The following is a 56796-nucleotide window of genomic DNA, read 5'->3' as shown; positions in this document are numbered from 1 at the left end:
GGTGGAAGTGGACCTGAGTGATCGTCCGGTGGATGTGATCAGCGAAGGCTACGACGTGGTGCTGCGTATCGGGGTGCTGGAAGATTCCAGCCTGATCGCCCGGCGCATTGCCTCGATCGACCGGGTGTATTGCGCCAGTCCGGCGTACCTGGCCGAGCGCGGCACACCACAAAGGCCCGAAGACCTGCACACCCATGATTGCCTGCCCTATGGCCACAGCCGTCAGGCGCAATGGCGTTTTCAGGGGCACGACAAGCCTTTGACCCTCAATGTCAGCGGGCGCATGCGTGCCAATAATGGCGAGTTGCTGAGGGAATCGGCGATTGCCGGGCTGGGCATCACCTATTTGCCGACCTTCATTGTTGGCGCGGCGTTGCGCGACGGCAGCCTGGTGCGGGTGCTGGAGGAGCTGCGCACCGAGCCCTTGACGCTGTCAGCGGTTTACCCGCAACACCGTCAGGCGTCGCGACCGGTGCAGGCATTCATCGAGTTTCTGCGCGAGCGTCTGGAGTCAGGCATTGAGCTGAATGATCGGCCAGCTTGAAGCAGGCTGGCGGCCGATCTGTTGATGATTAATTTGCATCTTAGGCTAGAACAAAAATGAATTTAGCTAATTTTTGTTCGGGTGTTAGGGTCGTTTCCGATCATTTCGATTTGCCCAATGCCTGTGGAGAACATACCTGTGCCAACGACCCTCGTCCTTTGGAGCCAACGCTTGCTGAAGGGGCTGGCGCTGGGCCTTGTGGCCTCGCTCAATACCCAGGCGGCCAATCTGATCGTCGGCGATCAGAGCTACAGCGCGCGTACCGTGATGGAAGCCGCCGGGGTGCTTGAGAATTTGCCTTACGAACTGGAATGGAAGCAGTTCACCGCAGGCTCGCCGGTCGCCGAGGCCTTGAACGTCGGCAGCCTGGACATCGGCTTGCTGGGTGATTCGCCTGCGCTGTTCATGGGCGCGCTGGGCGCTCCGATCAAGGTGATCGGAGTGTCACGGCAGAATCTCGACGGCGTTGCCATCGTTGTGCGCAAGGACTCGCCGATCAAGACCGTGGCGGATCTGGCGGGCAAGAAAGTCGCCATCTGGAAAGGTTCGTTCAGCCAGCAACTGATGCTCACTGCACTGGACAAGGCAGGTGTCGCCCGCGATGCCGTTGAATATCGCTACCTCAGCGCACTGGATTCCTCCCACGCGCTGGATGGCGGCTCGGTGGATGCGATTGCCACCTGGGAACCCTATGTGACTCAACAGGAGCGGCAGGGCGCGCGGATTATCGCCACTGCCGAGGGCTTGATTCCTGCGCAAAGCTTCATCGTCGCCAACGATCAGGCGATCAAGGACAAGCGTACTCAGATCAGCGATTTCCTGCAGCGCCTGCAGGCCGCCCGCGCCTGGTCGGTCAGCGATCCGCAGCACAATGAACGCTATGCCAACGCCTGGGCCGCGCTGACCAAGGCCGATGCCGAGGTGGCTCGGCGCTGGTTCTCCCGTGCTCAGGTGGTGGTCGTGCCGATCACTGCACAAGTAGTTGCCGGTGCGCAGCAGACCATCGATTTTTTCAACAACGCGGGGCTCACCAAGCGTTATCCTGCTGCCAGCGTGTTTGACGAGTCGTTCAGTGCAGCACTGGCCGATCAGGCGCAGGCCGCGCGCTGACCGAGCGCCTGCCACTGCGCTTATCCGGGGGCCTTCACCATGAGTTTCACATCACTGCATTGGGGCGCTTATCGTCCACAAGTCGAGGGCGGCAAGTTGGCCGGGCTGCTGCCTGCAGAATGGGATAAGGACCCTTCTCCGATAGGCGATTCGGTTGCCGACGCCATTACCTCACCGACCCGCATCAGGCGCCCGGCGATACGCCGCAGTTTTCTTCAGCAGGCCGGTGGACGACCCGATCTGCGTGGTCAGGAGCCGTTTGTCGAGGTCTCCTGGGACGTCGCGCTGGATCTGGTCGCCAGCGAGTTGCAGCGAGTCAGGCACGAACACGGCAATCAGGCTATTTTTGGCGGCAGCTACGGCTGGGGCAGCGCGGGGCGCTTTCATCACGCACAAAGCCAGTTGCATCGCTTCCTCAACTGCATCGGCGGTTATGTGTTCAGCACCGACAGCTACAGCCTGGGTGCCGGGCGGGTGCTGATGCCGCACATCGTCGGCAACATGGACTGGCTGCTGGCGGCGCATACCTCGTGGAAGAACCTGGCCGAGCATTGTGAGCTGTTCGTCGCGTTCGGTGGCTTGCCCGCCAAGAATGCGCAGACCAGCCCCGGCGGTGCCAGCGACCATCTGTTGGGCGACGCGCTGCGACGCATGTCCGACGCGGGCGTGCAGTTCGTCAATGTCAGCCCGCTGCGTGACGATCTGGTTGGCCCGACGCATAACCAGTGGCTGGCGGTACGTCCCGGCAGCGACACGGCGTTGATGATGGCGCTGTCCTGGGTGTTGATCAGCGAAGGGCTGCACAACGAGGATTTCGTCCAGCGCCATACCGTGGGCTATGAGCGTTTTCGCGATTATCTGCTGGGCCACACCGATGGCCAGCCGAAAGACCCGCGCTGGGCCGAGGCGTTTACCGATATTCCTGCGCAGCAGATTGTCGAGCTGGCACGACGCATGGCCAGCAAGCGCACCATGATCAACGTCGCCTATTCATTGCAGCGCTCGATACACGGCGAGCAACCCTTCTGGATGACGGTGACCCTGGCCGCGCTGTTGGGGCAGATCGGTTTGCCCGGTGCCGGTTTCGGCCTGGGATATGGTTGCATGAACAACACCGGCAGTGGCCGCAAGGCGTTCTCGGGGCCGCGCTTTTCCCAAGGCAGCAACCCGGTCACGGACTTCATTCCGGTCGCGCGGGTGACGGATATGCTGCTCAATCCCGGCACACCCTTCGATTACAACGGACAGCAGCGCACGTACCCGGACATTCGCCTGGTGTACTGGGCGGGTGGCAATATCTTTCACCACCATCAGGACCTCAATCGGCTGCTGGAGGCGTGGCAGCTGCCGCAAACCATCATCGTTCACGAACAGTTCTGGACCGCCCAGGCGCGCTATGCCGACATCGTACTGCCGGCCACCACGGCTCTGGAGCGCAATGACATCGGCAGTTCGGCCTCCGACCGCTTCATGATCGCCATGCAGCAGGCGATCGAGCCGGTGGGCGAATCGCGTGACGACTACTCGATCCTGGCCGCGCTGGCCGAGCGACTGGGGGTGGCACAGGCGTTTACCGAAGGCCGGGATGCCCAGGAATGGCTGCACTTTATCTACGACGAGTCTCGGCAACGGGCCGAAACGTTTGGCATCACCCTGCCGGAGTTTGAGCAGTTCTGGCGTGACGGTTTACTGGAAATAGACTACCCGTACACCGACAACATACTGCTCGAATCCTTTCGCCAAGACCCAGACGCGCATCCGTTGCCGACACCGTCCGGGCGCATCGAAATTTTCTCCGAGCGCATCGCAGGCTTTGGCTATGCCGATTGCCCCGGTCACCCGGTGTGGCTGGAGAAGCCTCGGCCAACCCACGCGCTGCACTTGCTGTCCAACCAACCGAAAACCCGTCTGCATAGCCAGTACGACCACGGCAGTTACAGTCGCTCCTCGAAAATTCAGGCGCGCGAGCCGCTGACCCTTAATCCGCTGGATGCTCGCGCACGCGGACTGGTCGATGGCGATGTGGTCAAGGTGTTCAACGAGCGGGGCGCGTTTCTGGCCGGGGTGATCGTCTCGGACGGCATTCGCCCCGGCGTAGTGCAGATTGCCACCGGGGCCTGGTTCGACCCGCTGGTGCACGGCGAACGGGGCAGCCTGGAAAAACACGGCAACCCGAATGTGATCACTGAAGATGTGGGCGCCTCCAGCCTGTCGCAGGGCTGTGCAGCGCAGACGGCATCGGTGGACATCGTCAAATGGGACCAGGATCTGCCGCCGGTGACGGCGTTCGAACCGCCTTCACTGCTCTGACAGGGGGTTAATGGTCTTTGCTGCGCGCCGCAAAGGCCGCCTTGCCCACGCCCGTCAGTACTGCGTCGTTCTGTGGGGTGTGCACCCGACCGCACAGGACGTTGCGGTAGTGGCGCTGCAATGGGTTGCTGCGTGACAGTCCCGGATTTCCCGAAGCCTCGATGGCCAGCTCTACCGCGCGGATGGCGTTGCCGGTCACCAGGTATTTGATCTGCCCGGCGTGCTGGGCAGGTGTGTGCCCGTGGGCAGCCGATTGCAACAGGCTGCAATTGGCGAACAGCAGGGTATCGATCTGCCCGACGGTTTCCTGAAAGCGCGGCAAGGTCGACAGCGACGCGCCGAGGTTGGAGGGCGTGCGCTGTTCCAGCCAGTGCACCAGCCAGTCGCGGGCGGATTGAGCGATGCCGTCGTAGACCGACGACAGCAGCACCGACATCCACAGCAGGCCCGATCCATCCAGTTCGGATTGTGGGGCGCTCCACGGGCTGACGCTGACGGCGTGATCAAGTGGCACCAGCACGTTGTCGAATCTGACTTCGTGGCTGCTGGAGGCGCGCATGCCCAGATGATCCCAGTCCTCAACGACGGTGATGCCCGGCGTGTCCTTGTGGACCAGCCAGCTGCCCACCAGCGGGTCATCGTCATCGCTGCGCGCCCACACGGCAAACCAGGTCAGACCGTGGCTGCCGGTGGAGTAGATCTTGCTGCCGCTGATGCGCCAGCCTTGAGCGGTGCGGCGTGCGATGGTGCCTGGCAGGCCACCCCGCGCGGGCGTTCCCAGATCGGGCTCGACGCGCAGAGCGTTGATCAACGCGCCCTCGCGCACGGCTTGTTCGGCCACTTGCACGCGCAGATGGCTTGGCCAGTTGCGGTTCTCCTGCAGCCTTGAATGCTGCAGGTATTGCATGACCAGAATCAGCGCCGTCGACGGCTCTCCCCTGGCCACCGCACTGATCACCTGTTGAGCACGGGGCAAGTCGGCACCGCCGCCGCCCAGTTCGGTCGGAACGGTCAGGCCAAGCAGGCCGTGAGCGTGCAGCAACTGGAAGTTGGCATGGGGAAATTGCGCGCTGATGTCGTATTGCTCGGCGGTTTCGGCCAGTGCTGCGGTCAGTTCCGCCAGCCGTTTGCTGAAGTCCTCGTCGGACTCGGGCGCGTTATGCAACTGGCGCGGGATAGGGCGCAGGGGCGAGAGTGTCATGCGGTGTCCTTGTCGCAGCGTTTATGGGGCGGTGGCCTGCGCGATCTGCGCGCGCGACGCGTTGAAGCTTTTGTCGAAGCCTGTCGAAACGTCGATCCGTTTGCTCAGGATGCCTTCAGCCAGGTAAGTGTCGGCCGTGTTTTGCAGGCCTTGGACAATCTGATCGTCAATCGGCGTACGTTGCATTTTCGTCGCCTTGGCTACCGCCAGATGCACCGCCAGGGGCAGGCCGGTGACTTTCGCCTGGGCCGCTGCGTACTCCTCGGGATGGGCGTTGGACCAATTGAAGGCGCGTTCCACACGCGCAACGAAATCGTCCAGTTGCGCGCGCTTGCCTTCGATGGCCTTGCTGGTTGCGGCAAGGTAGAGGTGGTTGCTCAGCAGCTCGCTGCCGCTGACCAGCACCCGCGCGTCGCTTTGCGTGATGGAGATCGTGGTGTACGGGTCCCAGGTCGCCCAGGCGTCCGCATCGCCACTGTCCAGCAGCAGACGCGATTCACTGGGTAGCAGATTGATGAAAGTGACGTCACTTGTTTTCAGCCCGGTCTCATGCAGGGCGCGGATCGCCAGATAATGGCCGATGGAACCGCGTCCGGTAACGATACGCTTGCCCTTGAGGTCGGCAACGGTCTTGATCGGCGAGTCCTTGGGCACCAGCACAGCGGTGGTGAAGCGGCCCTGGGCATGGGTGATGCTGACCACTTTCAGGGGGGCACCCGCGCCCAGAGCGAATACATAAGGCGCATCACCCAGCGCACCGATATCCACCGCGCCCGCATTCAGTGCCTCTCCCAGCGGGCTTGCCGAGGGGAATTCGGAAAACTGGATCTCGTAAGGCACGTCTTTGAGCTCTCCGGAGACCTGCAGCAGGATTTTCAGCAGCGACTTTTGATTGGCGACCAGCAGCGGCGCCTGCTCGGCAGCCAGCACCTGCTGACCTGCCAGCAGGCTGAGCAGTGCGCCCAGCAGCAGGCTTTTAAAGGGGCGGGCGGATTTGAAAAAAAGCAGCATCGAGGTGTTTCTCCATTGAGTTGATTGGTCTTCCAGACACCCATCGTTCCTCACGCAGAGCATTGGCACGATGGTCGTTTGTCCGCTCAAATCACATAAAACCCGTGTGTGCCGTCACGTCCCAGCTGCTCCACCAGGCCGAATTCCCAGTCCAGATACGCCTGCATGGCTTCGCGCGGGGCGTCGGTGCCTTCGTACGGGCGGCGGTAGCGATCGATGCGTGGCGAGGCCAGTCGGCTTTCGCCGTGTTCCAGCGGCAGACCGGCCTTGATCCAGCTGGCGGTGCCGCCTTCGAGCAGAAACACCGGCTTGTCGGTCAACGCTTCGAGGTCGGCTACGGCAAAGCGCGCCAGACGGCTGCTGCTGCAGGTCAGAACATAACGGTCAGCGGGTGGCAGCTTGCCCAGCGCCTGTTTGAGGTCGGCGCGCAAGGTCCACCAGGCACCGGGAATGTGCTGTTTGACATAGTTGGCGCTGGCGGTGAAATCCAGCACCGCCACGTTGACCTGTGTCTGCCAGTGGGCGAGGGTCTCGACGCTGATCGCCTCCACCTGCGGTGGCGTCGGGAAGGGCGCGTCCCAGTCGCCCTGTTCGCTGAAGTCGGCTGCATCCAGGTCATCGAGCACCGAAACGTCCCAACCCAATTGCGCCAGCCAGGACGCCGACATGTTGGCGCGTACGCCGTCGTCGTCCAGCAGAGCGATTCGCGCACCGCGGACGCTGGCGAAATGATCGGTTTCCTGCACCAGTTGCCCGCCCGGTGTAGAGCGCGCGCCGGGCAGATGGCCTTTGGCAAACTCTTCCGGGGTGCGGACATCGAACAGGTAAGTGGTGCGTGACGCATCGGCTTGCCAGTTTTGCAGATCAGCACGGCTGGCACGTTTGACGCTGGCGCGATCGGCCACTTTGCGTGCATCGGCACTGGCGGTTTCGCGGGTCTCTTCACTGACGGCCGCAAAGCGCCGGTTCTGGCCATGGTCCAGCGTCTGGCCGGCCAACAGCCAGCCAATCGTGCCATTGCGCAGCGCGTTGATCGGATTGGGCAGGCCCGCGTTGACCAGTGACTGGGTGCCGATGATGCTGCGCGTGCGACCGGCACAATTGACGATGATTCGAGTAGTGGGATCCGGTGCCAGCTCACGTGCCCGCAGCACCAGTTCGGCGCCCGGTACGCTGATGCCGCCGGGAATGCTCATGGTCTGGTATTCGTCATAGCGCCGGGCATCGAGCACCACCACGTCGGCATTGCTGTCGAGCAGGCGCTTGACCTCTTCTGCGGCCAGCGACGGGGTGGCGCGGTGATGCTCCACCAGCTCGCCAAACGCCTTGCTCGGCACATTCACGTCGATGAACAGTTCGCCGCCAGCCGTGCGCCAGCCCTGCAGGCCGCCGTCGAGCAGCTTCACGTTGCTGTAGCCCAGTGTCTGCAGGCGTTGCAGGGCGACCTGCGCCAAGCCTTCGCCATCGTCGTACAGGGTCACGGCAGTGTCGCGTCGCGGAATGCGGGAGAAAACCTCCAGCTCCAGCTTCGACAGCGGGATGTTCACGGCAAACAGTGGATGAGCCTGGGCAAAGGGGGCCTCTTCGCGGACATCTACCAAGGCCAGCTCCTGGTGGTCCAGCAAGGCCTGGCGAATATCGGCGAATGATCGGGTGGCAGATGTGGTCATGGGGTCGGGCTCCCTGTTGGCTGATCCTGATGGGCAGTGGCTGCGGCGTTCGAATAGCCGGAAATGAACAGTTTTTCGGTGCCGTCGAGGTCATAGACCGCACGCTTCACGGTGCCGATATCGGCGCCGTAAACGTGGATGCTGATCGACACCTGATCGCTGAAGGCGTTGCTGACCTGATGAACATCGTTGCTGTGCGGTGACAGCGCCTCGACCTGGCCGGGTTGCAGGCGAATCGCCGGGCCGCTGGTTTCCAGGCGTCCTTGCGCGTTGCGAAGGTAACCCTGGGAATCTTCCGCGCCGCGCAACATGCCGATCAGCCCCCACACGCGATGGTCGTGAATCGGCGTGCGTTGCCCTGGCCCCCAGACGAAACTGACTACCGAAAAGCGCTGCTGTGGATCGACATGCAGCAAAAATTGCTGGTAGCGATTGGCATCGGGTACGGCGAACTCTTCTGCCAGCCAGTCATCGTGGCTGACCAGTTGCGCCAGCAGCTTGCCGCCGCGGCGCAACAGATCGCCTTCGTGCGGTTCGCTGCCAAGCAGTTCGGTGAGTGCATCGATAAAGGCCCCGAGTCGTTCCGGGTGTCGGTTCTGAGTCATGTCCATTTCCAGATCAAGGCCGGGCAATGGTTTGATATAAGCATAATATGGATATTTAATATGCTATTTTTTAATGATTAGGTTATAACGAAAACGTCTTTTACTTCTTTGTGGTAATCCGCGAAATCTACGCTCGGGCTATCCATGAGCGCCTGCTGGTACTATGCTTTTTCCCTATGTTTAATCTCTTCTTTATGTGCGGTCCGAATGAAAATTGATGATATCGATGCGTTCGTTGCAGTCATCCGCTGCCAGTCGATCAGCCACGCCGCTGAATCGCTGGACCTGACCCAGCCCGCCATCACGCGCCGGGTGCAGAATTTCGAGCAAGCCCTCGGGGTCGAGCTGTTCGACCGCAATACCAAGCCGCTCAAGCCGACCCCGATGGGTCTTCAGGTGTACCAGAAGTGCCTGGCAATCCTGCGCGAGATGGATTCGTTGCGCGAGCTGGTGGCCAGTGACACGCCGCCCAGCGGTCTGCTGCGTCTGGGCGTGCCACAAACCATCGGTGACGTGGTGCTGCTCGATGCGCTCAAGCAATTGCGTGGGGAATTTCCCGATCTGCGCGCCCAGGTCAGCACCGGTTGGGGCAGTCATCTGATCGGCAAGATCGAAAACGGCGAGCTGGATGCGGCGGCTGCACTGTTTCCGGCAGGCAAGATATTTCCGGACAACATCATTGGTCAGTCGATTGGCAAGATGGAGCTGGTGGTGGTCTGCGCCAAGGGCCTGGTGCCGAAAAAGCCCGGCAAGCTGGCAGACTGTTATGAGCAGGGCTGGGTGCTGAATCCGGACGGTTGCGGCTTTCGTGCAGGTTTGCAGCGCACGCTGACCGATCAGGGCCTGAGCATGAAGGTCAATCTGGAAACCTTCGGCACCGAGCTGCAACTGGGGCTGGTGGCCGATGGCATGGGGCTTGGCCTGGTGCCCAGGCCGTTGCTGGAACGAAGCGCGCACCGCGAGCAGTTGGTGGCGTTGCCGCTCAAGGACTTCAAGCCGGTGATGGACTTGTGGCTGTTCTACCCGCGCTTCCTGGGTAACCTGCAAGCGCCGGTCGAAGCCTTTGGCGCACTGGTGGCCCGGTCGCTCAAGCCGGTCTCGGCCGCCGCCTGAACACCGCATCGCGGGAAGGCGGTCTGGCGCTGGGCGTCAGACCGGCCCGCAGGATATAGGTTGAATCAGGCGACCTGTTCACGAGCCTGCTGTTCACGCTGCGCCACCAATGCGCGAGTCAGCGGGATCAGCTTCTTGCCGTAGTCGATGGCATCTTCCAATGGATCGAAGCCGCGAATCAGGAAAGTGGTAATCCCCAGGTCGTAGTAATCCAGCAGCGCTTCAGCGACCTGTTCCGGGGTACCGACCAGCGAGGTCGAATTGCCCTGGGCGCCGAGCAGGCCGGCAATGCCTGTCCACAGGCGCTTGTCCAGGCGCGATCCTTGTGCTGCGGCGGCCAGCAGACGGCGTGATCCTTCATTCGGTGGTTCGCGACGTACGAAGCCGTTGCGGTCTGCCAGGGCCTTGGCCTTTTCCAGAATGCTGTCGGCGCGTGCCCAGGCCTGTTCCTCGGTCTCGGCCAGAATCGGACGCAATGACAGGCTGAAACGAATGGTCCGCCCATGTCTGGCGGCTTCGGCGCGAACCTGTTTCACCACGTCACGGACCTGTTCGTATGTCTCGCCCCACAACGCATAGACATCGGCGTGTTTGCCGGCCACAGCAATTGCCGCTGCCGAGGAACCGCCGAAGTACAGAGGGATATGTGGCTGCTGCGGGGATTTGACCAGTGAGTGCGCACCCTCGAACTGATAGTAGGTGCCGTTATGATCGAACGGCTTGTCGCTGGTCCATTCCTGACGCACCACGCTGAGGTACTCGTCGCTGCGTGCGTAGCGTTCGTCCTTGCCGATGTGGCTGCCGTCGGCACGCAGTTCCTTGTCGTCACCGCCGGTGATGATATGCACGGCAGTGCGGCCGCCATTGAACACGTCCAGCGTCGCGAACTGCCGTGCCGCCACTGTAGGGGCGATGAAGCCCGGGCGATGGGCGACCAGGAACTTCAGTCTGGTAGTGACGCTGGCGGCATGCGCTGCGACCAGCGTGCTGTCCGGGCTGTTGGAGTGGTAGGCGATCAGTGCGCGATCAAAACCGGCATCTTCATGAGCCTTGGCCACGGTCTTCACGTAGTCGGGCTGGATGGTCGCGCCGTTGCGCGGGTGGATTTCAGAACCGGGTTGCGTGGCGATATAGCCAATGAATTCGATGCTCATGAAAACTCCTGCCAATGGTTGAGGTCCGTTCGACCTTGTCGAGAGGCACCATAAAGGCAAGGAGCAGACGCTGTGAAATTCGATTTCGGTCTAAGTTAATTATAAAAAATATGCATTATAGTATTGGCTGGTGATCAAATATTTTAACTATTAGCTTAGTTCTAAATCGAATTTCACGTGACGTTCTTATGCTCATAACATGGCCTTCATAATGCATCGGGTGCGCCTTGCCCGATTTGTCCAGGAAGGATGTACCCATGTCTGACACAACACTCATCCCCGCGGAACCCGGTTTTCTGGTGGTCAATAAACCCGCACAGGGCCGCGCCTCGCAACCGGGTCGCCCGCGCTGGCAAGTGCCGGGCTCTGTCTTGCGCCTACTCAGCCCGCTGGCGCTGTTGCTGCTCTGGGAACTGGCCTCACAAACCGGGCTGCTGCCAGTCCGCGTGATTGCCGCGCCGTCGCAGATCGGCGGTACGCTCTGGTCGATGATCGTCTCGGGCGAACTGGCTCAGCACTTGTGGGTTTCATTGCAACGGGCGCTGTTGGGCTTGAGCATCGGCGTCAGTATTGGCGTGGTGGCTGCGCTGGTGACCGGGCTTTCCCGACGCGGCGAAATCGTTCTCGACTCGCCCATGCAGATGATGCGCACCATTCCCTCGCTGGCACTGGTGCCACTGTTCATCCTCTGGTTCGGCATTGGCGAGTTCACCAAAGTGGCGCTGATCGTCATGGGCACCACCTTTCCGGTGTACCTGAACCTGTTCTCCGGCATCCGCAATATCGACCCGAAACTGATCGAGGCTGCCAACACGCTCGGGCTGAGCCGCCGCGAGCTGATCTGGCACGTCATCCTGCCCGGCTCGTTGCCTGCGTTTTTTGTCGGGCTGCGTTATTCACTGGGGATTTCGTGGCTGGCCCTGGTCTTTGTCGAGCAAATCAACACCACCGCTGGCATCGGTTATCTGGCCAGCGATGCGCGGGACTTCATGCGCACTGATGTAATCGTTATCTGCCTGTTGATCTACAGCGTCCTTGGCTTGGTGATCGACGGCATCATTCGTACGCTGGAGCGCTATGCGCTGGCCTGGCGGCCGACCTTCGTGAGGCATTGAAAACATGGCGACTCTCGATTTGCGCAACACTTCAACTGTCGCGCCCGAGGCAGGGCAGGCACCTGTGCAACTGCGCAACGTGGTGCGTCAGTTTGGCCGGCAACGGGTCATCGACGGGCTGAATCTGGACATTGCTCCAGGTGAATTTGTCGCCTTGCTCGGCGCCAGTGGCTCTGGCAAGACCACCTTGCTGCGCACCCTGGCCGGGCTGGACGAGATCGACAGTGGCGAACTGCGTGTGCCGGTGGCGCGGGCGGCGGTGTTTCAGGAGCCGCGCCTGATGCCGTGGAAAAGCGCCTGGAAAAACGTGGTTCTCGGCCTGCGCATCAACGATGCCAAGGCTCGGGCCGAAGCGGCCTTGACCGAAGTTGGCCTGGCGCATCGGCTGAATGCCTTTCCGGCCACCTTGTCCGGTGGCGAAGCGCAGCGTGTGGCGCTGGCGCGGGGGCTGGTCCGTGAGCCAAAACTGTTGCTGCTCGACGAGCCTTTCGCTGCACTCGATGCCCTGACGCGCATTCGCATGCATCAGCTGATCATCGACCTCTGGCGCAAGCACACCCCGGCGGTGCTGTTGGTGACGCACGATGTCGATGAGGCGATCCTGCTCGCGGACCGTGTCATCGTGCTGGCCGATGGCAGGATTGCCGATTACATTCGCGTCGACCTGCCGCGCCAGCGTGACAGCGGGCAGGCCGGGTTCCAGCTGATTCGCAGCCGCTTGCTGGGCTTGCTGGGCGTCAAGGTGCACGCGGCTGCCGATACTGCTCCGCAAGCGCCGGAACAGGACGTGACCCTCAGTGCGCTGCGTCGCTTCGCCAACGCTCGTTGATTCGGCGCACGCTGCGTATCATGGTCGTCTGAATTTCCGAAGGGGACGCCCATGTCTGCCGAAAAACCTGAAGTCATCATCACTTATTGCATTCAATGCCAATGGCTATTGCGCGCTGCCTGGCTGGCCCAAGAACTGCTGAGCACGTTCAGCGACGATCTGGGTAAAGTCTCGCTGCAGCCAGGCACCGGCGGCGTGTTCCACATTACCTGCGACGGCGTACAACTCTGGGAACGCAAGGCCGATGGTGGCTTTCCCGAAGCCAAAGTGCTCAAGCAGCGGCTGCGTGACCAGATCGACCCGGCCCGCGATCTGGGCCACAACGACCGCCATACTCCGGAAAGTGCTCAGTAATACAGGCGACTGTCACGACATCGCCACGCACGTGTCACATTCGGTTAACCGGCATGCTCCACTCTTCTGGAAACCCTGCCGGAGGTCGTCACATGACCAGTGCTCAGCTCGCCACACCCAGCCGCAAACAACGCGTGCGCACCTTGTGGATTTCCGACGTTCACCTGGGCACGCGCGATTGCCAGGCCGAGCACCTCTCCGCGTTTCTCAAGCGCTATCAGGCTGACAAGGTGTATCTGGTCGGCGACATCATCGATGGCTGGAAACTGCGCGGCGGCATGTACTGGCCACAAGCACACACCAACGTGATTCGCCGCTTGCTGACCATGAGCAAGCGCGGCACTGAAGTCATTTACGTCACCGGCAATCACGATGAATTCCTGCGCCGCTACTCCAAGCTGGTGCTGGGCAACATCCAACTGGTCGACGAAGTCGAACACGTGACGGCCGATGGACGTCGCTTTCTGGTCATTCACGGCGACCAGTTCGACGTGATCACCCGTTACCATCGCTGGCTGGCCTTTCTGGGCGACTCGGCCTATGAATTCACCCTGACCCTCAACCGCTGGCTCAACCACTGGCGCGCCAAGTACGGCTATGGCTACTGGTCGCTGTCGGCGTACCTCAAGCACAAGGTCAAGAGTGCGGTGAATTTCATCAGCGATTTCGAGGAAGCCATCGCCCATGAATGCGTGAAGCGCGGGCTGGACGGGGTGGTCTGCGGGCACATCCACCATGCGGAAATCCGTCAGGTGGGCGGCGTGGAATACCTCAACTGCGGCGACTGGGTCGAATCCTGTACCGCCCTGATCGAACACCTGGACGGCAACATCGAACTGTTCCGTCTGGCGGATGCGCATTTGAAGGCGCAACAGGTTGCTGTCGAGGAACCCGCCAGCGAAACGCTTGCCTGAAGCAAGCGGCCTAGAACGGCACCTTGCCCAGGAGCATGTCGCGGTACATCACGAAGTCGCCGAGCAGACTGTAAAACGGATGCTTGAACGTGGCCGGACGATTCTTCTCGAAAAAGAAATGCCCGGCCCAGGCAAAGCCGTAACCCGCGACCGGCAACAGCCACAACAACCCCCAGCGGCCGCTGCCCACACCAAACGCCAGCAGGAAAATCACCAGCGATGTACCGACAAAATGCAGACGCCGACTGGTAGCGCTGCTGTGCTCGGCAAGATAGAAAGGATAGAACTCGGCAAAGCTCGAAAAACGCCTGATGGTATCCACGGTGCCTGTCCTCGTGTGGGTTCTTATTGTTATACACAAATTTAGCCGGCTGTCGTGCCGATGTGGAGTATTCGAGTCCTGCTCATGTTTACGACTATCGTGCCAATGCTCCGCGTGGTAACGATAAACCAAATGCCGTGTTCGCGAATAAGCGAAGCGTCGCTCGGTCCGCTCCGACGCCCAGCCAGACCTCAATGCCGCCAGAATGCCGGTACACAGAGCACCAGCACAGTAATGATTTCCAGACGGCCAAGCAGCATGCCGCCGGACAGAATCCATTTGGCCGCATCCGGCAGGGTAGAGAAATTGCCCGCTGGCCCGATGACCTCACCCAGCCCTGGCCCTACACCCGATACCGTACTGGCCGCGCCGGTCAGCGCCGTCATCCAGTCCAGCCCGAGCAGCGACAGCATCAGCGCGATCAGACAGATAGTGATCGTAAAGAAAAACGAAAAGGTCAGGATCGAGCGCACGATCTCATCGTCCAGTCGATGGCCATTGTATTTCTGCTTCATCACCGCGCGCGGATGGATCAGTTGATTGAGGTTGGTCTTGAGCAGAATGTAGGCCACCTGAAAACGGAAGATCTTCACGCCGCCCGCTGTCGAGCCGGAACAGCCGCCGATAAAGCCCAGATAAAAGAACAGCATCAGCGAGAAATTGCCCCACAGGCTGTAGTCACCCAGTGCAAAACCCGTCGTCGTCACCACCGAGGTCACGTTCAGCGCGACATGGCGCAGCGCCTCGGTCCACGGCAGGTCCGTGGTGTTGGCGTACCAGACCGTCATGACCAGCCAGGTGATCAACAGCAGCCCGATCAGCCCCTGAACCTGCTCATCCTTGATCAACGCCTTGCGATTGCCGCGCAGGGTGGCGACATACAGGGTAAAGGGCAGACTGCCGAGGATCATCACCACGATCGCCACCCAGTGCACCGCCGGTTGCGGCCATTTGGCCAGCGACTGGTCGGACGTGGAGAAGCCGCCGGTGGAAATCGCCGACATCGCATGGTTGATCGCGTCGAACAGACTCATGCCCGCCGCCCAGAAGGCCAGGCTGCCCAGCGCGGTAAAGCCGACGTAGGCGAGCACGATGAACTTGGCCACCATGTGCGAGCGGGGCATGACCTTTTCCGAGCGATCCGAGGACTCGGTCTGGAACAGACGCATGCCGCCGATGCGCAGCAAGGGCAGAATCGCCACGGCCATACCGATGAAGCCGATGCCGCCCAGCCAGTGCAGCATCGAACGCCAGATCAGAATGCCCGGTGACATGCTGTCCAGGTTGCTGAGTACTGTCGAACCGGTGGCAGTAATGCCCGACATGCTTTCAAAAAACGAGTCGGTGTAACTGATGTGCTGGGTCAGCAGAAAGGGCAGGGCGGCGAAAATGCACACCACGATCCAGCTGGAGACGGTCAGCATGTACATGTCCCGCGGGCGCAACTGAACGTTGTCGGGGCGTCCGGGCACCACCAGCGCCAGGCCGGCGATAAAGGTAATGGCGCTGGCCCACAGGAATTCGCGCAGGTCCTCGAAACGGTCGTAGATGACCAGCGTGGCCATGGGCACGATCATGGCGACAGCCAGGGTGATCAGGAAGATGCCGATAATGAAACCGATGATACGCAAGGTCGGCAACGACATGACAGGCTCTGGCTGGTGTGAGGAAAGGCGCCATTCTACCTGCGCTTGAGGGCATGTAAACCGGCGCCGCCGAGGACCGGCTGCGAGCGCAGAGGTAACGAATTGTCCGTCGCACTCGTTATTGACGCTAAACAGGCTCTAGAATGCTCGATCACTTTTCAAGGAGACAGTCCATGCAGGCGCTCGACGTTTTGCTCAATCGTGTATCGGTTCCACGACTGGTCGACCCGGCCCCGGACGCTGCGCAGCGGGAAATCCTGTTCGGTGCTGCATTGCGCGCGCCGGACCATGGACAGCTCAAGCCGTATCGTTTTCTGACGGTCGAAGGCGCGGCCCGTGACCGCATGGGCGAGATGCTGGCGCAGGCGCTGCAGGAGAGTGGCGCTGAAGTTACCCCGCAGGCGCTGGAAAAGGCCCGTCTTGGCCCATTGCGTGCACCCTTGGTGGTGGTCGTGATCGCGCGCTTGCAGGACCACTTCAAAGTCCCGCACTCGGAACAGCGGATCACCGCCGGATGCGCCGCACATGGCGTGTTGCTGGCAGCGTATGCACTGGGTATCGGTGCGGTCTGGAGGACTGGCGAGCTGTCCTATGCGCCTCAGGTGGCCAAGGGCTTCGGCCTTGAAGCCGGCGAAGAAGTGCTCGGCTTTCTGTACCTGGGCACCCCGCTGAACCCGCCGCGCGAAGCGCCAAAAGTCGATGTGGGCGGGTTTGTCAGCGAGTGGCAGGGCTGATCAGACAGACGATAAACTGAGCGGCTCTCTGGGCAGATCCAGCGTGGCGATAAACCCGCCTTCCGGGTGATTGCCCAGCATCAGGGTGCCGCCATGTCGCTCCGCTGCGCGTTTGGCGATCGCCAGCCCCAGGCCGTGACCGGGCGTGGTCTGGCCGGGGGCGCGGTAAAAAGGCTCGCCCAGTTGTGCCAGATGTTCGTCGGCAACCCCCGGACCATGATCGCGGACGCTCAGACGGACGTGATCGCCGACCTGAGTTGCCTGCAGATCGATGCGCTGACCGGAGGGGTTGAAGCGCAGCGCGTTGCGCAGCAGGTTGTCCAGCGCACGTTCGATCATGTCCGGCCAGCCTTTGAACTGCAGGCTGTCCTGCACCTCGACGCGAATGTTCTGGTCGATACCGTCCAGTTGGGTGTCGTTCTTCAGGCGCTGCAGCAGCGCTTCGAGGTCGACAGGCTCAGGGCCGCGAAGCTCGGCGTCGAGGCGCGCCAGGGCCAGGATCTCGCTGATCAGCGCCTCCAGCCGGTCACACTCACGGCCCAACCGTGGCCAGAGCTTTTCACGCTCGGCAGGCTCGGCACGTTCAGCCAGCGCCAGGGCGATGCGCAATCGGGCCAGCGGTGAGCGCAATTCATGAGACACATCGCGCAGCAACTGGCGCTGACTGCCGATCAGGCTTTGCAGGCGCGCGCCCATGCGGTTGAAGTCCTTGGCCAGCACGCCGAACTCGTCACGCCGGTTGGCCAGCTGTCCGAGGCTGTGCTGTTGATAGCTGGTTTGCCCCAAGTCGTGCACTGCACCGCGCAGGCGACTCAGCGGTCGTGTAATCGACAGCGTCACGAACAGGCTGAACAGGGTCAGCACCACCAGCGCAATGCCCAGCGCGCTCAGCGGCCACATCAGACTCTGACGGTGCCATTCGTCGAGCTCCGGGTGCGGAACGCGGTAGATGAACAGGTAGGTTTCGCCGGTCTTCGGGCTGCTGTACTCGGTGGCCAGACGGCGCCAGGGCAGTTTGCGCCCCTGATCGTCGTCTTCCCGCTGCCGCGCTTCCAGAGCTGCGGCGCGCGGCGGGAAGGTGCCACGCACCATCGGCTCGCCGCTGTCGCTGAGCACTTGTGTGTCGATACGATTGCGACGTTTGATGTCCTGAAGAAATTCCTGAGCGTTATCCGCGCCCTTGTCCTCGAAGCGTTGCGTCCACTGTTCGGGTAACGAGTTGAGCACCGGGTGACGACTGAGGATCCACGCATCCTGATTGAGCATGTGCCCCATGAGCACCGACAGGCCGCCTACCAGAGCGATGGCCAGCCAGAAGCTGGCCAGGATTCGCCAGAACAATGAACGCACGGGATTTCCTCGGTCTCAGTAAAAAAGCCCGGCATGCGCGTGCATGCCGGGTTGTGTTCAGCTCATCGGGCCGCGAGGCCTGATGGTTACAGCGTTTTTGCTGCTTTTGCCGCTTTCCAGGCCTTGAACTCGGCCCATTCGGCGCGACGCTCATCTTCTTTCTTCTTGATCTCGTCAAACAGCTTCTGCTGGTCAGGCCTCAGCAGTGCACGAACTTCGCTGTCGGTCTTGGAGCGTTTGGCTTCGATTTCGTCGTGCATTGCTTTCTGGTCGGCAGCAGGCATTTTTTCCAGGTAGCTTTGAGTGATTTCGCGACGCTCGTGCCGTTGCTCGCGCATCAAGCGTTCGATCTGCTGACGCTGTTCACGTGTCAGGTCCAGCTCGGCCATCGGTCCCATCGGGCCAGGGCCGCGATCCATACGTGGGCCAGGGCCAGGGCCGCGGTCATCGCGATCCATGTGCATGGCAGGTGCGTCAGCATCCGGGCCACCGGCAGGTGGCGCTGGTGGTGCGGCCATGGCAATGGTCGGCAGGGCAGTGGCAAACATCAAAGCGATCAGGGTCTTGCGCATTGTGTATCTCCTTGTCTCTAGTGCGGCTCGATGCCGATGAGCCCAGTTTAGGGAGATCAAGGTCAAGCGCAGTCAGCGCTTGGTAAAGCTTGTGTAAGGAGACCGTTGCAAGTTGTCAGCTTAAGGCTACACGCCAGAAGCGCCGGGCTTTCAGCTTGCTGCGTCAGGCTTGCCACGTGAAGCGACTCAAAGCGCGTAGTAATAGCCGCGGCTGCGCAGCGCGACGATGCGTGGGCGGCCATCGGCGTGCGGGCCGATTTTCTTGCGCAGGTTGCTGACGTGCATGTCCAGACTGCGGTCGTACAGGGTCAGTTTGCGGCCCAGGGCCAGTTGCGCCAGTTCCTGCTTGTCCAGCGGTTCGCCGGGCTGGCGCATCAGCGCTTCCAGCAGGCGGCTTTCGGACACTGTGAGGGTCAGCTCCTTTTCGTCGACACTGACCACACCGCGCATCGGGCTGAAGGTCAGGTCGCCCAGTTCGAGCTGGCTGGATGATGCGACCGGATGACTGCGGCGCAGCACGGCGCGCAGGCGGGCAGTGAGTTCGCGAGGGTCGCAGGGCTTTGCCAGGTAATCGTCAGCGCCCAGTTCAAGACCCAGAATGCGGTCCAGCGGCTCGCCGCGTGCCGAGAGCATGACCACCGGCAGGTCGGGGTGGTCGGCACGTAATTGCTTGAGCAACTCCAGACCGCTGCCGTCAGGCAGCATCACGTCCAGCACCACGGCAGCGGGTGCGGCGTCGGCCAATGCCTGACGCGCGCTGGTCCCGTCGTGACAGGCGCGCACCTGAAAGCCTTCCTGGCTCAGCCAACTGCTCAGCAGTTCGCACAGTTCCTGATCATCATCAATTAGTAACAGCTCGCTCATGACTCACTCAATTTAGCCACTGCCGACGTTGCCTACGCCAACCGCTGACCAATATACCGCACAGAAGGGCGAACATCGCAACGCCACCGCCTGCGATGAACCATTGTTGCTGCTCGGTCAGCAGGCGCGGGGGCGCTGCGGACAGTGCTTCTTTGAGCTGCAACTTGAGCTTTTGGTTCTCCTGACGCAAACGTGTCAGCAAGGCGTTGTTGCGTTCCGGATCGGCGTTCTGTAACTGCCGGGTCAATTCTTCGCGCTGCCGCTCGCTGTCCTTGAGACGCACCTGGAGGTCGGCCATCTGGCTGGCGGTGCCGGGCTGATGCAAAGGCTGTACTGCGCCACCTTCACCGACCGTCTCGGCGTTTACCTGCACACTCGCCGCCATCAATATCGCCAACAGACACCACGTCGCTGAACGCATCTGAACTCCCTTTTACCGAGCCGTGTAAATTCGCACATTGAGCAGGTTATCGGCAGGCAGGCGGGAATGATGAATGAAGGGCGGGGCGGCAGGACGGCCCTGCTTCGCTGGAAGCAGGGCGTGCAAGTGTTGTCGGAGGGCGGGGATTAGGGCAGGACTTGCTTGAACGGCTTGACCACGACGTTGGCATAGACGCCAGCGGCAACAAATGGATCGGCTTCGGCCCACGTCTTGGCGGCGCTTTGCGATTCGAACTCGGCAACGATCAGGCTGCCGCTGAAACCGGCAGCGCCGGGGTCGTTGCTGTCGACTGCCGGGTGTGGACCGGCCAGCACCAGACGGCCTTCATCCTTGAGCGCGTTGAGGCGATCGAGGTGCGCCGGGCGAACGCTGAGGCGTTTTTCCAGCGAGTTTTCGACGTCGGTGGCGATGATTGCGTAGAGCATGTCAGTCCTCGGATTTGGTCGTATTGGGAGCGGTATCGTGCAGGTGGCGTGACAGGTAGATTCCCTGGCCGACCAGGAAGATCAGGGTCATGCCCAGGCTGCCGAATACTTTGAAGTCGACCCAGAATTCCTGATAAGTGAAGGCCACATACAGGTTGGCTGCGCCACAGAACAGGAAGAATATGATCCAGGCGATGTTGAGCCGGGTCCAGATCGCTGCCGGCAGGGTCAGTGCATGACCCATGATGCGCTGGATAAGCGGACGGTCGCCGATGAAATGACTGCCGGCGAAGGCGACGGCAAACAGCCAGTTGACCACCGGGGCTTTCCATTTCAGGAAGGTTTCGCTGTGGAAGGCCAGGGTCAGGCTGCCGAACACCAGGCACGCCACCAGCGTGAGCCATTGGCTTTTTTCCAGCTTGCGTTGTTTGACGTAGAGAATGCCGTAGACCACCACCGAACTGATGATCAGCATCGCCGTTGCACTGAAAATGCCGCCTACCATATAGGTATTGCCGAGGATATCCACGGCACGCGGCTCGGTTTTGTAAACGATGAAGAACAGGAGCAGCGGGATGAAGTCGATGAATTGTTTCACAATGGCAGCCAGAAGCAGGATGTGGCGGCATAATAACAAACATCAATGAACACGAAAGCATCACTATGAATGTAGACCTGCACTGCCACAGCACCGCTTCCGACGGGGCGCTCTCGCCTATGGCACTGGTTGCGCGTGCTCATGAAAACGGCGTGCGCGTCCTTTCGCTGACCGACCACGATACCCTCGAAGGGCTTGAAGAGGCCCGTGCGGCGGCGCATTCATTGGGTATGCAACTGGTCAACGGGGTGGAGCTGTCCTGCACCTGGGGCGGCGCGACCATCCATATTCTGGGTTACGGATTCGATACCCAGGCCCCGGCGCTGACCGAAGCCATCGGCCGTTTGCATGAAGGACGCTGGCTGCGTGCGGAAGAAATCAGCCGTAAATTGGCGATCAAAGGTATGCCTGGCGCGCTGGAAGGCGCTCGCGCGATTCAGCAGGAGCTGGGTGACAGCGGTAATGCGCCTGCGCGTCCGCACTTTGCCGACTTCATGGTGCGCTCGGGTTTCGTCAAGGATCGCGCCGAGGCATTTCGCAAATGGCTGGGGGCGGGCAAACTGGGCGATGTGAAGCAGCACTGGCCGACGCTGGAGGACACGGTCGCCACCTTGCGGGCGTCGGGTGCGTGGGTCAGCCTTGCGCATCCTTCACATTATGACTTTACCCGCAGCAAACGGCGTAAACTGGTCGGCGATTTCGTCCAGGCCGGTGGGCACGCCATAGAAGTGGTCAATGGCATGCAGCCTGCCGATCAGGTCGGAACCCTGGCCATCCTTGCACGCGAGTTCGGTCTGCTGGTCTCTGCCGGCAGCGACTTCCACGGTCCTGGCACCTGGGGCGAGATCGGTACTTATCGTCCCGTGCCTGAAGATCTACCGCCTTTGTGGTGCAGATTCAAACATGAACAGCCTACTGCCGCCGTCTGAACAGGAAGTAATCGTGAGTCAATTTTTCCAGGTCCATCCGGAAAACCCGCAGCCGCGCCTGATCAAACAGGCCGCTGAAATCATCAAGGCCGGCGGGCTGGTGGTGTACCCGACAGATTCGTCCTATGCACTGGGCTGCCAGATCGGCGACAAGAGCGCCATCGAGCGCATCCGCCGCCTGCGTCAGCTGGACGACAAGCACAACTTCACTCTGATGTGCTGCGACCTGTCGCAGCTGGGGCTGTTTGCCAAGGTCGACACCGGCGCGTTCCGTGCACTGAAGGCGCACACGCCCGGGCCCTACACCTTCATTCTCAATGCCACCCGCGAGGTGCCGCGCCTGGTGCTGCACCCCAAGCGCCGCACCATCGGCCTGCGGGTGCCAAGCCATCCCATCGCCCAGGCCCTGCTGGAGCAATTGGGTGAGCCGCTGATGAGCGTCAGCCTGATCATGCCGGGCGACAGCGTGCCGCTCAGCGATCCCTACGAGATGCGCCAGATTCTCGAGCATCAGGTCGACCTGATCATCGACGGCGGTATCGGCGGTATTTCGGCGTCCACGGTCATTAACCTGGCCGAGGGTGAACCTCAGGTCGTTCGGGTCGGCTGTGGTGATCCGACGCCGTTCGGTGAACGTGCCTGATGACAGCCGTCGAGGCAGTGGACAGCCAGGCAGACGCCCAGCAGGAACTGCCGTTCGCGCTGGTCTACGGGCGTGCTGTCACGCAGATGCCGCTCGACCTGTACATCCCGCCCGACGCGCTGGAGGTCTTTCTCGAAGCGTTCGAAGGCCCGCTTGACCTGCTGTTGTACCTGATCCGCAAACAGAACATCGATATCCTCGATATCCCTGTTGCCGAGATCACCAAGCAGTACATGGGTTACGTCGAGCTGATGAAAACCGTGCGCCTGGAGCTGGCTGCCGAGTATCTGGTCATGGCCGCCATGCTGGCCGAGATCAAATCGCGCATGCTGTTGCCGCGCTCGGCGGAAGTCGAAGAGGAAGAAGGCGATCCTCGCGCCGAGCTGATTCGCCGCTTGCAGGAATACGAACGCTTCAAGGTCGCCGCCGAGGGTATTGACGGGCTGAGCCGGGTGGGCCGCGATGTCATCGTGCCGAAACTGGACGCTCCCGAAGCCCGCGCACGCAAGTTGCTGCCGGATGTCAGCCTTGAAGAAGTGCTGATGTCGATGGCCGAAGTACTGCACCGTGGCGACATGTTCGAAAGCCACCAGGTCAGCCGCGAGGCACTGTCCACCCGCGAGCGCATGAGCGATGTCCTGGAACGTCTCAAGGGCGGCGGTTTTGTGCCGTTCGCCGAGCTGTTTACCGCCGAAGAGGGGCGTCTGGGTGTGGTCGTGACGTTCATGGCGGTGCTTGAGCTGGTCAAGGAGTCACTTGTCGAACTGGTCCAAAACGAGCCCTTTGCGGCGATCCATGTCCGGGCGCGAGCCGAGTAGAGCAAGAACACACCCATGAACCTCAACGAACCCCGCGAACTGGCCCCGCTGCTTGAAGCATTTCTGCTGGCCTCCGGAAAACCGCAGACGCTGGAGCGCCTGTATGAGTTGTTCGAGGAAGGTGAGCGCCCTGAGCCTCCGGTGTTCAAAAAGGCACTCGAGGTGTTGCGCAAGTCCTGTGAGGGGCGCGCCTTCGAGCTCAAGGAAGTGGCATCGGGTTATCGCCTGCAGATTCGTGACCGCTTCTCGCCGTGGGTCGGGCGGTTGTGGGAAGAGCGGCCGCAGCGTTACTCCCGAGCCATGCTGGAGACCCTCGCGCTGATCGCTTACCGCCAGCCGATCACGCGGGGCGAGATCGAAGATGTCCGTGGTGTCGCGGTCAACAGCCACATCGTCAAGACTCTGCTCGAGCGCGAGTGGATTCGTGTGGTGGGCTACCGGGATGTGCCCGGTAAACCGGCCATGTTCGCGACCACCAAAGGCTTTCTCGACCACTTCAATCTCAAAAGCCTCGACGAGCTGCCGCCGCTGGCCGACCTGCGCGAGATGGAAACCGAGCCGGTGCTGGATTTCGAAGAGGCACCGGTGCCTTCGCACCTGCAAGCCCTGGCCGACGCCAGCCTCGCCCCGGACGCAGAGCCGGAAGCCCCGCGTGACGAAACCAGCTTCCGCAGCCTGCTTGTGGAACTGGACTCGATGGAGCAGGGCCTCAAGACCGACTTCGACGACCTGCTGCGCGCGGAGCCAGAGCCTGAAGACGACAAAGGCGACGATGAGGTCTGATTGACTCGCGCTCCCACGCTGAAGCGTTCAGCGTGGTACGCAAGTCTCGTGGGAGCGAGCTTGCTCGCGAAGGCGATGGTGCAGGCTCGCTATTTTCGGATTCTGTACGGGCCCTTTCGCGAGCAAGCTCGCTCCCACATGACCTGTATGTAGCCATGAGCGCTCTGCGTCCTCTTGATACCTCGTCCTGGAGCGTGCAGAACGATAATCAGGACTGTCGTGCCAACGCCCAGCGCATTTCGGTCGAATTCATACGCCAGCCCAGGGTCACATCTGATACCACTCGCCATGAGATTCGCTGCCCATGAGTTCGACCAAGAACCCCTGCATCAGCCTGTGCAAGTTCGATGATGACATTTGTCTGGGATGCGGCCGCAGCAAGCGCGAAATCAAGGCCTGGAAGAAACTCGACAAGGACGACAAGCGCACGGTGCTCGAGGAGTCTGCAAAGAGGCTGGCCAAGCTCAAGACCGCCGGTCGTAAAAAGAAGAAGTGATTCGGGCATTTGCCGTTGACGCCGGATGCGTAAACCGGCGCAGGGGCGTATGATGGCCGACCCTCGGCGATCAAGTGTCGCCCGGGCTTTCAAGTATTTCGCCTTGCCGCTATCCACAGCGCGCCGGGCACAGGTCTTGCCGGTTCTCGGCCAGCCCTGATTCGACACACCGGGAGGTGCCCAGATGAGTGAAAAAGACAAGCAGGACAGCCAGGAAATCGGACCCGCAGGCGAAAAGCTGCAGAAGGTTCTGGCGCGCATTGGCGTGGGTTCACGCCGTGACGTGGAAGCCTGGATTACCCAAGGCCGTATCAAGGTCAACGGCAAGGACGCGACCCTCGGTCAACGCGTCGACCTGCATGACGCCATCAGTGTCGACGGTCGCGTCATCAAGCGCGAAGAAGCGGCCGAAACGGTCCGTCGCGTCATCATGTACAACAAGCCCGATGGTGAAATCTGCACCCGTGACGACCCGGAAGGCCGTCCGACCGTGTTCGATCGTCTGCCGCGTCCGAAGGAAGGCCGCTGGATCAACATCGGTCGTCTCGACATCAACACCACCGGCCTGCTGATGTTCACCACCGACGGTGAACTCGCCAACCGCCTGATGCACCCGTCGTTTGAAATGGACCGTGAATACGCGGTTCGTGTGCGTGGCGAAGTCGATGACGACATGCTGCTGCGCCTCAAGAATGGCGTGATTCTCGAAGACGGTCCTGCACGCTTCACCGATATCCAGCAGGCACCGGGCGGCGAAGGCTTCAACCACTGGTATCACTGCGTGGTGATGGAAGGCCGTAACCGCGAAGTGCGTCGTCTCTGGGAATCCCAGGGGCTGGTGGTCAGCCGCCTGAAGCGCGTGCGTTACGGACCGGTGTTCCTCAACTCCGACCTGCCGATGGGCCGCTGGCGCGAAATGAGCCAGTACGAAGTCGATATTCTGGCAGCTGAAGTTGGTCTGCAACCTGTGGCCCAGCCGCAGATGAATGCCAAGACCAAAGACAAAATGGAGCGTCTGCAGCGTCAATCGTCGCGCCCTCTGGGCAAAGGCGAGCGTGTTCGTACGTTGCGTCCGGCGGCTGGTGCTCCGGCGACCGGCGGCGAACGCGCACCGCGTCAGCCGCAGATCACCGGCAGCGAGCGCGATCGTCCGCGCGGTGGCGATTCGACTCAGCGTCCTTCGCCGCGCAAGGATTCGGGCAAGCCCGGTTCACGCGCGCCGCGTCCGGCCGACAACAGCCGTGGTACGCCGGTCGCCGAGCGTCCGAGCGACATGAACAAGCGTCCGGCCAAGCCGGGCCCGAAGCGTGTCGGCATCAAGCTGGTCAACGATGATGCGCCGTCAGGCAAACGTCGTGGCCCACCGGCAGGTTCAGGTCAGCGTCCAGGCTTCGGTCGTCGCAAGCCTGAGTGATCGCTCGGTGTGAATGAATGGCAACGCCAGTCCACAGGGCTGGCGTTGTCGTTTTCGGCGCTCTGAAAAGCGCTGTCACACTGCGGTCACGCATCGACCTTCCGGTTTTGAACCTCAGCCGGAATGCCTGTGTACAATGCTGCGCTTTTTTCTGTGAAACAGTGCTGTTCAACGCTCTGGGCCATCCGCCTCGAACGCTGCAATTCTGTTGCGTCACAAGCGCAGCAGGTTCTATTTCGTCACAGCACAAGATCGATCAGGTGGCTATTGAATGAGTGAAACAACCTCACCCTCGGGCGAACTGAAACGCGGCCTGAAGAATCGACACATCCAGTTGATCGCCTTGGGCGGTGCCATCGGGACGGGCCTGTTTCTCGGCTCGGCGGGCGTGCTGAAATCAGCCGGGCCGTCGATGATTCTCGGTTATGCCATCTGCGGCTTCATCGCCTTCATGATCATGCGCCAGCTGGGCGAGATGATCGTCGAAGAGCCGGTCGCCGGGTCGTTCAGCCACTTCGCGCACAACTACTGGGGCGGTTTCGCCGGGTTCCTGTCGGGCTGGAATTGCTGGCTGCTGTACATTTTGGTCGGCATGTCCGAGTTGACCGCCGTCGGCAAATACATCCATTACTGGTTGCCGGACATCCCGGGCTGGGTATCCGCAGCGGCCTTCTTCGTGCTGATCAATGCCATCAACCTGACCAACGTCAAGGTGTTCGGCGAGACCGAGTTCTGGTTCGCGATCATCAAGGTGGTGGCGATCATCGGCATGATCGCGCTGGGCAGTTACATGCTGGTCAGTGGCAGCGGTGGCCCGCAGGCCTCGGTGACTAACCTCTGGGAGCATGGCGGGTTTTTCCCTAACGGCGTCGGCGGCTTGGTGATGGCGCTGGCAATCATCATGTTCTCCTTCGGCGGGCTGGAGATGCTCGGTTTCACCGCTGCCGAAGCCGAACAGCCGAAGACCGTGATCCCCAAGGCAATCAACCAGGTCATCTACCGCATCCTGATTTTCTACATCGGCGCGCTGGTGGTGCTGTTGTCGCTGACGCCCTGGGACAGCCTGCTGGCCAGTCTCAATGCGTCTGGCGATTCCTACAGCGGCAGCCCGTTCGTGCAGGTGTTCTCGATGCTGGGCAGTGACACGGCGGCGCATATTCTTAACTTCGTGGTGCTCACAGCGGCACTGTCTGTGTACAACAGCGGCACCTACTGCAACAGCCGCATGCTGGTGGGCATGGCCGAGCAGGGCGATGCACCCAGGGCGTTGGCCCAGGTCGACAGGCGCGGGGTGCCGGTCAAGGCGATTTTCGCCTCTGCCGCGGTGACACTGGTTGCGGTGCTGCTCAACTATTTCGTGCCGCAGCAGGCGCTGGAACTGTTGATGTCGCTGGTGGTGGCCACGCTGGTGATCAACTGGGCGATGATCAGCTACTCGCACCTGAAATTCCGCCAGCACATGAATCGGACCGCGCAAGTGCCGCTGTTCAAGGCGCTGTGGTATCCCTACGGCAACTATGTGTGCCTGGCGTTTGTGGTGTTTATCCTCGGCATCATGCTGATGATCCCCGGAATCCGCATATCGGTGTACGCGATACCGGTCTGGCTGGCGGTGATGTGGGTCTGTTACCGGGCCAAAAACAGGCGTAGCGTTATCGTGCCTGCCCAGTCCGGCAAGTAGCCTTGCCCGTTGCCGAGAAGAAGATAACCCGATGCTGGTGATTTCCAACAACGTCCATCTGCCCGACGCCGAGATCGAATTGACTGCTATCCGTGCCCAGGGCGCAGGAGGGCAGAACGTCAACAAGGTCTCCAGCGCCGTGCATTTGCGTTTCGACATCAATGCCTCGTCGCTGCCGCCGTTCTACAAGGAACGGCTGTTGGCGTTGAGTGACAGCCGGATTACCAGCGACGGTGTGATCGTGCTCAAGGCCCAGCAGTATCGAACCCAGGAGCAGAACCGTGCCGATGCGTTGCTGCGTTTGAGTGAGCTGATCGTCAACGCGGCCAAGGTCGAAAAGAAGCGCCGCCCGACCCGCCCGACTCTCGGCTCCAAGACCCGACGTCTGGAGTCCAAGAGCAAACGCGGCTCGATCAAGGCCGGACGCGGGAAAGTGGATTTCTGAAGTGTTTTTCAGTCTCGTGCCACGCCGGAGCGCTTAGCGCTATACATAAGTCCGCTCTTGATTCTGGCCGCCGGCCGTGCGGACTTGTTCGCGAAAGGGCCCGTGCCGTCGCAGAAAATTTAGCGTTCAAAACAATGCCTTCGCGAACAAGTTCGCTCCCACAAGAGCCCTCCCGCCCACGTTAGAACGTAGGAGCGAACCGGCGCCTACGCTCGAACGTAGGAGCGAACTTGTTCGCGAAAGGGCCCGTGCCGTCGCAAAAAATTTAGCGTTCAAAACAATGTCTTCGCGAACAAGTTCGCTCCCACGCCTTGCGGGCAGAAGCCTGAAAATTCCGCTTTCCGGGCTCTTGACGGCCTGTATGGCTATGAGCACCGATCATCGCTGGCGCAACACCTGCGCCTGCTTGTACAGATAAACGCTCAACGCCAGCCCGGTAAGTGACGCCAGTGCCGCGAACAGGAAGATCGAGACGAAGCCGAAGCCGGCAGCAATCGCGCCTGCCAGTGGCCCGGTGATGCCCAGTGACAGGTCGATGAACAGCGAATAAGCGCCTACTGCTGCGCCTCGGCTTGACGCCGGGACCAGATTGACCGCTTCCACACCCAGCGCCGGGAACACCAGCGAGAACCCGAAACCGGTCAGCGCCGCGCCAGCCAGTGCCAGGTTTGGAGTGGGTGCCAGCCACAGCAGCAACAGGCCCAGGCTTTCCACCGACAGACAGACAATCGCCACTCGAAAGCCGCCCAGGCGATTGATCAGGTTGCCGAACAGCAGGCGCGCGGCGATGAAGCTGCCGCCAAACAGCGTCAGGCACAGTGCGGCATTCGGCCAGTGGTTGCTGGCGTAATACAGGGTGATGAACGTCGCGATAGTGCCGAAACCGATACCGCCCAGCGCGAGGCCCATGCCATGCGGAAACACTCGCCCCAGCACATGCATGAACGGCAGTCGCTCACCCTGCACAATCGGCGCGGGCTCTTTGTGCCACGTCAGGTAAAGCCCCAGCGCGCACAGCAGCATGATGCTCACGCCCACTGTCCACAGGCCGAGTTCGTCAACCATCCACACACCTAATGGCGCACCAATGGCCAGCGCGCCGTAGCTGGCGATACCATTCCAGGAAATGACCTTGGCGGTGTTCTGCGCGCCGACCCGGCCTATGCCCCAGCCAATCGAACCCGAACCGACCAGGCTTTCCGCGGCACCGAGGATCACCCGGCCAATCAGCAGAATCACCAGGCTCGCCATCGGCCAACTGTCCAGCCATACCGGCACCAGCATGAACACACCGCTCAGCCCGCAGCCGGTCAGCCCGATCTGCACGGCCTTCTTGCTGCCCAGATTGTCGATGATGCGACTTGCCCAGGGCCGACTGATCAGCGTGGCCAGGTATTGCACGCTGATGACCAGTCCTGCGATGACTGCACCGAAGCCCAGATCACTGTGGACGTAGCCGGGCAGAACGGCGAGGGGAATGCCGATGTTCAGGTAGCCGATGAAGGTGAACATCACAATGGAAACGACGGTCAGGGTAACGGCCATCGGGGTTTGCGGTGTGTTTTTCGGTGTCTCGGACATGGGGCGGGCTTTCATTCTGTGCGGGCATGGCGTTCGAGCGGGCAGGGAAAAACCCTTAGCAAGCTCTCGAAGTGCTCATCATACCGATGCATCGGGTGATGCAGGTGCAACAGATTGAAATAAACGTGAATGGAAGGTTATTCGTGCCTGGGTGCCACAAGGTGTGTGGTCACGAGGGCGGCCAGGGCGTTTTCCTGAGTACCGAAGCGGGCGAGCAGGGCGCTCTGTTTTTCCGGGCTGAGGCGTGACCAGATTTCGATCATTTTCTCGGCGGTGCCAATCAGGGCGCTGGCTTGCGTTTCAGTGAAGTCGCTCATAAAAATCTGCTGTTTGCCTGTTGCTGGTTTTCCAGGCGTATTGAAAACCGGCAAAACCGTTTTTCGATACGCCTGAAAACAATCGCCTTCAGTCTTTGCGTCCGGCTTTCTGGCTGTCTTGAGCCGAGGGTGCTGCTTTCATTGCGACAGGTTGACCAAGCTCTTGCTGAGCCAGAGTCGACTGTTGTGGTTCCTGTTGGCCTGGTGGGAAGTTAGGGATTTCATGCATCGTCGTCGCTCCTCGCAAGGGGTTGCAGATAGAACCGTGCTTTAAAAAGCCTGCGCAGGATAACCCACCGAAAATGACAATCAGGATATTTTTTTACCCCGATTGCCCTGATCGTGAAACAAAATGGCTTTTTTACTGTCCTGCTTTTTATCTCGCGAGGCGCTGACGAGCTTGATTTCATTGGGCCGGACCGCGTGAGCAGGGTCCGCGGCCCGTTGAACATTTTATTTTCGGCCTTCTGCATCCCTGGCCACTTCGTCAGTGCGCGCGGCCATGATGAAATCGTTGCGGTGCAGGCCCTTGATCGAGTGGCTCCACCAGGTCACGGTCACTTTGCCCCACTCGGTCAACAGGCCCGGGTGATGGCCTTCCGCTTCAGCAATTTCGCCCACCGCGTTGGTGAACGCCAGCGCCCATTTGAAGTTCTTGAACAGAAACACTTTTTCCAGCTGCATCACCGCGTCGCGGACCTCGATGTTCCAGTCCGGGATCTGCTTGAGCAGTTCCGGCAATTCGGCTTCGCTGACCTGCGGCGCGTCGGCACGGCAGGCTTCACAGTGAGCTTGATTCAAGGTGGTCATAAGCAGAGGGTCCTTTTCGGATAGCGGGCCGAGGGTCAGGCGGCGTGGCTTTTGGTTTTAGGTGGAAATTTGGGAGCGTGCAAGCCCAACTGCATGCCTTGCCCGACCAGCGCCATGATGTCTTGCTGCGCCAGATCGAACAGACGCTTCAAATCCGGCAGGACAAAGTACAGCGGTTGCAGAATGTCGATGCGATACGGTGTGCGCATCGCTTCAAGCGGATCGAAAGGCTGGTGTTCGGGGGCTGACGACAAGCTGTAAACCGCCTCTTTTGGCGAAGAAAGAATACCGCCGCCGTAGATTTTCCGTCCTTGTGGTGTGTCGACCAGGCCGAACTCGATGGTCATCCAGTACAGCCGGGCCAGGTACACGCGTTGTTCCTTGCTCGCGCTCAGGCCGAGTTTGCCGTAGGTGTGGGTGAATTCGGCAAACCATGGATTGGTCAGCAGCGGGCAGTGGCCAAATATTTCATGAAAGATGTCCGGTTCCTGCAGGTAGTCCAGTTCTTCTGCGGTACGAATGAACGTCGCCACCGGAAAACGCTTGCTGGCCAGCAGCTCAAAGAACGTCTGGAAGGGGATCAGCGCGGGCACTCGCTCGACCTGCCAGCCAGTGGTCGCGCCCAGAACCTTGTTGATTTCGCCTAGCTGCGGGATGCGATCGAGCGGCAGGCCCAGTTGTTCGATGCCGTCCAGATACTCCTGACAGGCACGCCCTTCGATGATGCTCATCTGCCGGGTGATCAGGGTGTTCCAAACCGCATGTTCGTCCGCCGTGTAATCGATGAAACCCGAAGCGTCCGGCTCGCGTGCCACGTAAAGCGTCTGGGCCATGCTGATGTCCTCGAAAGGCTGCTGTTTTTAAAGTGTTCTTGTCAAAGCCTGTGGTCAGGAATAACCCGGTTTCGAAGGTACGTCAGCGGCTGTGAGCGGGGTGGCGCGAGGATTTGATCACTGGTTCGTAACGAAAATTTTACGCTTACGATAGGCGGGGCCTGAAATCAGCCATTCTGTCGCTCGCGAAGTGTGAATGCGTAACGTATTGTTGACATTAATTTTGCTGCCTCACAAAAAACTACCCTCACAGGGGCGATGACTCATGCGCATCAAGGTGCACTGCCAGAACCGCATCGGCATTCTTCGCGACATTCTCGATCTGCTGGTGGCTTACGGCGTCAACGTGGCGCGCGGTGAAGTGGGGGGCGAGCACGGTGATGCGATCTATCTGCATTGCCCGAACCTGATCAACCTTCAGTTTCAGGCCCTGCGCCCGAAGTTCGAGGCGATCACCGGGGTGTTCGGCATCAAGCGTGTCGGGCTGATGCCCAGCGAACGCCGGCACATGGAGCTCAATGCCTTGCTCGGCGCGCTGGAATTCCCGGTGTTGTCCATCGACATGGGCGGGGCCATCGTTGCGGCCAATCGTGCCGCCGCGCAGTTGCTGGGTGTGCGGGTCGATGAAGTGCCGGGCATGCCCTTGTCGCGTTACGCCGAAGATTTCGACCTGCCTGAGCTGGTGCGCGCCAGCCAGTCGCGGATCAATGGCCTGCGGGTCAAGGTATGCGGCGACGTGTTTCTTGCCGACATCGCGCCTCTGCAATCGGAACATGACGACAGCGAGGCGATGGCCGGGGCCGTGCTGACGCTGCACCGCGCTGATCGGGTCGGTGAGCGCATTTACCATGTGCGCAAGCAAGAGCTGCGTGGCTTCGACAGCATTTTTCAAAGCTCGAAGGTCATGGCTGCTGTGGTTCGCGAGGCGCGGCGCATGGCGCCCCTGGATGCGCCGCTGCTGATCGAGGGGGAAACCGGTACCGGCAAGGAATTGCTGGCCCGCGCCTGTCACCTGGCCAGCCCACGCGGCCAGTCACCGCTGATGGCGCTCAACTGCGCCGGGTTGTCGGAGTCCATGGCCGAGATCGAGCTGTTCGGCTATGACCCCGGCGCGTTCGAAGGCGCGCGTGCGGAAGGGCGGCTGGGGCTGTTGGAACTGACTGCGGGCGGCACGCTGTTTCTTGATGGCGTGGGTGAGCTGAGCGCGCGCATGCAGGCCAAGCTGCTGCGCTTCATTCAGGACGGAAGCTTTCGCCGGGTCGGCAGTGACGAGGACATGTTTCTCGATGTACGGGTGATGTGTTCGACCCAGGTCGATCTGTCGGAGCTGTGCGCCAAAGGCATGTTCAGGCAGGACCTTTATCATCGCCTTAACGTGCTGTCGCTGCATATACCGCCACTGCGCGACTGTCTGGACGGTCTTGAGCCTCTGGTGGAGCATTTTCTCGATCAGGCCAGCCGGCAGATCGGCTGTTCGCTGCCCGGCATATCACCTGCGGCCATCAAGCGTCTGAGTCAGTACCACTGGCCCGGCAATGTGCGGCAACTGGAAAACGTATTGTTTCAGGCTGTATCGCTGTGTGACGGCGGCAAGGTGCAGGCCGAACACATTCGTTTGCCGGATTACGGCGTGCGACAGGGATTGAGTGAGGTGTCGCTGGAGGGCGGGCTGGGCGCAATTATCGGGCGCTTTGAAAAGTCGGTGCTGGAACAACTGTATGCGCAATATCCCAGCAGTCGCCAATTAGGCAAACGCCTGGGGGTGTCTCATACAACGATTGCCAACAAGTTGCGCGACTATGAAGTGGGGCGCGAATCAGATCCGCATTCAGTCGATAAATAACTCGCTGATTGATGACTCTGCAACTTAACGTCGTGCATGCGCCTCGCACCTTATAGAGCGGCGAGGCGTCGTGCACAGGCTGTGACAGCGAAAAGCCTCAACCGTTGCTGCAGCCGTTGCCCATCACCTGATAGCTCATAATGTGGCGTGCGCCTTGCGAGTCCTCATACACCATGCGTGCCGGGACCACTTCGCAGACATTGGGGATCTGGCTGATGGAGATAACCCGGGCGATATCCAGATGCGTGCCGTAGGTATATTGCTCGACACGCGCCTGTTGCGCCGCCACTTTGGTCTGCGATTCTTCGGCCATGGCGAAACTGCTGATGCCGCACAGGGCCAGGGCCATTAATAAAGCTTTCATTGTCGTTTACCTTTTTGAAAGTGAGCGCCGTCGCATCACGTTTTTGACGTCATGGGCTCAGGCGGTCTGATGCGTTTTTCGAGTTGGAACAACACTGCGTGGGGGCAGTTGATGTTTGCCTTGTTGGCGGATCGAATTCTATGCCTGTTGCAACAGCGCATATATAAAGACTTTGGATAAGCGCTTTTATCAAAATGGTAATAATCTGACGTACTGCTTCACGCGTGCGGCTTGTCGTCATGGCCCCGGTCCCGCCGGTAAGACCAACGTCGAATGGCCCCTGCGGGTGGGGCGGGATACAACAGGGGCATAAAACAACAACTATCCACCGAGGTAACCAAGATGAGTGCAGCTTCCCTGTACCCCGTCCGCCCAGAAGTCGCAGCGACTACGCTGACGGATGAAGCGACCTACAAGGCCATGTACCAGCAGTCGGTGGTCAACCCTGATGGTTTCTGGCGTGAACAGGCTCAGCGCCTCGACTGGATCAAACCTTTCACCGTGGTCAAGCAGACCTCGTTCGATGATCACCGTGTCGATATCAAATGGTTCGCCGATGGCACGCTGAACGTCGCCTATAACTGTCTGGATCGCCATCTGGAAGAACGCGGCGACAGCATCGCCATCATCTGGGAGGGCGACGACCCTTCCGAGCACCGGGAAATCACCTACCGCGAACTGCACGCCGAAGTGTGCAAGTTCGCCAACGCGCTGCGTGGCCAGGACGTGCACCGTGGCGACGTCGTGACGATCTACATGCCGATGATCCCCGAGGCTGTGGTCGCCATGCTGGCGTGCGCCCGGATCGGTGCGATTCACTCGGTGGTGTTCGGCGGTTTCTCGCCCGAAGCGCTGGCTGGCCGGATCATCGATTGCAGTTCCAAAGTGGTTATCACCGCCGACGAAGGCCTGCGTGGCGGCAAGAAGACTGCGCTCAAGGCCAACGTCGACCGCGCCCTGACCAACCCGGAAACCAGCAGCGTGCAGAAGGTTATCGTCTGCAAGCGCACCGGGGGCGAGATCGAATGGAACCGTCACCGTGATATCTGGTACCACTCGCTTCTGGAAGTGGCGTCCAGCACCTGCGCGCCGAAAGAGATGGGCGCCGAAGAGTCGCTGTTCATTCTCTACACCTCGGGCTCGACCGGCAAACCCAAGGGCGTGTTGCACACCACCGCAGGTTATCTGCTGTATGCGGCGCTGACCCACGAGCGCGTGTTCGACTACAAGCCTGGCGAAATCTACTGGTGCACCGCTGACGTCGGCTGGGTGACCGGGCACAGTTATATTGTCTACGGCCCTCTGGCCAATGGTGCGACCACGTTGCTGTTCGAAGGCGTGCCGAACTATCCGGACATCACCCGTGTGTCGAAAATCATCGACAAGCACAAGGTCAATATTCTCTACACCGCGCCGACCGCAATCCGCGCCATGATGGCTGAAGGCACCAAGTCCGTTGAAGGCGCCGACGGTTCCAGCCTGCGATTGCTGGGTTCGGTGGGCGAGCCGATCAACCCGGAAGCCTGGGCCTGGTACTACAACACGGTCGGCAAGCAGAACTGCCCGATTGTCGATACCTGGTGGCAGACCGAAACCGGCGGCATCCTGATCAGCCCGTTGCCAGGCGCGACCGCCCTGAAGCCGGGCTCGGCGACACGTCCGTTCTTTGGCGTGATCCCGGCGCTGGTGGACAACCTGGGCAACCTCATCGAGGGTGCTGCCGAGGGTAATCTGGTAATCCTCGATTCGTGGCCGGGCCAGTCGCGCTCGCTGTACGGCGATCACGACCGTTTCGTCGATACGTACTTCAAGACCTTCCGCGGCATGTACTTCACCGGTGACGGTGCCCGTCGTGACGAGGACGGTTATTTCTGGATCACCGGGCGTGTGGACGACGTGCTCAACGTTTCCGGGCACCGCATGGGTACCGCGGAAATCGAAAGCGCGATGGTTGCGCACCCGAAAGTCGCCGAGGCGGCCGTGGTCGGTGTGCCGCATGACCTGAAGGGGCAGGGCATCTACGTCTACGTCACCCTCAACGGCGGTGAAGAACCAAGCGACGCGTTGCGTACCGAATTGCGCAACTGGGTGCGCAAGGAGATCGGCCCGATTGCCTCGCCTGACTTCATTCAGTGGGCGCCGGGCCTGCCGAAGACCCGTTCGGGCAAAATCATGCGCCGTATCCTGCGCAAGATTGCGACTGCCGAGTACGATGCGCTGGGTGACATCTCCACCCTGGCTGACCCGGGCGTGGTGCAGCATCTGATCGACACGCACAAGACCATGAATGCTGCCTGAGCGATCCTGTGACTGAAGCGCCCCGTTCGGTGAGAGCCGAATGGGGCGCTTTTGTTTCAAGAGTCTGACTTGGAAAACGGGATATATATCGGGTTGTTACCGGTCTACACGGTGTTGTCGAACGTTGCTTCGTTGTAGGACACGTCCGAGCTTTCTATGTAAGAAGGTGCGACACCGCAGGGCTTTTAAACCCCCATGTGACACGCTGGGCTTGCCGGATTAAAAGGGTTTGCCAATAATGGGCGCGCTTTTTGCTGTTATGACAGGTTGAGTCTGTGTTGCTGGATCAGCAGATACAGGCCCCGTCAATACCGTGTAGTGGGTTTTCATGCGCTTCTGTAACTAGTTGTCGCATTGAAGAAATATCGACTTCGAGCCTGTCGTTAAAATGCCCCTCATTCGCCGAAGGGCTGTGAGCCGCCTGCGCGGTGTCACTTACCCGGCGTCGCTTTTCCCCGAGGTTGTCCTTTCGCACATTGGGCGCTTGCTCACTTTGCCACTTGTCGTGCTTTACCGATGGAGTCCCTGGAAATGAAAAAGCTCATGCTTATTGGCGCGATGGCGTTGTCCGTGCTCGCCCAGCCGATCTTTGCTGATGAAAAACCACTGAAAATCGGTATCGAAGCGGCTTACCCTCCGTTCGCGTCCAAGGCCCCGGACGGCAGCATCGTCGGCTTTGACTACGACATCGGCAATGCGCTGTGTGAAGAAATGAAGGTCAAGTGCACTTGGGTCGAGCAGGAGTTCGACGGCCTTATCCCGGCGCTGAAAGTGCGCAAGATCGATGCGATCCTGTCGTCGATGTCCATCACTGACGACCGCAAGAAGTCCGTGGACTTCACCGGCAAGTATTACAATTCCCCGGCGCGTCTGGTCATGAAGGACGGCACTACGGTCAGCGACAGCCTGGCAGAACTCAAGGGCAAGAAGATCGGCGTGCAGCGTGGCTCGATCCACGAGCGGTTCGCCCGCGAAGTGCTCGCTCCCAAGGGGGTCGAAGTGACGCCGTACGGTTCGCAGAACGAAATCTACCTGGACATCGGTGCAGGCCGCCTCGACGGTACTGTCGCCGACGCCACGCTGTTGCAGGATGGCTTCCTGAAAACCGACGCTGGCAAAGGCTATGCGTTCGTAGGCCCGTCGTTCGTCGATCCGAAATACTTCGGTGACGGCATCGGCATTGCCGTGCGCAAGGGCGACAAGGCCAACCTTGACCGTCTCAACGCCGCCATCGCCGCGATTCGTGCCAACGGCAAGTACAAGGCCATCCAGGACAAGTATTTCGATTTCGACATCTACGGCAAATAAGTCGTCGTCCTTACCCTGACCAATGGCGCAAACAGAATTGCCTGGATTGCGCCATTTTTATTCCACGCTTGAGGACCGCACATCATGTTGAAAGGTTACGGAGCTGTCATCCTCGAAGGTGCCTGGCTGACGTTGCAGCTGGCCCTGTCGTCGATGGCTCTGGCGATCGTTCTCGGTCTGATCGGCGTGGCGCTGAGGCTGTCTCCGGTACGCTGGATTGCCTGGCTGGGCGATCTGTACAGCACGGTGATTCGTGGCATTCCCGATCTGGTCCTAATTCTGCTGATCTTCTACGGCGGCCAGGACCTGCTCAACCGCGTTGCCCCCTTGCTGGGGTTTGACGACTACATCGACCTTGATCCGTTGATGGCCGGCATCTGCACGCTCGGCTTCATCTTCGGCGCGTATCTCTCGGAAACCTTTCGCGGCGCATTCATGGCCATCCCCAAGGGGCAGGCCGAGGCAGGCATGGCGTATGGCCTGAGCAGTGGCAAGGTGTTCTTCCGCATTCTGGTGCCGCAGATGATTCGTCTGGCGATTCCCGGCTTCACCAACAACTGGCTGGTGCTGACCAAGGCCACCGCGCTGATTTCCGTGGTCGGTCTGCAGGACATGATGTTCAAGGCCAAGCAGGCGGCCGATGCCACCCGCGAGCCTTTCACCTTCTTTCTGGCGGTTGCGGCGATGTACCTGGTGATCACCAGTGTGTCGCTGCTCGCCTTGCGTTACCTCGAAAAACGCTACTCGGTAGGCGTGAGGGCGGCTGACCTATGATCTTTGACTACAACGTGATCTGGGACAGCCTGCCGCTGTACTTCGGCGGCCTGCTGACCACCCTCAAGCTGTTGGCGATTTCGCTCGCGTTCGGGCTGCTGGCGGCATTGCCGCTGGGCCTGATGCGGGTCTCGAAAAACCCCTGGGTGAACATGCCTGCCTGGCTGTACACCTACGTGATTCGCGGCACGCCGATGCTGGTGCAACTGTTCCTGATCTACTACGGGCTGGCCCAGTTCGACGCGGTGCGCGAAAGCTTTTTGTGGCCCTGGCTGTCCAGCGCTACCTTTTGTGCCTGCCTGGCGTTCACCATCAACACCAGCGCCTACACGGCGGAGATCATCGCCGGCAGCCTCAAGGCCACACCGGCCGGTGAAATCGAGGCCGCGCGGGCCATGGGCATGTCGAAAGCCAAGATGTACCGGCGCATTCTGCTGCCCTCGGCCTTGCGCCGGGCGCTGCCGCAGTACAGCAACGAGGTCATCATGATGCTGCAGACTACCAGCCTGGCGTCCATCGTGACCCTGATCGACATCACCGGCGCGGCGCGTACGGTCAATGCGCAGTTCTACCTGCCTTTCGAGGCTTATATCACCGCAGGCGTTTTCTATCTGGGCTTGACATTCATTCTGGTGCGGCTGTTCAAGATCGCCGAACGTCGCTGGCTGGGCTACCTCGCCCCACGGAAGGTCTGAAATGCAAAGAACCGATCATGTATTGCCGTGGAGTACCCTCGGCACCGAACGCACGCTGAGTGTCTTTCGCTTCGGCACCGGTGAGCGCAAGGCCTACATTCAGGCCAGCCTGCATGCCGACGAACTGCCCGGCATGCGCACAGCCTGGGAGCTGAAAAAGCGTCTGACCGAACTTGAGCAGCAAGGCCTTCTCAAAGGTGTCGTCGAACTGGTGCCGGTGGCCAATCCACTGGGCCTGGGGCAGTTGCTGCAAGGCGCGCATCAGGGCCGTTTCGAGTTCGGCAGTGGCAAGAACTTCAACCGTGACTTCACCGAGCTGAGCGAACCGGTCGCCGAGTTGCTGGAAGGACAGTTGGGCGATGACCCGCGTGCCAACACCCGGCTGATTCGTCAGGCAATGAGCGCTGCGCTCGAGGCTCTGCCTGCGCCGCAGAGCGAACTGCAAGGCATGCAACGCATCCTGCTCAGTCATGCCTGTGTCGCTGATGTGGTGCTCGATCTGCACTGTGATGCCGATGCCGCGCTGCACATGTACGCCTTGCCGCAGCACTGGCCACAATGGCGTTCGCTGTCGGCGCATCTGAATATCCAGGTGGCGCTGCTTGCCGAAGATTCCGGTGGCAGCTCCTTCGATGAGGCCTGCTCGCTGCCGTGGCTGCGTCTTTCGCGGATTTTCCCGCAGGCGCAGATCCCGCTGGCCTGCCTCGCGACCACTCTTGAGCTGGGCGGTCAGGCCGACACCGGCAAGCCGCAGGCACTCGCGCACGCCGAGGGTATTCTGGCGTTCCTCGCCGAACAGGGCTTTATCAGCGGCGACTGGCCGCAGCCGACGCACGAAGCCTGCGAGGGCTTGCCGTTCGAAGGCACCGAATTGCTCTATGCGCCGCACCCTGGCGTGGTGACGTACCTGCGCGCTGCAGGCGACAGGGTCGAGGTGGGCGATCCGCTGTTCGAAGTGATCGACCCACTGTCCGATCAGGTCAGTACCATTTGTGCGAATACTGCCGGGGTGTTGTTCGCCATCGAGCGGCTTCGTTACGCTCAACCCGGTTTCTGGCTGGCCAAGGTGGCGGGGCGCACGGCGCTGCGTCACGGACGTCTGCTCAGTGATTGACCGTTCTGTGGAAACCCAAAGCATGAACAAACTGGAAGTGCAGGATCTGCACAAGCGCTATGGCAGTCACGAAGTGATCAAGGGCGTGTCCCTGACCGCAAAAGCCGGCGATGTCATCAGCATCATTGGCTCCAGCGGCTCGGGCAAAAGCACCTTTCTGCGCTGCATCAACCTGCTCGAACAGCCCCATGCCGGCAAGATCCTGCTCAACAACGAAGAGTTGAAGCTGGTGCCGAACAAGGACGGCGGCCTGAAGGCTGCCGACGCCAAACAGTTGCAGCGCATGCGCTCGCGTCTGTCGATGGTGTTTCAGCACTTCAATCTGTGGTCGCACATGACTGCACTGCAGAACATCATCGAAGCGCCGGTCCATGTGCTGGGCGTGTCGAAAAAGGAAGCGCTGGAGAAGGCCGAGCACTATCTGGCCAAAGTCGGCGTGTCCCATCGCAAGGACGCTTACCCTGGGCACATGTCCGGCGGTGAGCAGCAGCGCGTGGCGATTGCCCGCGCACTGGCGATGGAGCCCGAGGTGATGCTGTTCGATGAGCCGACCTCGGCGCTGGACCCGGAACTGGTCGGTGACGTGCTCAAGGTCATGCAGGGCCTGGCTCAGGAAGGCCGCACCATGGTGGTGGTGACTCACGAAATGGGTTTTGCCCGTGAGGTCTCCAATCAGCTGGTTTTCCTGCATCAGGGCGTTGTTCTGGAGCGTGGCGATCCGCGCGAAGTGCTGGCCAATCCGCAGACCGAGCGTTTGCAGCAATTCCTGTCCGGCAGCCTGAAGTGACGATCGGCAGCGCATGACGATGCCTTTTTATGCCAGAACAGGGCATGCTGCGCGACGCGCGACACGACCTGGATGTTCCAGACCGAGCTATCTTTCCAGACTCGGCTTTTGCGGCGATACGTATCGGATGTCCCAATGACTGCCCATCGAATAGGTTTCCTCGTCTGGCCTGGCACCAAAGCCCTGACCCTGGCACTGGCCGAGGAAGCCTTGCGCGTTGCGCAGCGCGTTCATCCCGAAGTGGTCTATGAACTGTCGTTCCTGCAGGCCGAGGCCGCGGAGCCTTCGGCGGTTGCCGGCGCGTGGCAGTTGCCGGGTGAGCCCTGGGCGGGGCGGCTGGAAGGCTTTCAGAAGCTGTTTTTACTGGCTGACGAGCCTCCTGCAGGTGTGGCCCCGGCGCTGGGCAGCGCGCTCAAGCAACTGGTGCGTGCCGGTTGTTCGATTGGCGGGCTGTCGGCGGGCGTCTATCCGCTTGCGCAACTGGGCCTGCTGGATGGCTACCGGGCCGCTGTGCACTGGCGCTGGCAGGACGACTTCGCCGAGCGCTTCCCCAAGGTCATCGCCACCAGCCATTTGTTCGATTGGGACCGGGATCGCCTGACTGCCTGTGGTGGCATGTCGGTGCTCGACCTGCTGCTGGCGGTGCTGTCCCGTGATCATGGGGCCGAACTGGCCGGGGCGGTTTCCGAGGAGCTGGTGGTCGAGCGCATTCGCGAAGGCGGCGAGCGTCAGCGCATTCCGCTGCAGAACCGTCTGGGCTCCAGCCATCCCAAGCTGACCCAGGCGGTGCTGTTGATGGAGGCCAACATCGAAGAGCCGTTGACCACCGACGAAATCGCCCAGCACGTGTGCGTGTCTCGTCGTCAATTGGAACGGATCTTCAAGCAGTACCTTAACCGTGTGCCCAGTCAGTATTACCTAGAGCTGCGCTTGAACAAGGCGCGCCAGATGCTGATGCAGACCAGCAAGTCGATCATTCAGATTGGCCTTTCGTGCGGTTTTTCCTCGGGGCCGCACTTCTCCAGCGCTTACCGCAATTTCTTCGGTGCCACGCCGCGTGAAGACCGCAATCAGCGACGCAGCAGCAGCCCGTTCGAACTTTCCCCTGTGCCTGCCGAACGCGGTTGATTGCCTTGTCGCGATAGAAGTGCTGCCGCGACAGCTCTGGTCCAGACAGGCCAGCCTCAATCCGTTTAAACTGCGCCTTTGTGACGCAAATTGTCGCATTGCCGAAAACCTTGAAAAAAGCCGGTTTTGCGCTGTAACAAGTTGTCGCCTGGCGGCAAGGCCGAACACAATTCAGTCCTTACAATCTTTCCATCGCTCGCCAGTTTCAGGCAGGCGTTCCTCATCAGGAGACTCCGATGTCCGTTGAGCATGCTGCGGTGCAACGCGCCGATTTCGACCAGGTAATGGTCCCCAATTACGCCCCGGCCGGGTTCATCCCCGTGCGCGGTGCGGGCTCCCGGGTCTGGGATCAGGCGGGGCGCGAACTGGTGGATTTCTCGGGCGGGATCGCCGTCAACGTATTGGGCCACTGCCACCCGGCGCTGGTCGGTGCCTTGACCGAGCAGGCCAACAACCTCTGGCATGTGTCCAACGTCTTCACCAACGAGCCGACCCTGCGTCTGGCGAAAAAACTGGTGGATGCGACGTTCGCTGAGCGCGTGTTCTTCTGTAACTCCGGTGCTGAAGCCAACGAAGCCGCTTTCAAGCTGGCGCGTCGTGTGGCGCATGATCAGTACGGCCCGGAAAAATACGAAATCATCGCGGCCCTGAACAGTTTTCATGGCCGTACCCTGTTCACTGTCAGCGTGGGTGGGCAGCCGAAGTACTCCGATGGTTTCGGGCCGAAGATCACCGGCATCAGCCATGTGCCGTACAACGACCTCGACGCACTGAAGGCCGCCGTTACCGACAAGACCTGTGCCGTGGTGCTGGAGCCGATCCAGGGCGAGGGCGGTGTGCTGCCGGGTCAGCTTGAGTATCTGCAAGGTGCGCGCAAGTTGTGTGACGAGCACAACGCGCTGCTGGTGTTCGATGAAGTGCAGAGCGGCATGGGCCGTAGCGGCCATCTGTTCGCCTACATGCATTACGGCGTGACCCCGGACATCCTTTCCAGCGCCAAGAGCATCGGCGGTGGTTTCCCACTGGCGGCCATGCTCACCACTGAAAAGCTCGCCAGGCACTTTGCGGTCGGCGTCCACGGCACCACCTATGGCGGTAACCCGCTGGCCTGCGCGGTTGGTGAAGCGGTCATCGATGTCGTCAATACGCCTGAAGTGCTGGCTGGCGTGCAGCGCAAGCATCAACAGTTCAAGACCCGTCTGGAAAGCATCGGCCAGCAGTATGGCGTGTTCAGCGAAGTGCGCGGTCTGGGCTTGCTGATCGGTTGCGTGTTATCCGATGCCTGGAAAGGCAAGGCCAAGGACATCTTCAATGCGGCCGAGGCCCAGGACCTGATGATTCTGCAGGCCGGCCCTGACGTGATTCGTTTCGCGCCGAGCCTGGTGATTGAAGACGCAGACATCGAAGAGGGCCTGAACCGCTTCGAACGCGCCATCGCCAAACTGACATCCTGACTCGATTGCAACCTTGCGGTGCCCGCCTGATGGCGGGCGCCGAACCTGTTTCCTGCGCCATGTGGCCTGACGCCGCGTGGTGCTCTTACTAGCGCCGGTCGTAAAGGCTGGTCGATCTACAAGGAGTGGCACCATGCTGGTAATGCGCCCTGCGCAAATGGCTGACCTGGCCGAGGTTCAACGCCTCGCTGCCGACAGCCCTATCGGTGTCACGTCCTTGCCCGACGATGCTGGCCGCCTGACCGACAAGATCGGCTCGTCGGAGGCGTCGTTTGCCGCCGAGGTCAGCTTCAACGGCGAAGAAACCTATTTCTTCGTGCTTGAAGACAGCGAAAGCGGCAAGCTGGTGGGCTGCTCGGGCATCGTGGCCTCGGCGGGCTATTCCGAGCCGTTCTACAGTTTCCGCAACGAAACCTTCGTGCATGCTTCCCGTGAGCTGAAGATCCATAACAAGATTCACGTGCTGTCGCAGTGTCATGATCTGACCGGCAACAGTCTGCTGACCAGTTTCTACGTGGTCCCGGAGCTGGTCGGCACGGCATGGTCGGAGCTCAATTCGCGCGGCCGTCTGCTGTTTGTCGCCAGTCACCCCGAGCGCTTTGCCGATTCGGTGGTGACCGAGATCGTCGGTTACAGCGATGAGCAGGGCGACTCACCATTCTGGGATGCCATCGGGCGCAACTTCTTCGATATCAATTACGCCGCTGCCGAACGCCTCTGCGGGCTGAAAAGCCGGACCTTCCTCGCCGAGCTGATGCCGCATTACCCGATCTACGTGCCACTGCTGCCCGACGCGGCGCAGGAGGCCATGGGTCAGGTGCATCCGCGCGCGCAGATCACCTTCGACATCCTGATGCGCGAAGGCTTTGAAACCGATCACTACATCGACATTTTCGACGGTGGACCGACGCTGCACGCGCGGGTATCCGGGATCCGTTCGATTGCCCAGAGCCGTCTGGTTCCGGTCAAGGTCGAGCCCGGGCAAACCAGCGATGTCGGTAAGGGCGGGCGTCTGTATCTGATCGCCAATGGCCTGTTGCAGGACTACCGCGCGGTGCTCCTGGAGCTGGACTGGGCGCCCGGCAGGCCGGTGGTGCTGAGCCTCCAGGCTGCCGATGCCCTGGGTGTTGGTGAAGGTGCCAGTGTGCGGATCGTCGCGGTCTGAACCGGACGTTCGATAGCTGATTAGCGAGTTTCAAGGCTCTTGATGAGCCGCTGAGGAGATAACATGATCGTTCGTCCTGTACGCAGCAGCGACCTGCCCGCGTTGATCGAGCTGGCGCGCAGCACCGGCGCCGGTCTGACGACCCTGCCCGCCAATGAGCAGCGTCTGGCGCATCGGGTAGGCTGGGCCGAAAAGACCTTTCGCGGCGAAGCCGAGCGCGGCGACGCCGATTACCTGTTCGTGCTGGAAGATGATGACGGCCGGGTGGTGGGCATTTCCGCCATCGCCGGAGCGGTCGGTCTGCGCGAGCCCTGGTACAACTACCGGGTTGGTCTGACCGTGAGTGCTTCACAGGAGCTGAACATCTACCGGGAAATTCCGACCCTGTTCCTGGCCAACGACCTGACCGGCAATTCCGAGCTGTGCTCGCTGTTCCTGCACAGCGATTCGCGCACCGGCCTCAACGGCCGCCTGCTGTCCAAGGCGCGCATGCTGTTCATCGCCGAATTCCCCAGGCTGTTCGGCAACAAGATCATTGCCGAAATGCGCGGCATGTCCGATCAGCAGGGCCGTTCGCCGTTCTGGGAAAGCCTGGGGCGGCACTTCTTCAAGATGGAATTCAGCCAGGCCGATTACCTGACCGGCGTGGGCAACAAGGCATTCATCGCCGAACTGATGCCCAAGTTTCCGTTGTACAGCTGCTTTCTTTCCGAAGACGCACGCAACGTGATTGGTCGGGTGCACGCCGACACCGAGCGTGCGCTGACCATGCTCAAGAGCGAGGGCTTTTCGTATCAGGGTTATGTCGACATCTTCGATGCCGGCCCGGCCATCGAGTGCGAGACCGGCAAGATTCGCGCAATCAAGGACAGCCAGGCGCTGGTGCTGGCCATCGGCACGCCCGGTGACGATGCTCCACAGTTCCTGATCTACAACCGCAAGCGTGAAGACTGCCGCGTGACCGTAGGCGCTGCGCGTTTTGCCGCTGGCACGCTGGTCGTCGCTCCGCAAACCGCCAGGCGGCTGCGCATGAGTGCCGGCGACAACGTACGCGCGGTGCCCTTGTCTGCGGCGCGGGAGGGCGTTTGATGAATAGCCTTTACATCGCAGGTGCCTGGCAGGAAGGGCAGGGTGAGCTGGTCAAGTCGCTGAACCCCATGACTCAGCAGGTGCTGTGGTCCGGGCGTGGCGCGAGCTCCGCGCAGGTCGAGCAAGCGGTGCAGGCGGCGCGTCAGGCATTTCCCGGCTGGGCGCTGCTGTCTCTGGATCAGCGCATCGCGGTACTGGAAGCCTTCGCTGCACGTCTCAAGCATCATGCCGACGCGCTGGCGCACTGCATCGGTGAAGAAACCGGCAAACCGTTGTGGGAGTCGGCGACCGAAGTGACCAGCATGGTCAACAAGATCGCCATCTCGGTGCAGAGCTATCGCGAACGAACCGGTGAAAAGAGCGGGCCACTGGGCGACGCCACTGCGGTACTGCGCCACAAGCCGCATGGCGTGGTCGCTGTGTTCGGCCCGTACAACTTTCCGGGGCATCTGCCCAACGGCCATATCGTCCCGGCCTTGCTGGCGGGCAACGTGGTGCTGTTCAAACCCAGCGAGCTGACACCGAAGGTCGCTGAGCTGACCGTCAACTGCTGGATCGAAGCCGGGCTGCCTGCCGGTGTCCTGAACCTGCTGCAGGGCGGTCGCGAAACCGGTATCGCGCTGGCGGCCAATCCGGGCATCGACGGCCTGTTCTTCACCGGGTCGAGCCGGACTGGCAATGCGCTGCACCAGCAGTTCGCCGGTCGGCCGGACAAGATTCTTGCGCTGGAAATGGGCGGTAACAATCCGTTGATCGTCGATCAGGTTCAGGACATCGATGCAGCGGTGTACACCATCATTCAGTCGGCCTTTATTTCCGCCGGCCAGCGCTGCACCTGTGCGCGTCGTTTGCTGGTGCCCGAAGGCGACTGGGGGGATGCCTTGCTGGCACGACTGGTTGGCGTCAGCGCGACTATCGAAGCCGGGGCGTTCGATCAACAGCCTGCGCCGTTCATGGGCTCGGTGATTTCGCTGGAGGCCGCACGTGCCTTGCTCGACGCGCAGCGCAAGCTGCTCGCCAACGGCGCGCTGACCCTGTTGGAAATGCGCCAGCCGCAGCCCGGCGCCGCGCTGCTGACACCGGGCATTATCGATGTCAGCGCGGTGCCGGATCGACCCGACGAAGAGCTGTTCGGCCCGCTGCTGCAGGTCATTCGCTACTCCGGTTTTGACGCCGCCATCGCCGAAGCCAACGCCACCCGTTATGGCCTGGCCGCAGGTTTGCTCTCGGACTCCGAAGCGCGTTATCAGCAGTTCTGGCTGCACAGCCGTGCCGGGATCGTCAACTGGAACAAGCCGTTGACCGGAGCCGCCAGCAGCGCTCCGTTCGGCGGGGTCGGTGCCTCGGGCAACCACCGCGCCAGCGCCTATTACGCGGCCGATTATTGCGCCTATCCGGTGGCTTCGCTGGAGGCGGACAGCCTGACGCTGCCTGCGACACTGACCCCCGGTATCAGGCTGAGCTGACAGTGCGCACGATTGCTTATAAAAACAGATCCACGGAGCCTTGCCGATGAAGTCCTGTGAAGTGAATTTTGACGGTCTGGTCGGGCCAACCCACAACTACGGCGGGTTGTCCTACGGTAACGTTGCCTCCCAGAGTAACAGCCAGCAAAGCGCTAACCCGCGTGAGGCGGCGCTGCAAGGCCTGGCAAAAATGAAGGCGCTGATGGACCTGGGTTTTACCCAAGGCGTGCTGGCACCGCAGGAACGTCCTGATGTGTCCGGCCTGCGCCGTCTGGGCTTCACCGGCAGCGATGAGCAGGTGATTGAAAAGGCGGCCCGTCAGGACATGCCACTGCTGGTCGCCAGTTGCTCGGCATCCAGCATGTGGGTGGCCAACGCGGCCACGGTCAGCCCCAGTGCCGACACTGCCGATCGGCGCGTGCATTTCACGGCGGCCAACCTCAACTGCAAATACCACCGCAGCATCGAGCATCCGACCACCACTCGCGTGCTGGGCGCCATGTTCGCCGATGCAAAGCATTTCGCTCATCACCCTGCGTTACCGGCTGTCGCGCAGTTCGGCGATGAGGGCGCTGCCAACCACACCCGTTTCTGTCGTGATTACGGCGAGGCTGGGGTCGAGTTTTTCGTGTTCGGTCGCAGTGCGTTCGACACGCGCTACCCGGCGCCGCAGAAGTACCCGGCCCGTCAGACCTTGGAGGCGTCACGCGCCGTTGCGCGGCTGCACGGTCTGAGCGAGGCCGGCGTGGTCTATAGTCAGCAGAACCCGGCGGTCATTGATCAGGGTGTGTTCCATAACGATGTGATTGCGGTCGGCAACGGTGAGGTCTTGTTCTATCACCAGGACGCCTTCCTCAATACCGAGCCGATGCTCGATGAGCTGCGCGACAAACTCAGTCGTGTCGGCGGGCAGTTGCGGGCTATTTGCGTACCGCGTGCCGAGGTCTCGGTTCAGGATGCCGTGCGCTCCTATCTGTTCAATAGCCAGCTGTTGTCGCGGCCCGATGGCTCGATGCTGCTGATCGTGCCGCAGGAGTGCCAGGCTAATGCGAGCGTCTGGGCTTACCTGCAACGGCTGATTGCCGATGACAGCCCGGTTGCCGAGGTCAAGGTGTTCGACCTCAAGCAAAGCATGCAGAACGGCGGAGGTCCGGCCTGCCTGCGCTTGCGTGTGGCGCTCAATGACACCGAGCTGGCGGCGGTGAATCCGGGGGTGATCATGACCGCGCCGTTATACGAAACGTTGACGCAGTGGGTCGACAGGCACTACCGGGACCGCATGAGTGAAAGCGATCTGGCCGACCCCCGATTGCTCAACGAATGTCGCACAGCATTGGATGAACTGACGCAAATCCTTAAACTGGGCGCGGTGTATCCGTTTCAACTGAATTGAAGCACCCTGCGCGTCGGGCAATTGTCCTGCGCACTATTTCATTTATAGAGAGCATTCCTACATGAGCGACGCCCTGCAACTGATCCTTGAAGACACTGATGGCACCCAGCTGGAAACGTCCTGCACCCGCGTTGCCGTCATCTGGCAGGGCAAGGAATTGTGGATTCAGCAGGATGGCCGTGGCCAGTTGCTGATCGGCGTTGACGTCGAAGAAGACGACGCCGAATACGCCAACCTGCTGCTGCGTCCGCTGGCGACCAATCTGGTCAGTCTGCAACTGGAAATGGAGCCAGCCGACATGGGTGTCGAGGAAGACGGTCACGTTCACGGCCCTGACTGCAACCACTAAGGAAGCGCGCCATGCTCGCCCTCGGCAAACTGCTTGAACTGACCCTGGCTGGACGTGAGCCAGCGGAGAAGACTCAACTGACCGTCGAAGGCGTGCGCATGCGCTGGATGGGCGAGGGCGCGCTGGAAGTCCGCCCGCCAGAAGTTCGTGACAATGGCACCGATCTGCTGCTGTCTGCCGGTATCCATGGCAACGAGACGGCGCCCATCGAGCTGCTGGATGAACTGATTCGCAGCATCGCGCGCGGCGACCTGAAACCGCGCGCACGTATTCTGTTCCTGTTCGGCAATCCCGACGCCATGCGACGCGGGACGCGTTTTGTCGAGCAGGATGTCAATCGGCTGTTCAATGGCCGGCACGAGCAGAGTGGTGGCGCCGAGGCCTTGCGCGCTTGCGAGCTGGAGCGACTGGCAGCCACTTTCTTCAGCCTGCCGGACCGCTACCGCCTGCATTACGACCTGCACACGGCCATTCGTGGCTCGACGATCGAGCAATTCGCGCTGTACCCGTGGAAGGAAGGACGTAATCATTCGCGGCTTGAATTGGCCCGGCTGCGGGCTGCGGGTATGAGTGCGGTGTTGCTGCAAAACAAGCCGTCCATTGTGTTCAGCGCCTACACCTACGATCAGTTGGGTGCCGAGGCCTTCACTCTGGAACTGGGCAAGGCGCGGCCGTTCGGGCAGAACCAGCAGGTCAATCTTGGGCCTCTGCGCTTGTGTCTCGAGCAGCTCATCGAGGGCACCGAGCCCGAGCGGGATGACGATCTTGAAGGGTTGCAGCTGTTCAGCGTGGCGCGGGAAGTGATCAAGCGTACCGATGCGTTCACGTTCAATCTGGCCGATGACGTCGAAAACTTCTCGCCGCTGGAAAAAGGCTACGTGCTGGCCGAAGACGCGGGTGGTTCACGCTGGGTAGTGGAAGAGGAGGGTGCGAGGATCATCTTCCCCAACCCCAGGGTCAAAAACGGCCTGCGGGCGGGGATTCTGATCGTACCCACTGATGCGGATAGCCTCGGCTGATCGCCCGGCACCCTCAAGACCGGACGCAGAGCGTCCAGAACGGCATTCCCACGCTGGAGCGTGAGGAACGATAGGTGTCCGGGAGAACACCTACCGATGCTTCGTCTTAGCAGGCCGCTTTCTGTTGTGCATCCAGACGGCGCAGGCTGCGTACCTTGTTCAGGGTGTCAGCGCAGGTCTTGGCCGCTTCTTCGCCCTTGTGCACGAAGTGATCGAAGAAGAACTTCTGATGCTCTTCGCCTGCATGGAAATGATGCGGTGTCAGGACCACGGAGAACACCGGTACTTCGGTTTCCAGTTGGACCTGCATCAATGCGCTGACCACTGACTGCGCGACGAATTCGTGACGATAGATGCCTCCGTCCACTACCAGTGCGGCGCCGACGATGCCAGCGTAGCGGCCGGTATTGGCCAGCAGTTTTGCATGCAGCGGGATTTCAAAGGCGCCGCCCACTTCAAAGATGTCGATATCGCTTTCGGCATAGCCCTGATTGGCCATCTCGGCGATAAACCCTTTACGGCTCTGGTCGACGATATCCTTGTGCCAGCAGGCCTGGATGAACGCGACACGCTCGTTTGCGTGGCTTTTGCTTTTGCTGTCGATTGCAGTTGGTTGCACGTGTTCTGACTCCTGTTTATGGAAAAAACAGGGCATTTGGATCGAAAGGGATTCAAGCTGCGTAGGAAAGCCTCCTGAACGATGTCGTTCATGGATAGGTTTTACAGACGTTCTTGCTGACACCAATCCCGCTCTCTCTTCATCCGGACTATGACCGTCGGCCCCGGAATCACACCGGGTCTGCTGACCTTGCAGATAGCAGCCAAAGCCGCGATCCCCAAGCGCTCGCGGGCTAGACGCATTGCGCATCATTACCGCCGGTGGGGAATTGCACCCCGCCCTGAGAACGTTGCCGTCACTTTACGTGGCCGGCGCGAGATTTTTATCATAGTTCGCTGGATCATGCATGGACACTTTCGTACGGTACACCTACCTTTTTCTTATAAGGGCACGGAGTATCGAGAGCGGCGGTGCTTGATTATCATGTACCGCGGCCTCAGTAATGCCTTGTTGCAAGCCAAAGGTTGCATGCATTATCGATCTTCAACTTCAGGGAGCTTTTTCGTGACTGTCATCGATCTGCGCAGCGACACAGTGACTCTGCCTACGGCCGGCATGCTCGATGCCATGGCACGTGCGCCCGTTGGCGATGACGTCTACGGTGAGGACCCTACGGTCAATCTGCTCGAAGCAACGCTCGCCGGGCGTCTCGGGTTCGACGCCGCGCTTTTCGTGCCGTCGGGCACCATGAGCAATCTGCTGGCGCTGATGGCGCACTGTGAACGTGGCGATGAGTACATCGTCGGCCAGCAGGCCCACACCTATAAGTACGAAGGTGGCGGTGCGGCAGTGCTGGGCTCCATTCAGCCGCAGCCACTGGAGGTACAGGCCGACGGTTCTCTGGACCTGCAGCAGGTGCTCGACGCCATCAAACCCGATGACTTTCACTTTGCCCGCACGCGCCTGCTGGCTCTGGAAAACACCATGCAGGGCAAAGTGCTGCCCCTGGACTACCTGGCTGCCGCGCGTACCCTGACCCTGGAAAAGGGGCTCGCTCTCCACCTGGACGGCGCACGGCTGTACAACGCTTCGGTCAGGCTGGGTGTGGATGTTCGCGAGATTACCCGGCACTTCGATTCTGTTTCGGTCTGCCTCTCCAAGGGGCTGGGCGCGCCGATCGGCTCGGTGCTCTGCGGTTCGCACCCTTTGATCGCCAAGGCCCGCCGCTTGCGCAAGATGCTGGGCGGTGGCATGCGTCAGGCTGGAGGGCTGGCTGCGGCAGGGCTCTACGCGCTGGATCATCAGGTCGAGCGGTTGGCGGATGACCATGCCAACGCGGCGTTTCTGGCTGAAGGCCTAAGTGGGCTCGGCTACGCTGTCGAGCCGGTACAGACCAATATGGTCTATGTGCCGATCGGCGAGCGCGCGGCATCGCTCAAGGCGTTCTGCGCCGAGCGGGGCATCGTACTCACGGCCGCACCGCGGCTGCGTATGGTGACCCACCTGAACGTGTCGCGCGCTCAGATCGAACAGGTCATCGCCGCATTCGCAGCCTTTGAACACTCATGACATGCCGATAATCCAGTTACTTGTTTCTATCGCACAAACACACTGTACCGAGGGCGCAACGCCTATATAATGCGGCCCTTTGCCGTCGCTACGTCATTTGACGTTTTGCACTTGCCTCTGGCCGCAGTCTCCGTGGAAGAACCTATGAAAAGCGCAGAAATCCGTGAAGCCTTCCTTGGCTTCTTCGAAGAGCAAGGCCACACTCGTGTCGCTTCAAGCTCCTTGATTCCGGGCAACGACCCAACCCTGCTGTTCACCAACGCAGGCATGAACCAGTTCAAGGATTGCTTCCTGGGCCAGGAAAAGCGCGCCTACACCCGCGCCGTTACCAGTCAGAAATGCGTGCGTGCCGGTGGCAAGCACAACGACCTGGAAAACGTCGGCTATACCGCCCGTCACCATACTTTTTTCGAAATGCTGGGCAACTTCAGCTTCGGTGACTATTTCAAGCGTGATGCCATCACCTACGCCTGGACGTTCCTGACCTCCGAAAAATGGCTCAACCTGCCCAAGGAAAAACTCTGGGTCACGGTGTACGCCACTGACGATGAAGCCTATGACATCTGGACCAAGGAGATCGGCGTGCCAGCCGAGCGCATGGTTCGCATTGGCGACAACAAAGGCGCACCGTACGCCTCCGATAACTTCTGGACCATGGGCGATACCGGCCCGTGCGGTCCTTGCAGCGAGATTTTCTTCGACCACGGCCCGGAAATCTGGGGTGGCCCGCCAGGCTCGCCAGAAGAAGACGGCGACCGTTACATCGAAATCTGGAACAACGTATTCATGCAGTTCAACCGGACTGCAGATGGTGTGCTGCACCCGCTGCCAGCGCCTTCGGTCGATACCGGCATGGGCCTGGAGCGTGTCAGTGCGGTTCTGCAGCACGTGCACTCCAACTACGAAATCGATCTGTTCCAGAGCCTGCTGGCTGCGTCTGCCAAGGCCATTGGTTGCAGCAATGACAACCTGGCTTCGCTGAAGGTCGTGGCTGACCACATTCGCTCGTGCGGCTTCCTGATCGCCGACGGCGTGCTGCCGTCCAATGAAGGTCGCGGTTATGTGCTGCGCCGCATCATTCGTCGCGCCTGCCGTCACGGCAACAAGCTGGGTGCCAAGGGCAGCTTCTTCTACCAGATCGTTGCCGCGCTGGTTGCCGAGATGGGGTCTGCGTTCCCTGAGCTGGTGCAGCAGCAGTCGCACATCGAACGCGTACTCAAAGGCGAAGAAGAGCAGTTCGCCAAGACCCTCGAGCAAGGTCTGAAAATTCTCGAACAGGATCTGGCCGACCTCAAAGGCACCGTGGTTCCGGGCGAAGTGGTGTTCAAGCTGTACGACACCTATGGCTTCCCGATGGACCTGACAGGCGACATCGCCCGTGAGCGTAATCTGACCCTGGACGAAGCAGGCTTCGAGCGTGAAATGGACGCCCAGCGCGTGCGCGCCCGTTCGGCCAGTTCGTTCGGCATGGATTACAACAGCCTGGTCAAGGTCGATGTGGCCACCCAGTTCACCGGTTACTCGGCGACCACTGGCAGCGCCAGCGTCGTGGCCCTCTATAAGGAAGGCCAGTCGGTTTCTCACCTGAATGAAGGTGAAGAGGGCGTGGTGATTCTCGACGTCACTCCGTTCTACGCCGAGTCGGGCGGTCAGATCGGTGACAGTGGTTTCCTGCAGGCCGGTGACGCGCGCTTTGACGTCAGTGATACCACCAAGACCGGCGGCGCCTTCCTGCACCACGGCGTTGTGGCGTCCGGCAGCCTGAGCGTTGGCGCGCAGGTTGAAACACAAGTGGCTGATGAAGTTCGCGATGCAACCAAATTGAACCATTCGGCCACTCACTTGCTGCATGCCGCATTGCGTCAGGTGCTGGGTGAGCACGTTCAGCAGAAAGGCTCGCTGGTCGACAGTCAGCGTCTGCGCTTCGACTTCAGCCACTTCGAAGCGATCAAGGCCGAGCAACTGCGCGCGCTGGAAGATATCGTCAACGCCGAGATTCGCAAGAACACCGAGGTCATGACCGAAGAAACCGATATCGACACGGCGAAGAAGAAGGGCGCCATGGCGCTGTTCGGCGAGAAGTACGGCGACAGCGTTCGCGTACTGAGCATGGGCGGCGAGTTTTCCGTCGAGCTGTGTGGTGGCATTCACGCCAGCCGCACCGGTGACATCGCGCTGTTCAAGATCGTCAGTGAAGGCGGTGTCGCAGCAGGCGTGCGCCGTATCGAGGCAGTCACCGGCGCTGCGGCCCTGGCCTGGCTGAATTCGGCCGAAGATCAACTCAAGGAAGCCGCGACGCTGGTCAAAGGCAATCGCGACAACCTGCTGGACAAGCTGACGGCGGTGATTGAACGCAACCGTCTGCTGGAAAAACAACTGGAACAACTGCAAGCCAAGGCAGCCAGTGCCGCCGGTGACGACCTGTCATCAGCTGCGCTGGATGTCAAAGGGGTCAAGGTTCTGGCCACGCGCCTGGATGGTCAGGACGGCAAGGCGCTGTTGGCGCTTGTCGATCAGTTGAAGAACAAGCTCGGCCGCGCAGTGATCCTGCTCGGCAGTGTTCATGAGGACAAGGTTGTCTTGGTTGCAGGCGTGACCAAGGACCTGACTGGCCAACTCAAAGCCGGTGATTTGATGAAGCAGGCAGCTGCCGCCGTAGGTGGTAAAGGTGGCGGCCGTCCTGATATGGCTCAAGGCGGTGGTGTCGATGCCGGTGCGCTGGATTCAGCGCTGGCAATGGCCGTTCCTTTTGTAGAGCAGGGTATCTGAGTCGGGTCAGCAGGCCTGCCGCACACCGGCAGGCCTTACTTGGACTCGAATGTTAATGGGTGCTCTTAACGGGATTTGAGGCGGCTTTGAGATGGCTTTAATCGTACAGAAATTTGGCGGCACCTCCGTGGGCTCTGTAGAGCGCATCGAGCAGGTGGCCGACAAGGTCAAGAAATTCCGTGAGGCGGGTGACGACCTGGTGGTCGTGCTGTCGGCCATGAGCGGTGAAACCAATCGTCTGATCGAGCTGGCCAGGCAGATCAGTGATCAGCCGGTTCCCCGTGAACTGGATGTCATTGTCTCAACGGGCGAGCAGGTGACCATCGCGCTGCTGGCGATGGCCTTGATGAAGCGTGGCGTTCCGGCGGTGTCCTACACCGGCAATCAGGTGCGTATTCTCACCGACAGCGCGCACAACAAAGCGCGCATCCTGCAGATCGACGACCAGAAGATCCGCTCCGACCTGAAAGCGGGTCGTGTGGTGGTGGTCGCCGGTTTCCAGGGTGTCGACGAACACGGCAACATCACGACCCTCGGGCGTGGTGGCTCGGACACGACCGGTGTTGCCCTGGCGGCGGCGCTGAAAGCGGACGAGTGCCAGATCTACACCGACGTCGATGGCGTCTACACCACTGATCCGCGCGTCGTGTCGCAGGCCCAGCGCCTCGACAAGATCACCTTCGAAGAGATGCTGGAAATGGCCAGCCTCGGTTCCAAGGTGCTGCAGATCCGTGCGGTCGAATTCGCCGGCAAATACAATGTCCCGCTGCGCGTTCTGCACAGCTTCAAAGAGGGGCCGGGCACCCTTATTACAATCGATGAAGAGGAATCCATGGAACAGCCGATCATTTCCGGCATCGCCTTCAACCGCGATGAAGCCAAGCTGACCATCCGTGGTGTGCCAGACACCCCCGGCGTGGCGTTCAAGATTCTCGGCCCGATCAGCGCGGCCAATATCGAAGTGGACATGATCGTGCAGAACGTCTCGCACGATAACACCACCGATTTCACCTTCACGATCCATCGCAACGACTATCAGGCGGCCTTGCAGGTGCTTGAGGCAACCGCGCGTGAAATCAGCGCGCGTGAGGTTTCCGGCGATACCAAGATCGCCAAGGTGTCCATCGTCGGCGTTGGTATGCGCTCGCATGCCGGCGTTGCCAGTCGTATGTTCGAAGCGCTGGCCAAGGAGAGCATCAATATCCAGATGATCTCCACATCGGAAATCAAGGTTTCCGTGGTCATCGAAGAGAAATACCTGGAGTTGGCTGTGCGCGCACTGCACACGGCCTTTGAGCTGGATGCTCCGCGGCAGGGTGAATGACCCTGTCATCGAAGGGCGCGGCGTGACCGCGTCTTTCGGGTGCTGCGCAGAAGGGCTTTTGTTTTCTTTGCGTTAGTCGATATACAGGTAGTGGTTATGGCGTTTTGCTACTGTCACTGCCTATAGGTTTGCAGACTGTTGTCCCTGAATAAAGGCGTAAGGAGAAAAGTATGCTGATTCTGACTCGTCGGTGCGCGGAAAGCCTGATCATTGGAGATGGTGAGATCACCGTCACCGTGCTCGGAGTGAAGGGTAATCAGGTGCGTATTGGTGTCAATGCGCCCAAGGAAGTCGCGGTTCATCGTGAAGAGATTTACCTGCGTATCAAGAAAGAGAAGGACGAAGAACCAAGCCATTAATTTTTATTGAATTTTTGGTTTGCAAACGGGGAAAAGGGTGGTTATTATACGCCCCGTGTTGCGGAGAGCTGGCCGAGTGGCCGAAGGCGCTCCCCTGCTAAGGGAGTACACCTCAAAAGGGTGTCGGGGGTTCGAATCCCCCGTTCTCCGCCATTATTTATGTAGTGCGTAAGATTGGGCTTGATCTGTAAGTTGTTGAATTTACTAGAAAAAGTGCTTGACTAAACAATTTTACGACCTATAATGCGCGGCACCAACACATGCACTCGTAGCTCAGCTGGATAGAGTACTCGGCTACGAACCGAGCGGTCACAGGTTCGAATCCTGTCGAGTGCAC

At 60.6% G+C, this 56796-nt stretch carries 55 protein-coding genes, 2 tRNA genes and 1 riboswitch (1 of these 58 only partly in view); of the genes, 38 read left to right on the top strand and 19 right to left on the bottom strand.

Going from position 1 to position 56796, the window contains the following annotated elements; translation table 11 throughout:
- The 3 genes from ACW55A_RS26585 to ACW55A_RS26575 all read left to right on the top strand — a co-directional run.
- A protein-coding gene (locus ACW55A_RS26585) for a LysR family transcriptional regulator (protein ID WP_455809563.1) crosses the window boundary here: on the top strand, window positions 1-544 show its 3' portion. It extends 365 nt beyond the left edge of the window; 544 of the gene's 909 nt are visible here — the last part of the coding sequence; its start codon lies off the left edge, out of view; it ends in the stop codon at window positions 542-544.
- A gap of 138 nt (window positions 545-682) precedes the next feature.
- Window positions 683-1654: an ABC transporter substrate-binding protein gene (locus ACW55A_RS26580; RefSeq protein ID WP_498811809.1), complete on the top strand. Its 972-nt coding sequence runs from the start codon at window positions 683-685 to the stop codon at window positions 1652-1654.
- Window positions 1655-1693: 39 nt separating this feature from the next.
- Window positions 1694-3964 (top strand): molybdopterin guanine dinucleotide-containing S/N-oxide reductase, encoded by a 2271-nt coding sequence (locus tag ACW55A_RS26575; RefSeq protein ID WP_455809561.1) that lies wholly within the window; start codon window positions 1694-1696, stop codon window positions 3962-3964.
- Window positions 3965-3971: 7 nt separating this feature from the next.
- Here the strand turns inward: ACW55A_RS26575 and ACW55A_RS26570 are convergent, their stop codons facing one another.
- From ACW55A_RS26570 to ACW55A_RS26555, 4 genes are all read right to left on the bottom strand, one after another.
- Window positions 3972-5165 (bottom strand): acyl-CoA dehydrogenase family protein, encoded by a 1194-nt coding sequence (locus ACW55A_RS26570; protein WP_455809560.1) that lies wholly within the window; start codon window positions 5163-5165, stop codon window positions 3972-3974.
- Between the two features lie 21 nt (window positions 5166-5186).
- Window positions 5187-6176, bottom strand: coding sequence for an ABC transporter substrate-binding protein (locus ACW55A_RS26565; protein WP_455809559.1), 990 nt, complete (start codon window positions 6174-6176; stop codon window positions 5187-5189).
- Between the two features lie 86 nt (window positions 6177-6262).
- On the bottom strand, window positions 6263-7846 hold the full coding sequence (locus ACW55A_RS26560) for a rhodanese homology domain-containing protein (RefSeq protein ID WP_498811812.1): 1584 nt from the start codon (window positions 7844-7846) through the stop codon (window positions 6263-6265).
- A complete protein-coding gene (locus tag ACW55A_RS26555) occupies window positions 7843-8451 on the bottom strand; it encodes a cysteine dioxygenase family protein (RefSeq protein ID WP_003434491.1) in 609 nt (202 codons plus the stop codon). Before ACW55A_RS26555 ends, ACW55A_RS26560 begins: the two co-directional genes overlap by 4 nt.
- A 207-nt stretch (window positions 8452-8658) precedes the next feature.
- On the opposite strand from ACW55A_RS26555, the gene ACW55A_RS26550 reads away from it, so the two are divergent.
- Window positions 8659-9564: a LysR family transcriptional regulator gene (locus tag ACW55A_RS26550; RefSeq protein ID WP_003434494.1), complete on the top strand. Its 906-nt coding sequence runs from the start codon at window positions 8659-8661 to the stop codon at window positions 9562-9564.
- Window positions 9565-9629: 65 nt separating this feature from the next.
- Here the strand turns inward: ACW55A_RS26550 and ACW55A_RS26545 are convergent, their stop codons facing one another.
- Window positions 9630-10718, bottom strand: a complete 1089-nt coding sequence (locus ACW55A_RS26545; RefSeq protein ID WP_046719154.1) for an LLM class flavin-dependent oxidoreductase — start codon at window positions 10716-10718, stop codon at window positions 9630-9632.
- A gap of 257 nt (window positions 10719-10975) precedes the next feature.
- Here ACW55A_RS26545 and ACW55A_RS26540 point away from each other — a divergent pair, with 257 nt between their 5' ends.
- From ACW55A_RS26540 to ACW55A_RS26525, 4 genes are all read left to right on the top strand, one after another.
- Window positions 10976-11833 (top strand): ABC transporter permease, encoded by an 858-nt coding sequence (locus ACW55A_RS26540; protein ID WP_248685635.1) that lies wholly within the window; start codon window positions 10976-10978, stop codon window positions 11831-11833.
- Window positions 11834-11837: 4 nt separating this feature from the next.
- Window positions 11838-12662 (top strand): ABC transporter ATP-binding protein, encoded by an 825-nt coding sequence (locus ACW55A_RS26535; protein WP_498811815.1) that lies wholly within the window; start codon window positions 11838-11840, stop codon window positions 12660-12662.
- 51 nt (window positions 12663-12713) lie between these two features.
- The gene (locus ACW55A_RS26530; protein ID WP_003369824.1) at window positions 12714-13016 is read left to right on the top strand and encodes an Rdx family protein; all 303 of its coding nucleotides are present in this window, start codon (window positions 12714-12716) and stop codon (window positions 13014-13016) included.
- Window positions 13017-13108: 92 nt separating this feature from the next.
- Entirely contained in the window at window positions 13109-13930 is an 822-nt protein-coding gene (locus ACW55A_RS26525) for a UDP-2,3-diacylglucosamine diphosphatase (protein ID WP_003342638.1), read from the top strand.
- Between the two features lie 10 nt (window positions 13931-13940).
- On the opposite strand, the gene ACW55A_RS26520 is transcribed toward ACW55A_RS26525, so the two are convergent.
- Both ACW55A_RS26520 and ACW55A_RS26515 read right to left on the bottom strand, forming a co-directional pair.
- Complete coding sequence (locus ACW55A_RS26520; protein ID WP_003393857.1) at window positions 13941-14252, bottom strand: Mpo1-like protein; 312 nt, start codon at window positions 14250-14252, stop codon at window positions 13941-13943.
- Window positions 14253-14443: 191 nt separating this feature from the next.
- Window positions 14444-15898, bottom strand: a complete 1455-nt coding sequence (locus ACW55A_RS26515) for a TrkH family potassium uptake protein (RefSeq protein WP_003369828.1) — start codon at window positions 15896-15898, stop codon at window positions 14444-14446.
- Between the two features lie 173 nt (window positions 15899-16071).
- On the opposite strand from ACW55A_RS26515, the gene ACW55A_RS26510 reads away from it, so the two are divergent.
- Window positions 16072-16632, top strand: a complete 561-nt coding sequence (locus ACW55A_RS26510) for a nitroreductase family protein (RefSeq protein ID WP_003369830.1) — start codon at window positions 16072-16074, stop codon at window positions 16630-16632.
- On the opposite strand, the gene ACW55A_RS26505 is transcribed toward ACW55A_RS26510, so the two are convergent.
- The 6 genes from ACW55A_RS26505 to ACW55A_RS26480 form a co-directional block, all read right to left on the bottom strand.
- The gene (locus tag ACW55A_RS26505) at window positions 16633-17982 is read right to left on the bottom strand and encodes a sensor histidine kinase (RefSeq protein ID WP_044309943.1); all 1350 of its coding nucleotides are present in this window, start codon (window positions 17980-17982) and stop codon (window positions 16633-16635) included.
- Between the two features lie 86 nt (window positions 17983-18068).
- A complete protein-coding gene (locus ACW55A_RS26500; RefSeq protein WP_003369834.1) occupies window positions 18069-18554 on the bottom strand; it encodes a Spy/CpxP family protein refolding chaperone in 486 nt (161 codons plus the stop codon).
- A gap of 186 nt (window positions 18555-18740) precedes the next feature.
- Window positions 18741-19418, bottom strand: a complete 678-nt coding sequence (locus ACW55A_RS26495) for a response regulator transcription factor (RefSeq protein ID WP_003434516.1) — start codon at window positions 19416-19418, stop codon at window positions 18741-18743.
- A gap of 7 nt (window positions 19419-19425) precedes the next feature.
- Window positions 19426-19839 (bottom strand): SH3 domain-containing protein, encoded by a 414-nt coding sequence (locus tag ACW55A_RS26490; RefSeq protein ID WP_060708066.1) that lies wholly within the window; start codon window positions 19837-19839, stop codon window positions 19426-19428.
- A gap of 146 nt (window positions 19840-19985) precedes the next feature.
- The gene (locus ACW55A_RS26485) at window positions 19986-20285 is read right to left on the bottom strand and encodes a YciI family protein (protein WP_003369841.1); all 300 of its coding nucleotides are present in this window, start codon (window positions 20283-20285) and stop codon (window positions 19986-19988) included.
- A gap of 1 nt (window position 20286) precedes the next feature.
- Window positions 20287-20883: a septation protein A gene (locus ACW55A_RS26480; protein WP_003314713.1), complete on the bottom strand. Its 597-nt coding sequence runs from the start codon at window positions 20881-20883 to the stop codon at window positions 20287-20289.
- Between the two features lie 65 nt (window positions 20884-20948).
- On the opposite strand from ACW55A_RS26480, the gene ACW55A_RS26475 reads away from it, so the two are divergent.
- From ACW55A_RS26475 to arfB, 8 genes are all read left to right on the top strand, one after another.
- On the top strand, window positions 20949-21812 hold the full coding sequence (locus tag ACW55A_RS26475; RefSeq protein ID WP_003369844.1) for a PHP domain-containing protein: 864 nt from the start codon (window positions 20949-20951) through the stop codon (window positions 21810-21812).
- A gap of 13 nt (window positions 21813-21825) precedes the next feature.
- A complete protein-coding gene (locus ACW55A_RS26470; protein WP_003434523.1) occupies window positions 21826-22455 on the top strand; it encodes an L-threonylcarbamoyladenylate synthase in 630 nt (209 codons plus the stop codon).
- Window positions 22455-23273, top strand: a complete 819-nt coding sequence (locus ACW55A_RS26465; RefSeq protein WP_003434526.1) for a segregation and condensation protein A — start codon at window positions 22455-22457, stop codon at window positions 23271-23273. The genes ACW55A_RS26470 and ACW55A_RS26465 overlap by 1 nt, the downstream gene beginning before the upstream one ends.
- 15 nt (window positions 23274-23288) lie before the next feature.
- Window positions 23289-24056, top strand: coding sequence for an SMC-Scp complex subunit ScpB (gene scpB, locus ACW55A_RS26460; RefSeq protein ID WP_455809556.1), 768 nt, complete (start codon window positions 23289-23291; stop codon window positions 24054-24056).
- Between the two features lie 304 nt (window positions 24057-24360).
- The gene (locus ACW55A_RS26455) at window positions 24361-24552 is read left to right on the top strand and encodes a DUF1289 domain-containing protein (RefSeq protein WP_002554453.1); all 192 of its coding nucleotides are present in this window, start codon (window positions 24361-24363) and stop codon (window positions 24550-24552) included.
- A gap of 184 nt (window positions 24553-24736) precedes the next feature.
- Window positions 24737-25966 carry a 23S rRNA pseudouridine(2605) synthase RluB gene (gene rluB / locus ACW55A_RS26450; protein ID WP_003314721.1) on the top strand — a complete coding sequence of 410 codons (1230 nt, stop codon included), beginning with the start codon at window positions 24737-24739 and terminating at the stop codon, window positions 25964-25966.
- 271 nt (window positions 25967-26237) lie between these two features.
- Complete coding sequence (locus ACW55A_RS26445; protein ID WP_054080874.1) at window positions 26238-27647, top strand: amino acid permease; 1410 nt, start codon at window positions 26238-26240, stop codon at window positions 27645-27647.
- A 31-nt stretch (window positions 27648-27678) separates the two neighbouring features.
- A complete protein-coding gene (gene arfB / locus ACW55A_RS26440) occupies window positions 27679-28092 on the top strand; it encodes an alternative ribosome rescue aminoacyl-tRNA hydrolase ArfB (RefSeq protein WP_003314723.1) in 414 nt (137 codons plus the stop codon).
- A 378-nt stretch (window positions 28093-28470) separates the two neighbouring features.
- Here arfB and ACW55A_RS26435 read toward each other — a convergent pair whose 3' ends face one another.
- From ACW55A_RS26435 to phhA, 4 genes are all read right to left on the bottom strand, one after another.
- Window positions 28471-29673, bottom strand: coding sequence for an MFS transporter (locus ACW55A_RS26435; RefSeq protein WP_054080875.1), 1203 nt, complete (start codon window positions 29671-29673; stop codon window positions 28471-28473).
- Between the two features lie 137 nt (window positions 29674-29810).
- A complete protein-coding gene (locus ACW55A_RS26430; protein WP_003369861.1) occupies window positions 29811-29990 on the bottom strand; it encodes a hypothetical protein in 180 nt (59 codons plus the stop codon).
- A gap of 453 nt (window positions 29991-30443) precedes the next feature.
- Window positions 30444-30800, bottom strand: a complete 357-nt coding sequence (locus ACW55A_RS26425) for a 4a-hydroxytetrahydrobiopterin dehydratase (RefSeq protein ID WP_054080876.1) — start codon at window positions 30798-30800, stop codon at window positions 30444-30446.
- 35 nt (window positions 30801-30835) lie between these two features.
- Complete coding sequence (gene phhA, locus ACW55A_RS26420) at window positions 30836-31633, bottom strand: phenylalanine 4-monooxygenase (RefSeq protein ID WP_054080877.1); 798 nt, start codon at window positions 31631-31633, stop codon at window positions 30836-30838.
- A 265-nt stretch (window positions 31634-31898) separates the two neighbouring features.
- Here phhA and ACW55A_RS26415 point away from each other — a divergent pair, with 265 nt between their 5' ends.
- The gene (locus ACW55A_RS26415) at window positions 31899-33476 is read left to right on the top strand and encodes a sigma-54-dependent transcriptional regulator (protein ID WP_054080878.1); all 1578 of its coding nucleotides are present in this window, start codon (window positions 31899-31901) and stop codon (window positions 33474-33476) included.
- Window positions 33477-33573: 97 nt separating this feature from the next.
- Here the strand turns inward: ACW55A_RS26415 and ACW55A_RS26410 are convergent, their stop codons facing one another.
- On the bottom strand, window positions 33574-33840 hold the full coding sequence (locus ACW55A_RS26410; protein WP_032609668.1) for a DUF2790 domain-containing protein: 267 nt from the start codon (window positions 33838-33840) through the stop codon (window positions 33574-33576).
- A gap of 342 nt (window positions 33841-34182) precedes the next feature.
- Here ACW55A_RS26410 and acs point away from each other — a divergent pair, with 342 nt between their 5' ends.
- The 14 genes from acs (at window position 34183) to astE (ending at window position 49879) form a co-directional block, all read left to right on the top strand.
- Window positions 34183-36138, top strand: coding sequence for an acetate--CoA ligase (gene acs / locus ACW55A_RS26405; RefSeq protein WP_003434545.1), 1956 nt, complete (start codon window positions 34183-34185; stop codon window positions 36136-36138).
- A 531-nt stretch (window positions 36139-36669) separates the two neighbouring features.
- A complete protein-coding gene (locus ACW55A_RS26400) occupies window positions 36670-37446 on the top strand; it encodes an ABC transporter substrate-binding protein (protein ID WP_003434548.1) in 777 nt (258 codons plus the stop codon).
- 84 nt (window positions 37447-37530) lie between these two features.
- A complete protein-coding gene (locus tag ACW55A_RS26395) occupies window positions 37531-38220 on the top strand; it encodes an ABC transporter permease (protein WP_003369874.1) in 690 nt (229 codons plus the stop codon).
- Complete coding sequence (locus tag ACW55A_RS26390; RefSeq protein WP_003314733.1) at window positions 38217-38915, top strand: ABC transporter permease; 699 nt, start codon at window positions 38217-38219, stop codon at window positions 38913-38915. Before ACW55A_RS26395 ends, ACW55A_RS26390 begins: the two co-directional genes overlap by 4 nt.
- Window position 38916: 1 nt before the next feature.
- On the top strand, window positions 38917-40029 hold the full coding sequence (locus ACW55A_RS26385) for a succinylglutamate desuccinylase/aspartoacylase family protein (protein WP_003434558.1): 1113 nt from the start codon (window positions 38917-38919) through the stop codon (window positions 40027-40029).
- Window positions 40030-40051: 22 nt separating this feature from the next.
- Window positions 40052-40816 carry an ABC transporter ATP-binding protein gene (locus ACW55A_RS26380; RefSeq protein WP_003434561.1) on the top strand — a complete coding sequence of 255 codons (765 nt, stop codon included), beginning with the start codon at window positions 40052-40054 and terminating at the stop codon, window positions 40814-40816.
- Window positions 40817-40951: 135 nt separating this feature from the next.
- A complete protein-coding gene (gene argR / locus ACW55A_RS26375) occupies window positions 40952-41944 on the top strand; it encodes a transcriptional regulator ArgR (protein WP_003434564.1) in 993 nt (330 codons plus the stop codon).
- 236 nt (window positions 41945-42180) lie between these two features.
- Window positions 42181-43398, top strand: a complete 1218-nt coding sequence (locus ACW55A_RS26370) for an aspartate aminotransferase family protein (RefSeq protein ID WP_004411082.1) — start codon at window positions 42181-42183, stop codon at window positions 43396-43398.
- A 133-nt stretch (window positions 43399-43531) separates the two neighbouring features.
- Complete coding sequence (aruF, locus tag ACW55A_RS26365) at window positions 43532-44563, top strand: arginine/ornithine succinyltransferase subunit alpha (RefSeq protein WP_003369882.1); 1032 nt, start codon at window positions 43532-43534, stop codon at window positions 44561-44563.
- A gap of 63 nt (window positions 44564-44626) precedes the next feature.
- On the top strand, window positions 44627-45652 hold the full coding sequence (gene astA, locus ACW55A_RS26360; RefSeq protein ID WP_498811831.1) for an arginine N-succinyltransferase: 1026 nt from the start codon (window positions 44627-44629) through the stop codon (window positions 45650-45652).
- A complete protein-coding gene (gene astD, locus ACW55A_RS26355) occupies window positions 45652-47118 on the top strand; it encodes a succinylglutamate-semialdehyde dehydrogenase (protein WP_060708064.1) in 1467 nt (488 codons plus the stop codon). The genes astA and astD overlap by 1 nt, the downstream gene beginning before the upstream one ends.
- 46 nt (window positions 47119-47164) lie before the next feature.
- Window positions 47165-48511 (top strand): N-succinylarginine dihydrolase, encoded by a 1347-nt coding sequence (astB, locus tag ACW55A_RS26350; protein WP_058397095.1) that lies wholly within the window; start codon window positions 47165-47167, stop codon window positions 48509-48511.
- Window positions 48512-48572: 61 nt separating this feature from the next.
- A complete protein-coding gene (locus ACW55A_RS26345; protein ID WP_003314741.1) occupies window positions 48573-48860 on the top strand; it encodes a hypothetical protein in 288 nt (95 codons plus the stop codon).
- A gap of 11 nt (window positions 48861-48871) precedes the next feature.
- Complete coding sequence (astE, locus tag ACW55A_RS26340) at window positions 48872-49879, top strand: succinylglutamate desuccinylase (protein WP_003434579.1); 1008 nt, start codon at window positions 48872-48874, stop codon at window positions 49877-49879.
- 106 nt (window positions 49880-49985) lie between these two features.
- On the opposite strand, the gene ACW55A_RS26335 is transcribed toward astE, so the two are convergent.
- Complete coding sequence (locus ACW55A_RS26335; protein WP_003369893.1) at window positions 49986-50498, bottom strand: 6,7-dimethyl-8-ribityllumazine synthase; 513 nt, start codon at window positions 50496-50498, stop codon at window positions 49986-49988.
- A 126-nt stretch (window positions 50499-50624) separates the two neighbouring features.
- A riboswitch (FMN riboswitch) is annotated at window positions 50625-50790 on the bottom strand.
- A gap of 212 nt (window positions 50791-51002) precedes the next feature.
- Here ACW55A_RS26335 and ltaE point away from each other — a divergent pair.
- The 6 genes from ltaE to ACW55A_RS26305 all read left to right on the top strand — a co-directional run bounded on the left by ltaE (window position 51003) and on the right by ACW55A_RS26305 (window position 56795).
- Window positions 51003-52007, top strand: a complete 1005-nt coding sequence (ltaE, locus tag ACW55A_RS26330) for a low-specificity L-threonine aldolase (RefSeq protein ID WP_003434582.1) — start codon at window positions 51003-51005, stop codon at window positions 52005-52007.
- Window positions 52008-52151: 144 nt separating this feature from the next.
- Window positions 52152-54776, top strand: coding sequence for an alanine--tRNA ligase (alaS, locus tag ACW55A_RS26325; protein ID WP_498811835.1), 2625 nt, complete (start codon window positions 52152-52154; stop codon window positions 54774-54776).
- 91 nt (window positions 54777-54867) lie between these two features.
- The gene (locus ACW55A_RS26320; RefSeq protein WP_003369901.1) at window positions 54868-56100 is read left to right on the top strand and encodes an aspartate kinase; all 1233 of its coding nucleotides are present in this window, start codon (window positions 54868-54870) and stop codon (window positions 56098-56100) included.
- 170 nt (window positions 56101-56270) lie between these two features.
- Window positions 56271-56459: a carbon storage regulator CsrA gene (gene csrA, locus ACW55A_RS26315; protein ID WP_002554426.1), complete on the top strand. Its 189-nt coding sequence runs from the start codon at window positions 56271-56273 to the stop codon at window positions 56457-56459.
- A 62-nt stretch (window positions 56460-56521) separates the two neighbouring features.
- Window positions 56522-56612, top strand: a tRNA-Ser gene (locus ACW55A_RS26310).
- A 109-nt stretch (window positions 56613-56721) separates the two neighbouring features.
- Window positions 56722-56795: transfer RNA gene (locus ACW55A_RS26305), tRNA-Arg, on the top strand.
- The last annotated feature ends 1 nt before the right edge of the window (window position 56796 follow it).

This window comes from Plantibacter cousiniae (nom. nud.) (genome assembly GCF_977070315.1).
The sequence above is the reverse complement of the archived record's forward strand: the minus strand, read 5'-3'. Positions and strand labels throughout refer to the sequence as shown.

Excerpts from the sequence above, each read along its gene's own strand:
- ACW55A_RS26575 (WP_455809561.1), top strand. The coding sequence starts at position 1,694 with ATGAGTTTCACATCACTGCATTGGGGCGCTTATCGTCCACAAGTCGAG.
- ACW55A_RS26570 (WP_455809560.1), bottom strand. The coding sequence starts at position 5,165 with ATGACACTCTCGCCCCTGCGCCCTATCCCGCGCCAGTTGCATAACGCG.
- ACW55A_RS26565 (WP_455809559.1), bottom strand. The coding sequence starts at position 6,176 with ATGCTGCTTTTTTTCAAATCCGCCCGCCCCTTTAAAAGCCTGCTGCTG.
- ACW55A_RS26560 (WP_498811812.1), bottom strand. The coding sequence starts at position 7,846 with ATGACCACATCTGCCACCCGATCATTCGCCGATATTCGCCAGGCCTTG.
- ACW55A_RS26555 (WP_003434491.1), bottom strand. The coding sequence starts at position 8,451 with ATGACTCAGAACCGACACCCGGAACGACTCGGGGCCTTTATCGATGCA.
- ACW55A_RS26550 (WP_003434494.1), top strand. The coding sequence starts at position 8,659 with ATGAAAATTGATGATATCGATGCGTTCGTTGCAGTCATCCGCTGCCAG.
- ACW55A_RS26545 (WP_046719154.1), bottom strand. The coding sequence starts at position 10,718 with ATGAGCATCGAATTCATTGGCTATATCGCCACGCAACCCGGTTCTGAA.
- ACW55A_RS26540 (WP_248685635.1), top strand. The coding sequence starts at position 10,976 with ATGTCTGACACAACACTCATCCCCGCGGAACCCGGTTTTCTGGTGGTC.
- ACW55A_RS26535 (WP_498811815.1), top strand. The coding sequence starts at position 11,838 with ATGGCGACTCTCGATTTGCGCAACACTTCAACTGTCGCGCCCGAGGCA.
- ACW55A_RS26530 (WP_003369824.1), top strand. The coding sequence starts at position 12,714 with ATGTCTGCCGAAAAACCTGAAGTCATCATCACTTATTGCATTCAATGC.
- ACW55A_RS26525 (WP_003342638.1), top strand. The coding sequence starts at position 13,109 with ATGACCAGTGCTCAGCTCGCCACACCCAGCCGCAAACAACGCGTGCGC.
- ACW55A_RS26515 (WP_003369828.1), bottom strand. The coding sequence starts at position 15,898 with ATGTCGTTGCCGACCTTGCGTATCATCGGTTTCATTATCGGCATCTTC.
- ACW55A_RS26510 (WP_003369830.1), top strand. The coding sequence starts at position 16,072 with ATGCAGGCGCTCGACGTTTTGCTCAATCGTGTATCGGTTCCACGACTG.
- ACW55A_RS26500 (WP_003369834.1), bottom strand. The coding sequence starts at position 18,554 with ATGCGCAAGACCCTGATCGCTTTGATGTTTGCCACTGCCCTGCCGACC.
- ACW55A_RS26495 (WP_003434516.1), bottom strand. The coding sequence starts at position 19,418 with ATGAGCGAGCTGTTACTAATTGATGATGATCAGGAACTGTGCGAACTG.
- ACW55A_RS26490 (WP_060708066.1), bottom strand. The coding sequence starts at position 19,839 with ATGCGTTCAGCGACGTGGTGTCTGTTGGCGATATTGATGGCGGCGAGT.
- ACW55A_RS26485 (WP_003369841.1), bottom strand. The coding sequence starts at position 20,285 with ATGCTCTACGCAATCATCGCCACCGACGTCGAAAACTCGCTGGAAAAA.
- ACW55A_RS26475 (WP_003369844.1), top strand. The coding sequence starts at position 20,949 with ATGAATGTAGACCTGCACTGCCACAGCACCGCTTCCGACGGGGCGCTC.
- ACW55A_RS26465 (WP_003434526.1), top strand. The coding sequence starts at position 22,455 with ATGACAGCCGTCGAGGCAGTGGACAGCCAGGCAGACGCCCAGCAGGAA.
- scpB (WP_455809556.1), top strand. The coding sequence starts at position 23,289 with ATGAACCTCAACGAACCCCGCGAACTGGCCCCGCTGCTTGAAGCATTT.
- ACW55A_RS26455 (WP_002554453.1), top strand. The coding sequence starts at position 24,361 with ATGAGTTCGACCAAGAACCCCTGCATCAGCCTGTGCAAGTTCGATGAT.
- rluB (WP_003314721.1), top strand. The coding sequence starts at position 24,737 with ATGAGTGAAAAAGACAAGCAGGACAGCCAGGAAATCGGACCCGCAGGC.
- ACW55A_RS26445 (WP_054080874.1), top strand. The coding sequence starts at position 26,238 with ATGAGTGAAACAACCTCACCCTCGGGCGAACTGAAACGCGGCCTGAAG.
- arfB (WP_003314723.1), top strand. The coding sequence starts at position 27,679 with ATGCTGGTGATTTCCAACAACGTCCATCTGCCCGACGCCGAGATCGAA.
- ACW55A_RS26435 (WP_054080875.1), bottom strand. The coding sequence starts at position 29,673 with ATGTCCGAGACACCGAAAAACACACCGCAAACCCCGATGGCCGTTACC.
- ACW55A_RS26430 (WP_003369861.1), bottom strand. The coding sequence starts at position 29,990 with ATGAGCGACTTCACTGAAACGCAAGCCAGCGCCCTGATTGGCACCGCC.
- ACW55A_RS26425 (WP_054080876.1), bottom strand. The coding sequence starts at position 30,800 with ATGACCACCTTGAATCAAGCTCACTGTGAAGCCTGCCGTGCCGACGCG.
- phhA (WP_054080877.1), bottom strand. The coding sequence starts at position 31,633 with ATGGCCCAGACGCTTTACGTGGCACGCGAGCCGGACGCTTCGGGTTTC.
- ACW55A_RS26415 (WP_054080878.1), top strand. The coding sequence starts at position 31,899 with ATGCGCATCAAGGTGCACTGCCAGAACCGCATCGGCATTCTTCGCGAC.
- ACW55A_RS26410 (WP_032609668.1), bottom strand. The coding sequence starts at position 33,840 with ATGAAAGCTTTATTAATGGCCCTGGCCCTGTGCGGCATCAGCAGTTTC.
- acs (WP_003434545.1), top strand. The coding sequence starts at position 34,183 with ATGAGTGCAGCTTCCCTGTACCCCGTCCGCCCAGAAGTCGCAGCGACT.
- ACW55A_RS26400 (WP_003434548.1), top strand. The coding sequence starts at position 36,670 with ATGAAAAAGCTCATGCTTATTGGCGCGATGGCGTTGTCCGTGCTCGCC.
- ACW55A_RS26395 (WP_003369874.1), top strand. The coding sequence starts at position 37,531 with ATGTTGAAAGGTTACGGAGCTGTCATCCTCGAAGGTGCCTGGCTGACG.
- ACW55A_RS26390 (WP_003314733.1), top strand. The coding sequence starts at position 38,217 with ATGATCTTTGACTACAACGTGATCTGGGACAGCCTGCCGCTGTACTTC.
- ACW55A_RS26385 (WP_003434558.1), top strand. The coding sequence starts at position 38,917 with ATGCAAAGAACCGATCATGTATTGCCGTGGAGTACCCTCGGCACCGAA.
- ACW55A_RS26380 (WP_003434561.1), top strand. The coding sequence starts at position 40,052 with ATGAACAAACTGGAAGTGCAGGATCTGCACAAGCGCTATGGCAGTCAC.
- argR (WP_003434564.1), top strand. The coding sequence starts at position 40,952 with ATGACTGCCCATCGAATAGGTTTCCTCGTCTGGCCTGGCACCAAAGCC.
- ACW55A_RS26370 (WP_004411082.1), top strand. The coding sequence starts at position 42,181 with ATGTCCGTTGAGCATGCTGCGGTGCAACGCGCCGATTTCGACCAGGTA.
- aruF (WP_003369882.1), top strand. The coding sequence starts at position 43,532 with ATGCTGGTAATGCGCCCTGCGCAAATGGCTGACCTGGCCGAGGTTCAA.
- astA (WP_498811831.1), top strand. The coding sequence starts at position 44,627 with ATGATCGTTCGTCCTGTACGCAGCAGCGACCTGCCCGCGTTGATCGAG.
- astD (WP_060708064.1), top strand. The coding sequence starts at position 45,652 with ATGAATAGCCTTTACATCGCAGGTGCCTGGCAGGAAGGGCAGGGTGAG.
- astB (WP_058397095.1), top strand. The coding sequence starts at position 47,165 with ATGAAGTCCTGTGAAGTGAATTTTGACGGTCTGGTCGGGCCAACCCAC.
- ACW55A_RS26345 (WP_003314741.1), top strand. The coding sequence starts at position 48,573 with ATGAGCGACGCCCTGCAACTGATCCTTGAAGACACTGATGGCACCCAG.
- astE (WP_003434579.1), top strand. The coding sequence starts at position 48,872 with ATGCTCGCCCTCGGCAAACTGCTTGAACTGACCCTGGCTGGACGTGAG.
- alaS (WP_498811835.1), top strand. The coding sequence starts at position 52,152 with ATGAAAAGCGCAGAAATCCGTGAAGCCTTCCTTGGCTTCTTCGAAGAG.
- ACW55A_RS26320 (WP_003369901.1), top strand. The coding sequence starts at position 54,868 with ATGGCTTTAATCGTACAGAAATTTGGCGGCACCTCCGTGGGCTCTGTA.
- csrA (WP_002554426.1), top strand. The coding sequence starts at position 56,271 with ATGCTGATTCTGACTCGTCGGTGCGCGGAAAGCCTGATCATTGGAGAT.